This window comes from Pseudomonas sp. K2I15 (assembly GCF_002204795.1).
GTDB lineage: Bacteria > Pseudomonadota > Gammaproteobacteria > Pseudomonadales > Pseudomonadaceae > Aquipseudomonas.
The window spans coordinates 1-41,551 of sequence record NZ_NIXO01000054.1; the positions used below are offsets into that span (position 1 = coordinate 1).

The following is a 41,551-nucleotide window of genomic DNA, read 5'->3' on the forward strand; positions in this document are numbered from 1 at the left end:
GGCGATGTTGTGAGTCAGTTCCAGTGCCCGAGCGAGACGCATAAAAAAATCCGATGCCAATACAGGCATCGGATTTTGATTTCTTGCGGCCAAAGGTCAAGCAAGAGGGCTTAACTGATCGGCATTAGCCCGAAGGCCCCGCTTTTTCAAACCACCAACCCGAATCAAGCCAGTTTTTTGTGCCGTACACGATGCGGCTGGGCAGCGGCTTCGCCGAGGCGTTTCTTGCGATCGGCTTCGTATTCGGTGTAGTTGCCTTCGAAGAACACCGCTTGGGAGTCGTCTTCGTACGCCAGGATGTGAGTGGCCACACGGTCAAGGAACCACCGATCGTGAGAGATCACAATGGCGGCGCCCGGGAAGTCCAGCAGGGCTTCTTCCAGGGAACGCAGGGTTTCAACGTCGAGGTCGTTTGACGGTTCGTCGAGCAGCAAGACGTTGCCGCCTTCTTTCAGGGTCAGGGCCAGGTGCAAGCGACCGCGCTCACCACCGGACAGGTCCTTGACGAACTTCTGCTGGTCGCCGCCCTTGAAGTTGAAGCGACCCACGTAGGTGCGCGACGGGATTTCATAGTTGCCGATACGGATCTGGTCGGAACCGTCGGAAATCTGCTGGAACACCGTCTTGCTGCCGTCGAGGTCGTCGCGGCTCTGATCAACGCAAGCCAGTTGCACGGTTTCGCCGACTTCGATGGTGCCCGAGTCCGGTTGTTCCTTGCCCATCAGCATGCGGAACAGGGTGGATTTACCAGCACCGTTACCGCCGATCACGCCGACGATGGCGCCTTTAGGCATGGAGAACGACAGGTTGTCGATCAACACGCGATCGCCGTAGCCCTTGCAGACGTTCTTGAACTCGATGACCTTGTCACCTAGGCGCGGACCGGCCGGGATGTAGATTTCGTTGGTCTCGGAACGCTTCTGGAATTCCTGGGACTGCATTTCCTCAAAGCGTTGCAGACGCGCCTTGGATTTCGACTGACGCGCCTTGGCGCCTTTACGCACCCATTCCAGCTCGTCTTTCATGGCCTTTTCATGGGCCGACTGCTGCTTGGATTCGGCTGCCAGACGGTCGGACTTGGCTTCCAGCCAACCAGAGTAGTTGCCCTCGTAAGGGATACCGGCGCCACGGTCGAGTTCCAGAATCCAGCCGGCAACGTTGTCCAGGAAGTACCGGTCGTGCGTGATCGCAACCACGGTGCCCGGGAAGTCATGGAGGAAGTGTTCCAGCCAGGCGACAGAATCGGCGTCCAAGTGGTTGGTCGGTTCGTCGAGCAGCAGCATGTCGGGGGCCGACAGCAGCAGGCGGCACAGGGCCACACGACGCTTTTCACCACCGGACAGGTGTTCAACCTTGGCGTCCCACGCCGGCAGGCGCAGCGCATCGGCGGCGACTTCCAGCTGGCGATCCAGGTTGTGACCGTCGCTGGCTTGCAGGATGGCTTCGAGCTTGGCCTGTTCTGCCGCCAGTTTGTCGAAGTCGGCATCTTCGTCAGCGTAAGCCGCGTAAACCTCGTCCAGGCGCGCCTGAGCGTTCTTGATCACGCTGACCGCTTCCTCGACCACTTCACGCACGGTCTTGGTCGGGTCCAGGATCGGCTCTTGCGGCAGGTAGCCGATGTTCAGGTCGGGCATCGGGCGGGCTTCGCCGTCGAACTCGGTGTCGACGCCGGCCATGATTTTCAACAGGGTGGATTTACCCGAACCGTTGAGGCCGAGCACGCCGATCTTGGCGCCCGGGAAGAAGGACAGAGAAATGTTTTTCAGGATTTCCCGCTTCGGCGGAACAACTTTTCCCAGCCGATGCATGGTGAAGACGTATTGAGCCATGGTGAACCTAGCGTCAGTGACTGATGAATTAAGCGGGCGAAGCCCGTGCCAGGCCATGCGCCGCGCGGGCCGTTGATGTCTATCAATGCCTGCGTACGGTAGATGCCTGATTGTCTGGGGCTGGAACGCCCTCGCGTAACCGGCAAAGCTACCTGAATGCGGGAGGGCAGTCCAGCCAGGCGGGGCTGGCACTTTGCCACAACACAAGGCATGCTAGCCGCCCTCCGGGCGTCCGGCTTATAGTGCACGTCGCGCGCCAGTCCAGCCAAACCGCAGGATCACAGTTTGTCCAACGTCACGCCGCCAACTCCCCTGCGCGCCGCTCATATAGCGCCGGGAGCGCCCCTGCACGGAACCCTCAAGGGCGCATTGGCGACGCTAGTATTGCTGCTGCTCGCGTTATTGTTCTGGCAACTGCTGGACCAATTGCAGCAAAACCAGAAAAACCAGCAGCAATACACCATCGACTACAGCGCCGACCTGGCCGAGCAGATCAGCCTGAACATGGCCCTCAGTGCGCAGATCGCGCTGAACCTGCTACCGATCGTCGAGCCGCCGCGGGACACCGAACAGCAACAAATCCTGATGCGCACCCTGCAACGCTCCCTGCCGGAGCTGCGCAGCGTCGCCCTGCTCGCCCCCAGCGGCTCGATGATCAGCGACAGCGCCAACGACAGCCAGGACAGTGCCTGGCTCGAAGAACTGGTCAAGCGCAGCCACGCCCAGTCCTATTACCTGAGCAACAACAACGACGGCACCGTCATCTACCTGCTGCTGCACCAGCCCAGCGGCGGCGCCAAGATGTACTGGGCCCTGCGCCTGGCGCCCAATTACCTGGCCAACCTGACCCGCCAGGACGGCCAGGGCCAGCGGCCAATGTGGGTCATCGAAAACCGCCTCAACCACCGCGTGGTCAGCCGTGACAGCGGCATGCCGGCGCAGTGGGCCTCGTCGTTGACCCCGGACGAATTGAACAAAAGTGTACTGGTCACGCCCCTGAGCAAGAGCGACTGGCAACTGCGCGGCCTGTTCGACCGCGCCGCTGTGCTGGAGCAACTGCTGCCGGCCTTTATCGGCAAATGCCTGCTGGGCCTGGCCTTCTCGCTGATCCCGGTGATCGTGCTGCTGAACATGCGCCGCCGCCAACGCCAGGTGCACGAGGGGCGCCGCCGCTACCAGGATATTTTCGAAGGCACCGGCGTGGCGCTGTGTGTGCTCGACCTGTCGGGCCTGCGTGTGTTTTTCGATAAAGCCCAATTGCAGACCCGCGAACAGTTGCAACAGTTGCTGCAAGAGAATCCGGAACAACGCCAGCAACTGCTCAAGGAGCTGCGCATCACCGAGGTCAATCAGGTGGCGGTGCGCCTGCTGAATGTCGCCTCCTGCGAGCAGGCCTGGGAACGCCTGATCGACGCCTGCCCGTCGAGCCCCACCGCCATCGGCAACCAGGTGATCGACGCGGTACTGACCCAGCAGAATCAGCTCGAACTGGAAATCCAGCTCAGCGACGTCGAAGGCAACGACCAATACCTGTGGCTGGTGATGCGCCTGCCGGAACAGCAGGACGACTTCAAGGCCGTGATCCTGAGCATCAGCGACATCACCAGCCGCAAGCTGATCGAGTTGTCGCTGGTGGAGCGCGAGGGTTTCTGGTCGGACGTGGTGCGCACCGTGCCCGATCACCTGTACGTGCAGGACGTCATCAGCCAGCGGATGATTTTCAGCAACCACCACCTGGGCCACACGCTGGGCTACAACAAGCCCGAGTTGCAGCAGATGGGCGAGTACTTCTGGGAAATCCTGCTGCACCCCGAAGACGCCGAGCGCTACCACGACCTGCGCCTGCAACAGCGCCAGGCCGGCTACTTGACCCAACTGCAATGCCAGCTGCGTTTTCGCCACCGTAACAACCAATGGCGGCGCTTCGACATCCGTGAACAGGCCCTCGCCCGGGACAAGACCGACCAGGTGACGCGCATCATCGGCGTGGCCAAAGACATCACCGACCAGATCGAGGCCAGCGAGTCCCTGCGCGACAGCGAACAGCGCTACCGCATGCTGGCCGAAAGCATCAGCGACGTGATCTTTTCCACCGACAGCAAGCTGGCCCTCAACTACGTCAGCCCATCGGTGAACGCGGTGCTGGGCTATGACGTGGACTGGATCTTCGAAAACGGTTGGCAGTCGACCATCGCCAACCCGCAGCAACTGAGCGGTATCTACTCCCTGGTGGAGCAAGTCAGCCGCGCGCTCGACAAACCCGAATCCCTGGCAGCCTTGCGCAACGACGTGCAGACCCAGCTATTCCTGTTCGACTGCCTGCGGGCTGACGGGCGCAAGATCCCGATCGAACTGCGCCTGGTGCTGGTGTGGGACGAACACGGCGCGTTCGAAGGCATCCTCGGCGTGGGTCGTGATATCAGCCAGCAACGCCGTGCGGAAAAAGACCTGCGCATGGCGGCCACGGTATTCGAACACTCCACCTCGGCGATCCTGATCACCGACCCGGCCGGCTATATCGTGCAGGCCAACGAGGCGTTCAGCCGGGTCAGCGGCTACGCAGTGGCAGACGTGCTCGACCAGTTGCCGAACATGCTCACCGTCGACGAACAGCAAGAAGCCCACCTGCGCTACGTGCTCAAGCAATTGCACCAGCACAGCACCTGGGAAGGCGAAGTGTGGCTCAAGCGCCGCAACGGCGAACATTACCCGGCCTGGGTCGGGATTACCGCCGTGTTCGATGACGAAGGCGACCTGGCCAGCTACGTGTGCTTCTTCAGTGACATCAGCGAGCGCAAGGCCAGCGAACAGCGCATCCACCGCCTGGCCTATTACGACGCCCTCACCCACCTGCCCAACCGCACGCTGTTCCAGGACCGCCTGCACACCGCGTTGCAGTCGGCGGAACGGCAGAAGTCGTGGGTGGTGTTGATGTTCCTCGACCTCGACCGCTTCAAGCCGATCAACGACTCCCTGGGCCACGCCGCCGGCGACCGCATGCTCAAGGAAATGGCCACCCGCCTGCTGGGCTGCGTAGCCGAAGACGACACCGTGGCGCGCATGGGCGGCGACGAGTTCACCTTGCTCCTGCAACCGCGGGTCAGCCGCGAGATGGCGCTGAACCGGGCGATCAGCGTGGCCGAGCAGATTCTCGCCAGCCTGGTGAAACCTTTCGTGCTGGAAGGCCGCGAGTTCTTCGTTACGGCCAGTATCGGCATCGCCTTGAGCCCTCAAGACGGCAACGAATTGAGCCAGTTGATGAAGAACGCCGACACGGCGATGTACCACGCCAAGGAGCGCGGCAAGAACAACTTCCAGTTCTACCAGGCCGACATGAACGCCAGCGCCCTGGAGCGCCTGGAGCTGGAAAGCGACCTGCGCCACGCCCTGGAACAGGACGAGTTCGTGCTGTATTACCAGCCGCAGTTCAGCGGCGACGGCAAACGCCTGACCGGCGCCGAAGCCCTGCTGCGCTGGCGCCATCCGCGTCGCGGGCTGGTGCCGCCGGGGGACTTCATTCCAGTGCTGGAGGAATTGGGGCTGGTGGTGGACGTGGGCGACTGGGTGATCAGTGAAGCCTGCCGCCAACTCAAGACCTGGCACCAGAACAAGGTGCGGGTGCCCAAGGTGTCGGTCAACATCTCGGCCCGGCAGTTCTCCGACGGGCAATTGGGCGAGCGCATCGCCACCATCCTCAAGGATACCGGCCTGCCGCCGGCGTGCCTGGAGCTGGAGCTGACCGAAAGTATCCTGATGCGCGAGGTTAACGAGGCGATGCAGATCCTCGCCAGCCTGAAAAACCTCGGCCTGAGTATTGCGGTAGACGACTTCGGCACCGGTTATTCGTCGCTGAACTACCTCAAGCAGTTCCCAATTGACGTGCTGAAGATCGACCGCACCTTTGTCGACGGCCTGCCGTCGGGTGAGCAGGACGCGCAGATTGCCCGCGCCATTATCGCCATGGCCCACAGCCTGAACCTGGCGGTGATCGCCGAGGGTGTGGAAACCCATGAGCAGCTGGACTTCCTGCGGGAGCACGGGTGCGATGAGGTTCAGGGCTACCTGTTCGGGCGGCCGATGCCGGCGAACCGGTTTGAGGCGCAGTTCAGCAATGACGCGCTGTTCATGTTTGACTGAAACCCATCAGGTGATGCTGATGGCCCCTTCGCGAGCAAGCCCACACATTCGACCGTATTCCACCTGAAGGAACCCGATTGAATGTGGGAGCGGGCTTGCTCGCGAAGGGGCCCGAACAAACACCACCTATCCCCAGATGAGCCCCGCTTGTCCGCGACATGATGTCCTTTCATATGCCATCTAAAACCCATTGGGTTAGAATGCGCTTCTTTTCTGCCCCCGATCCTTGAGGACCGCCATGTTCAGCCGTGATTTGACTATTGCCAAGTACGACGCCGATCTCTTTGCCGCCATGGAGCAAGAAGCCGTGCGCCAGGAAGAGCACATTGAGCTGATCGCTTCGGAAAACTACACCAGCCCTGCGGTTATGGAGGCTCAAGGTTCGGTTCTGACCAACAAGTACGCCGAAGGCTACCCAGGCAAGCGTTACTACGGCGGTTGCGAGTACGTCGACATCGTTGAGCAACTGGCCATCGACCGCGCCAAGGAACTGTTCGGCGCCGATTACGCCAACGTCCAGCCACACGCCGGCTCCCAAGCCAACAGCGCCGTTTACCTGGCCCTGCTGCAAGCGGGCGACACCATCCTGGGCATGAGCCTGGCCCACGGCGGTCACCTGACGCACGGCGCCAGCGTTTCCTCCTCCGGCAAGCTGTACAACGCCGTTCAGTACGGCATCGACGGCAACGGCCTGATCGACTACGACGAAGTCGAGCGCCTGGCTGTTGAGCACAAGCCAAAAATGATCGTGGCCGGTTTCTCTGCCTACTCGCAGATCCTGGATTTCCCACGCTTTCGCGCGATCGCTGACAAGGTTGGCGCCTACCTGTTCGTCGACATGGCCCACGTGGCCGGTCTGGTCGCCGCTGGCGTCTACCCGAACCCGGTGCCATTCGCTGACGTGGTGACCACCACTACCCATAAGACCCTGCGCGGTCCACGTGGCGGCCTGATCCTGGCTCGCGCCAACGCCGAGATCGAGAAGAAGCTGAACTCCGCCGTATTCCCAGGCGGCCAAGGCGGCCCGCTGGAGCACGTGATCGCCGCTAAAGCGATCTGCTTCAAGGAAGCCCTGCAGCCTGAGTTCAAGACCTACCAGCAGCAAGTGGTGAAAAACGCCAAGGCCATGGCCGGCGTGTTCATCGAGCGCGGTTTTGACGTGGTGTCCGGCGGTACTGAGAACCACCTGTTCCTGCTGTCGCTGATCAAGCAAGACATCTCCGGTAAAGATGCTGATGCCGCTCTGGGCAAGGCTTTCATCACCGTGAACAAGAACTCCGTACCGAATGACCCACGCTCGCCGTTCGTCACCTCCGGCCTGCGCTTCGGCACCCCGGCTGTGACCACTCGTGGCTTCAAGGAAGCAGAGTGCAAGGAACTGGCTGGCTGGATCTGCGACATCCTGGCAGACCTTTCCAACGAAGCAGTGATTGACTCTGTTCGTGAGAAGGTCAAGGCCATCTGCAAGAAGCTGCCGGTATACGGCGCTTGATTGCAGTGGTTTGAATGAAAAGCCCGGCTCTTGAGCCGGGCTTTTTTATGCCTGGAAACCCTGCTTTCTCAGCCTGAAATGCAATCAAATGTGGGAGCGGGCTTGCTCGCTCCCACATTTTGACTGCGTTTCAACTCAGGGTTGGTAAACCCGTGCAAACCCTTCGCGAATCTTCTCCTCCGGCAACTCGTCGGCAATAAACACAATCACACTTTCCCGCGCCTCGCCCTCGGCCCATTCGGTGTCCCAATCGAACCCGTAGAGCTTCAGCACGCCCTGGAACACCATGCGCCGGTCTTCCCCGGCAATGTTCAGCACGCCCTTGTAGCGCAGCAATTGCTTGCCGTGGTCTTCCAGCAGCTCGTTCATGAACTCGCTGAGTTTGTCGATATCCAGTGGCTGGTCGGTGCGCAGCACCAGGCTCGAGATACGGTCGATGGACGGCGCCTGGCTCACCGGGCGCAGGCTCATGCCGGCGTTGAGGTTGAAGCCGCGCACATCCAGCAGTTCGGCAAGGTCGATCTTGCCGTGTTCCACCACACGAATCGGTGCGCGGCGGTTGATGCGGGTCAGGCGCTCGCTGAGGGCGTCGAAGGTGGCATCGTCCACCAGGTCGCGCTTGCTCACCAGCAGGCGGTCGGCAAAACCGATCTGCGCCTGGGCGATGGTCTGGGTCAGGTGGTGTTCGGCGTGGGCCGCGTCCACCAGGGTGATGATGCCGTCGAGGATGTAACGCTCGCGCAGGTCTTCATCGATGAAAAAGGTCTGGGCCACCGGCGCCGGGTCGGCAAGGCCGGTGCACTCGATCACCAGGCGATCGAAGGCTATCTCGCCGCTGTCCAGGCGCTCGAGCAGCAGGTACAGGGCCTTGGTCAGGTCGGTGTGGATGGTGCAGCAAACGCAGCCATTGGACAGCGTCATGACTTGCACCGGCTCGCTGCCCAGCAGTTGGGTGTCGATACCGGCGTCGCTGAATTCGTTTTCGATCACGGCGATTTTCAAGCCGTGCTCGGCCTTGAGCAGGTGGCGCAACAAGGTGGTCTTGCCAGCGCCAAGAAAGCCGCTGAGGACGGTGACGGGGATGGGAGAGGACAAAGAATTCTCCTTAAAGAAACACAAAACAAATGTGGGAGCGGGCTTGCTCGCGAAGGCGGCGTGTCAGTCAGCACATGCATCACTGAAAGACCGCCTTCGCGAGCAAGCCCGCTCCCACAAGGGATCACCGTAACCCGAACTAACGGGCTAGCAGCACTTGGGCCCACCCTTGCCGCCGTAACGGGCTTCCTGGCGTTCCCTGAAGAACGCCTTGTAGTCCATCATCGGCTTGTCCGGGTGTTTGGTTTGCATATGCTCGACGTAGGTGTCGTAGTCGGGCATGCCGACCATCAGGCGCGCGGCCTGACCGAGGTATTTACCGAGGCGACTGATGTCATTGAACATGATTGCAATCCTCTATCAAGCGTCCGGGATGGCCTGGAATGGCGCTTCTTTATCCGTACGTTCCTTTTTGCCCCAGGCGGCAATGCCGACCTTGAGCGCGTAGAACAGGATGCTGAATACCACGAACAGGAACAGCGCCGTCAGCGTTGCGTTGGTGTAGGCATTCCAGATCACGTGCTGCATCTGGTCGATGCTCTTGGCCGGTGCAAGGATCTGGCCGGCAGCCAGGGCATCGCTGTACTTCTTGGCCAGCGACAGGAAGCCGATCGCCGGGTTGGCGTCGAACAGCTTGATGAAGCCTGCGGTCACGGTGCAGATCAGCAGCCAGACCGCCGGCAGCATGGTCACCCAGATGTAGCGCTGGCGTTTCATTTTGATCAGCACAACCGTGGCGAGCATCAGCGCGATACCGGCCAGCATCTGGTTGGAGATACCGAACAGCGGCCACAAGGTGTTGATGCCGCCCAGTGGGTCGATCACGCCTTGGTACAGCAGGTAACCCCACATCGCCACGCAACCTGCGGTGGCAATCAGGTTGGCCGTCCAGGACTCGGTACGCTTGAGCGCCGGCACGAAGGAGCCGAGCAAATCCTGAAGCATGAAGCGACCGGCACGGGTACCGGCGTCGACTGCGGTCAGGATGAACAGCGCTTCGAACAGGATCGCAAAGTGGTACCAGAACGCCATGGTGTTTTCACCCGGCAGTACGCTGTGCAGGATCTGCGCGATACCGACCGCCAGGGTCGGCGCACCGCCGGCACGGGCCAGGATGGTCGATTCACCGATGTCATGCGCCACCGCCTGCAACGCTTCCGGGGTAATCGCAAAACCCCAGCTGCTGACAGTTTGCGCAACGGTCACCACGTCAGCGCCGACAATCGCGGCCGGGCTGTTCATGGCGAAGTACACGCCTGGCTCGATCACCGAAGCGGCAACCATCGCCATGATGGCCACGAACGACTCCATCAACATGCCGCCGTAGCCGATGTAACGGGCGTGCCCTTCACTGGCCAGCAACTTGGGCGTGGTGCCCGAGGAAATCAGTGCGTGGAAACCCGAGACCGCGCCACAGGCGATGGTGATGAACAGGAACGGGAACAGGCCGCCCTTCCACACCGGGCCAGTGCCATCGATAAACTGGGTCAGCGCCGGCATTTTCAAGTCGGGCATGGTCACCAGGATGCCAATCGCCAGGGCGATGATGGTGCCGATTTTCAGGAAGGTAGACAGGTAGTCACGTGGAGCGAGGATCAGCCACACCGGCAACACGGCGGCGACAAAGCCATAACCCACCAGCATCCAGGTGATCTGGATCCCGGTGAAGCTGAAGGCCTTGGCCCATACCGGGTCAGCGGCAATCTGCCCGCCCAGCCAGATCGAGCCCAGCAGCAACAGCACGCCGACCACCGAGATTTCGCCGATACGGCCTGGGCGGATGTAGCGCATGTAGATGCCCATGAACATCGCAATCGGGATGGTCGCCATCACCGTGAAGATGCCCCACGGGCTTTCGGCCAGGGCCTTGACCACGATCAGCGCCAGCACCGCGAGGATGATGATCATGATCAGGAAGCAGCCAAACAGCGCGATGGTCCCAGGCACGCGGCCCATTTCTTCGCGGACCATGTCCCCCAGGGAACGGCCGTTGCGACGGGTGGATAGGAACAGGACCATGAAGTCCTGCACCGCGCCCGCCAGTACCACGCCGGCGATCAGCCACAAGGTGCCGGGCAGGTAGCCCATTTGCGCCGCCAGTACCGGGCCGACCAAAGGCCCTGCGCCGGCAATGGCCGCGAAGTGGTGACCGAAAAGGATGTGTTTGTTGGTCGGCACATAGTCCAGACCGTCGTTGTTGAGCACGGCGGGGGTAGCCCGCAGCGGATCGAGCTGCATCACATGGTTAGCGATGAACAGACTGTAGTAACGGTAAGCAACCAGATAAATGGCCACTGCTGCGACCACAATCCACAAGGCGTTGATCGCCTCGCCGCGGCGCAAGGCCACTACGCCCAGGGCGCACGCGCCTACGATTGCCAGCAGCAGCCACGGTAGATGGCGTAGCAGGCTATTATTATTTTTCATTTTTATATTCCAGCCAGGGTGGACAGAAAGACAGCCATCCCGAGTTTAGCGCTACTGGCCTCAAAGGCCACCCCCCTACGTTGGTCTAGAGCCTTGCAGGGGCAAAAAAAGCAGAAAAAATCGCTCCATGATGGCGCACGGCTACAATTCTTTTATCCACAGAGGGTTTCACCATGAGCGAACAGCCTTCAGACCGACGCCGTTTCCGACGAATTGCCTTCGACGCCAAGACCGAACTCGTGCAAGACGGCCATGTTTGGCCGGTGCAACTGGTGGATTTGTCGCTCAAGGGCTTGCTTGTGCAACGGCCGGAAGGCTGGCCGGGCCATCGCTACGAATCGTTCGACGTGGACATCCACCTGGACGCCGAGGCCGACGTGAAGATGCAGGTGCGGCTGACCCATGACGATCATGGGCAGTTGGGGTTTGTGTGCGAACACATCGACCTGGACTCGATCAGCCACCTGCGGCGGATAATCGAGTTGAACCTGGGCGACCAGGAAGAGCTGGATCGGGAGTTCGCCGCCTTGCTGGAGATCTAAAATGTGGGAGCGGGCTTGCTCGCGAAAGCGGTGGTTCAGCCAACATATCCAGCGACTGACACACCGCCTTCGCGAGCAAGCCCGCTCCCACATTGGTTTTGCGGTGTTGCTGATTATTCGAATAACGCATCCAGCGCCTGCTCCAGGCGCGTCACCCCGATCACCTGCAAGCCTGGCGGCATTTCTTTCGGGGCATTGCCCTTGGGCACGATCGCCCGCTTGAAGCCATGCTTGGCCGCTTCTTTCAGGCGTTCCTGGCCGCTGGGCACCGGTCGCACTTCACCCGACAGCCCCACTTCGCCAAACACCAGCAAGTCGTGGGGCAACGGCCGGTTACGCAGGCTGGACATCACCGCCGCCATCAAGGCCAGGTCGGAGGCGGTCTCCAGCACCTTGACCCCGCCCACCACGTTGAGGAACACGTCCTGGTCATGGGTGGGAATGCCGCCGTGGCGGTGCAATACCGCCAGCAACATTGCCAGGCGGTTCTGATCCAGGCCCAGGGTGACGCGCCGCGGGTTGGCCAAGTGGCTGTCATCCACCAGCGCCTGCACTTCTACCAGCATCGGCCGGGTGCCTTCCCACGTTGCCATCACCACGCTGCCCGGGACTTCTTCCTGGGCGCGGGTAAGAAAAATCGCCGACGGGTTGGAGACTTCTTTCAAGCCCCGGTCGGTCATGGCGAACACGCCCAACTCATTCACGGCGCCGAAGCGGTTCTTCACCGCGCGCAACAACCGCAACCGCCCGTCGGACTCGCCTTCGAAATACAGCACGGTGTCGACCATATGCTCCAACACCCGTGGCCCGGCCAATGCGCCTTCCTTGGTTACGTGGCCCACCAGAAAAATCGCCGTACCGCTCTGTTTTGCATACCGCACCAGCAGCGCCGCGCTTTCCCGCACCTGGGACACGCCACCCGGTGCCGATTGCAGTTGTTCGGTGAAAATCGTCTGGATCGAGTCGATCACCATCACCTTGGGCTTTTCCAGGCGCGCGGTGGCGATGATGCTTTCAATGCAGGTTTCGGTCATTACCCGCAGTTGGTCCTGGGGCAAGCCAAGACGGCGGGCGCGCATGGCCACCTGTTGCTGGGATTCTTCGCCGGTGACGTACAGCGCCGGCATGCGGCTGGCGATGCTGCACAGGGTTTGCAGCAGGATCGTCGATTTGCCGATGCCCGGGTCACCGCCGATCAGCACCACCGAGCCGTCCACCAGGCCGCCACCGAGCACCCGGTCCAATTCACCGGAGGCCGTGGAGAAACGCGGGATTTCTTCGACGCTGACTTCGGCCAGGGTCTTGATCTGGGTTTGTTGCCCGGTCCAGCCGGAGCGACCGCTGGGAGCAACCGCGCCGCCACTCTCGATCATGGTTTCGGTCAGGGTGTTCCAGGCACCGCATTCAGTGCACTGGCCGGCCCACTTGGGAAAGGTCGCGCCGCACTCGGTGCAGCCATACATGCGCTTGGCCTTTGCCATTTGAGAACCTCCAACCGAAAAACCGCGATGATAGCTCAGCGCGGCGCCGGGGTACGGATTTCACCACTGGCCAAACGTGAAGCGCTGTTGCCGATCGGGTCTTCGGCATTGAGGTCGGCGCCCTTGGCTTTCAACTCATCCAGCAATTCGACGCGCTTGAACAACCCGGCATACATGGCCGCCGTTTGTCCGGCGCCGTTGCGTTGGTCGGGGTTGCAGTCGGTGGCGAGCAGGCGCTGGGCGATTTTCAGCTCACCCTTGAAGATGGCGCCCATCAACGCGGTGTTGCCGCGTTTGTCCTGTACGCAGGCATCGGCGCCGGCGGCGAGCAAGCGATCCACGAAAGCGCCCTCGCCGTGATAAGCCGCGAGGATCAAGGCCGTGTAGCCCTTGTCGTCCTGGGTGTTCAGCGAATAGCCGGACTCGATAAAGGTGTTGAGCATGTCCACGTCGCCACGACGGGCGGCGTCGAAGTAATAATCCTGCAACTGGGTCTTCACCGCTTCCGGGTCGGACGACTCGGCATGAGCGGTAAAAGCCAGCAAGGCTGTGAATAGAGCGATGTAGATACGCATGGCGTTTCTCCTGCCAGGTGTCGACGCCCGGTCGGGCGCCGACAGGGGCCAACCAATCAGTCAGTCAGCTTTTCAGCCAGTGCCTTGACGCGGGCCAGGTCACCCTTGGCGACCTTGGTCACGCCGGTGCCGTACTCCGGATCAGCCTTGTAGAGGAACGACAGGATGATGTGCTTGCTCTCGTCGTCGGTGGTGGCCAGGGAGCCGCCGAAGTTGTCGATCAAGTCCTGACGCTCTTTCTTGTTGAACGAGCGGTACAGGTCACCGGCTTGCTTGAAGTTCTGCTCACGCTGGATCTTCGCCTGCTGGGTGCTGCCCGACAGGGCCGACTGGCTGTAACGCGCGGTTTGCGGCTCTTCCCGTGGCAGCAGGCGGCTTGGCTGGTAGTTCACGCCGGTGGTGGTTTTACCGAAGTTCATCGCGCCGTCCTGGTTACCGTTGTTGACGGTCACCCGCGGTGCGTTGATCGGCAGTTGCAGGGCGTTTGGCCCCAGGCGGTACATTTGCGTGTCGGCGTAGGAGAACACTCGGCCTTGCAGCAGACGGTCTTCCGACGGCTCGATGCCCGGCACCAGGTTGGCCGGGGCCATGGCCACTTGCTCGGTTTCCTGGAAGACATTGGCCGGGTTGCGGTTCAGGACCATCTGGCCGACTTTGCGCTCTGGCACGTTTGGCCAGATTTTGGTGGCGTCCAAGGGGTCGAAATCGAACTTGGCCAAGTCTTCAGGCTTGAGCACTTGCACATACAAGTCCCACTTGGGGAAGTCGCCCTTGTTAATGTGCGTGACCAAGTCATTGGTCATATGGCTGTAGTCACGACCCTGTACTTCAGTCACTTGTTTAGGGTCTAGGTTCTTGATGCCTTGCAGGCTCTTCCAGTGGAACTTGACGTAGTGCACTTCGCCCTTGGCGTTGACCAACTTGTAGGCATGTACACCGTTGCCATCCATTTCCCGGTAACTGGCCGGGGTGCCGGAGTCCGAATACAACTCGGTCAGCGTACGCGTGGACTCTGGAACATGGGAGAAGAAGTCAAAACGACGGGAGTCATCGTCCAGGTTAGTACGCGGGTCTGGTTTAAAGGCGTGCACCATGTCCGGGAACTTGATGGCATCGCGAATAAAGAACGTCGGGAAGTTATTGCCTACCAGGTCCCAGTTGCCTTCGGCGGTGTAGAACTTGGTGGCAAAGCCGCGCGGGTCACGCAGGGTTTCCGGCGAATGGTTACCGTGAACGACCGCAGAGAAGCGCACAAATACCGGCGTGGCTTCACCGGCGGCAAATACCTTGGCTTTGGTCAGGTCGCTGAGATTGTCGGTGACGGTAAAAGTACCGTGGGCGCCAGTGCCACGGGCATGCACCACACGCTCCGGGATACGTTCGCGGTCAAAGCGCTGCAACTTCTGGATCAGTTGCACGTCTTGCAGCAGCACCGGGCCATTGGCACCGGCAGTTTGCGAGTTCTGATTGTCACCGACCGCCGCGCCATTATCACGTGTGAGGTTGGCGGCGTGTACGGACAGCGAAAGAAGACTGGCGCTCACTACGAGCAGCACCTGTCGCGCAGAAACAGGCCCGCGGCTAATAGGGTTTTTCATCGAGGTTTCCTCTGGTTTTTTTAGTGCACATTGAGTTGTGCTTGCCAGAGGCTAGTGACCCGCGAGTCAGAAGATAAATAGAAAAGCCGTACCACCCCGATTAAAAAAATAGTATGGCAAGCCTCTGAAATAGCGGGTATTCCGCGCGCGATTGGTGGCACTTTGCAAACTATTTGCGATTTAATGTGTCGATAAAAACGGACACTGTAAGCAGTTGTGTCGCGCAAGCCTCGCCACACTGTCTTACACTGGCTTCTACCTCCTCATCTGTAACAAGGAATAACCTATGGGCGTGTTAAGTGAGTTCAAGGCCTTCGCGGTCAAAGGTAATGTGGTCGACATGGCTGTCGGTATTATCATCGGCGCCGCCTTCGGCAAAATCGTTTCCTCGTTTGTAGGCGACGTGGTGATGCCGCCCATCGGCCTGCTGATTGGCGGCGTCGACTTTGGCGACCTGGCCGTAACGCTCAAGGCCGCCCAAGGCGATGCGCCTGCGGTCATGCTGGCGTACGGCAAGTTCATTCAGAGCGTGATCGACTTTGTGATCGTCGCGTTTGCGATCTTCATGGGCGTGAAGGCCATCAACCGCCTGAAGCGTGAAGAGGCCGTAGCGCCCACCTTGCCGCCGGTTCCGAGCAAGGAAGAAGTGCTGCTGGGGGAGATCCGCGATCTGCTCAAGGCTCAGAACAGCAAGCCCGAGTAAGCTCGGCAAACACAACAAAGGCGCCTGCGGGGCGCCTTTGTTTTACCAGTAGTTTTCTACCGCGACCTGGCCCGGGCGGCGGGTCAGGCTCAGCTGCATGTCGCGCGTTTTCAGCAATTGACGTGTGTCGTCGATCATCTGCGGGTTGCCGCAAATCATCACCCGGGAATGCTCCGGAGTCAGCTCGACGCCTGCGGCGCGCTCCAGTTCGCCATTCTCGATCAGCGTGGTAATCCGGCCATTCAGTGCCCCCGGATGTTGCTCACGGGTGACGATGGGAATGTAGGTGAGCTTGTGGGCGTACTCCGCCAGGTACTCACGTTCGCCCAAGTCATGGATCAACGACTGGTAAGCCAATTCCTTGGCCTCCCGGGCGCTGTAGACCAGGACGATCCGCTCGAATTTCTCCCACACTTCGAAGTCCTGCAGGATCGACAGGAACGGCGCAATGCCGGTGCCGGTGCCCAGCAGCCAGAGATCGCGACCATCCACAAACCGGTCCAGGGTCAGGAACCCGGTGGCCTGGCGCTCCACCAGCAAGGTATCACCCTCCCGCAGGCGGCTCAGCTCACTGGTGAACTCACCGCCCGGCACCACGATAGAGAAGAAATCCAGGTGCTCATCAAACGGCGAAGACACCACCGAATAGGCGCGCCACACAATGCTGCCGTCAGCCTTGGTCACCCCCAGGCGCACGAACTGGCCGGCGCGAAAGCGAAAGCCGGGGTCTCGGGTGGTGCGCAGGGTAAACAGGCTGGGGGTCAGCGATTGCACGTCGAGCAAGGTCTGGCGGGTGTATTTTTCAGCACTGGCCGTCATGGGGAACTCCGTTTGCAGATGCCCTAGTGTCCCTCAAAGCGGCGCCTGGAAACACCGACGGTTTGTGCTGGCATTGCCGGAGCGGGCGGCATGGCTAGCAGCTTTACAAAAAAGCAACCCTACAACTCGGACTAACTATTTAGCTATTGACACCCTTCCATTACATCACCAAATGATACAGCACATGTAAACACCATCAATCTGACACTAATGATAACCCTCTAAAAACAATATGATTTTCTTAGTGCGCACCTAACACTTATACAAAAGCCAACTTTATGTACAAAAAGTTAAACTCTAACTACCAGCCAAACATAAAAATTTTTTCACTTTGGGCTGTAGCCGGTACCCTACACTCCTTTCCTGTCGCACCGGGGTCCTGGAAGTACCCGTGTCACGGAACACTCATGGAGATTTACCGATGGTCAACTGGCGGAACACGCGTCTACCCAAACTGGAGGGTGAGAACGAAATAACCAGCATGTACGAAGCCGCTCTAAACCTTACTTATGAACTCGGCTTTCAATACTGCGGTTTTACACTAAGTGCTCATATCCCTCTCAATCAAACAAAAACTGTTCGCATCAACAACTATTCAAACGAATGGAATACGCTGTACAAACAAGAAAACTACTTCGATATGGATCCTGTTGTTGCACATTGCAAACGCTCGGTGCTGCCGATCGTATGGGACGAGAAAACCTTTTCCAGCGTCCCCGACTTATGGGTTCAGGCCCGCTCCTACGGTTTGAATTTTGGATGGACCCAGTCGGTCCACGATTTCCAGGGTGTTTTCAGCATGCTGAGCCTGGGCCGCGACAGCGGTGCTGTGAGCCCTGAAGAACTCTATGAAAAAGCCGGCCAGGTGCTGTGGATTTGCCACGCGATGCACGCCGTGGTGGCCCAAAAGTACGCCGACAAGCCCAGCCCGCAAGCTCCCAGCAAGTTGACCCCGCGGGAAACCGAAATCCTGCAATGGTCGGCACTGGGTAAAACCGCCTCGGATATCGCCACCATCCTGTGCTTGTCCGAACGCACGGTCGGCTTTCATATCAGCAGTGCAATGAAGAAGCTGGGCGTCACCAACAAGATTGCCGCCGTGATGACGGCGGTGAAATGCGGCCTGTTCTAAAACACCGAATGTAATCCGGAGGAAAAAAACGTAACATTTACGGCCAGTCCCGGGTGATGACGCCAGCCCAATCGCCACGCGTCGCCGTTCACCCCGATGGTTCGATTACCAGAGTCTCCCCCGCCATGCCCCTGCTCGACAGCCCCTTCGCCCAACTCGACCTGATCCGTCAGCCAGAACAGCACAACGACCCGCTGCAAGCGTTTGATGCGGCCGATGAGTATTTGCTCAGCTATCTGGCGGAACAACAGCCGACCCCGGCGACCCGCGTACTGGTGCTCAACGACAGTTTCGGCGCCCTGGCGGCCAGCCTCGAAGGGCATGTGCACGTGACCTCCAGCGGCGACTCGTTCCTGGGTGCCCAAGGCCTGGAAAAGAACCTGGCGCGCAACAGCAAGGCCTTCGACGCCATCTCGTTCCTGCCCGCCAGCCAGACGCCAACCGGGCCGTTCGACCGCGTACTGATCCGCGTGCCCAAGACCCTGGCCCTGCTCGAAGAGCAACTGATTCGCCTGCAAGGCCAACTGGCACCCGGCGCCGAAGTGATTGCCGGGGCGATGGTCAAGCACCTGCCGCGCGCCGCCGGTGAGTTGCTGGAGCGCTATATCGGGCCGATGCACGCCTCACTGGCGTTAAAAAAGGCCCGCCTGCTGATCGCCACCCTGGCCGATCGGCCACACGCCATATCGCCCTACCCTACGCGCTACAGCCTGGAAACCCCGGCCATCGAACTGCTCAACCACGCCAACGTGTTCTGTCGCGAAGGCCTGGACATCGGCACCCGGGCCTTCCTGCCGCACTTGCCGCAAAACCTGGGCAGTGCCCGCGTGGCAGACCTGGGCTGCGGCAACGGTGTATTGGCGATTGCCAGTGCGCTGCAAAACCCCGAGGCGCATTACACGTTGGTGGATGAGTCCTACATGGCCGTGCAATCGGCGGCCGAGAACTGGCGCGCAGCGCTGGGCGGACGTGACGTGCTGATTCGCCCCGGCGATGGCCTGGCCGATCAAGAGCCGCAATCGCTGGATGTAGTGCTGTGCAACCCGCCGTTCCACCAGCAGCAAGTGGTGGGTGACTTCCTTGCCTGGCGCATGTTCCAGCAGGCACGGGAAGCATTGGTGGTAGGCGGCGCCCTGTATATCGTCGGCAACCGGCACCTGGGTTATCACAGCAAGTTGGCGCGCTTATTCCGTGGCGTCGAGCAAGTGGCGGCCACGCCGAAGTTCGTGATTCTCAAGGCGCGCAAATAAAAAAGCCCTCCATAAAGGAGGGCAATAAGTACAACGGGATGTCAGTGGGTGGTCAGCCCCGCGGCGTTCATGAACATGCGCATCAGGCTGGCCACTACGAACAGGGCCAGGACGCTGCCGGTCCAGATCATCGCCAGCCAGCCCAGGCGCTGCCAGAGCGGCTTTTTCTCGGCCTGTTCGATATCGTGCAACGAAGGTTTGCCGGACATGAGTCAATCCTCCTAGTGATAACCGTCTTCGTGGGTAACCTTGCCGCGGAACACGTAGTAGCTCCAGAAGGTGTAACCCAAAATAAACGGGATGATGAACAAGGTGCCCACCAGCATGAAGCCCTGGCTTTGCGGTGGCGCGGCGGCGTCCCAGATCGAAACCGACGGCGGGATGATGTTAGGCCACAGGCTGATCCCAAGGCCGCTGTAGCCGAGGAAAATCAGCACCAGCGTCAGCAGGAAAGGCGTGTAGTGCGCATTGCGGGCCACGGCGCGAATCAGCCCGTACATGGTCACCAGCACCAGGATTGGCACCGGCATGAACCAGAACAGGTTCGGCAGGGTGAACCAGCGCGAGGCAATTTCGGGGTGGGCCAGCGGCGTCCAGATACTGATGATACCGATCACCGCCAGTACGACAAACGCCAGGGGCCGCGCCAGGTTGTGCATCTTCTCCTGCAAACTGCCTTCGGTCTTCATGATCAGCCAGGTGCAGCCCAGCAGCGCATACGCCACGATCAACGCCACACCGCAGAACAGCGTGAACGGCGTAAACCAGTCCAGCGAGCCGCCGGCAAACTGGCGATCGACTACCGGAATGCCATCAATGAACGCCCCCAGCGCCACGCCCTGGAAAAAGGTCGCCGCCAGTGAGCCGCCGATAAACGCCTTGTCCCACAGGTGACGCTTGTCGTCCTTGGCCTTGAAGCGGAACTCAAAGGCCACGCCACGAAAGATCAGCCCGATCAGCATCAACATCAGCGGCAGGTACAGCGCCGAGAGCACCACCGAATAGGCCAGCGGGAACGCGCCAAACAGCGCCGCGCCGCCCAGTACCAGCCAGGTTTCGTTGCCGTCCCACACGGGGGCGACGGTGTTCATCATCACGTCACGGTCGGTCTTGCCCGGGATAAACGGGAAGAGAATGCCGATCCCCAGGTCAAAGCCGTCCATGACCACGTACATCATGATGCCGAAGATGATGATCACGGCCCAGATCAGCGGAAGATCAATACCCATGGCTCAGTTCCCCTTATTCGAGCTGTCGCCGTGATCGGCGTCATGGCTGTCGTCGGCTGCCGACAATGGCCGGGCCGGTGTGCGTTTCTGCCCGGGACCGCCATGGCTGACCTCTGCACCTTCGTTGATCACTGGCCCTTTGCGCACCAGGCGCATCATGTAGCCAAGGCCCGCACCGAACAGCGCGAAGTACACCACCACAAACAACACCAACGTAATGCTCATCTGCGCAAAGCTGTGGTTGGACGAGGCATCCGCCGTGCGCATCAGCCCGTAGACCACCCACGGCTGGCGGCCGATTTCGGTGGTGAACCAACCGGCGAGAATCGCGATCAGGCCGGACGGGCCCATCCACAACGCCAGGTACAGGAACGGCTTGGACGTGTACATCTTGTCGCCCCGGCGCAGCCAGAGGCTGAACAGGCCGGTGAAGATCATCAGGAAGCCCAGGCCCACCATGACCCGGAACGACCAGAACACGATGGTCGAGTTGGGGCGGTCCTCAGGCGGGAAGTCCTTGAGGGCCGGCACCTGCTTGTCCAGGGAGTGAGTCAGGATCAGGCTGCCCAGGTACGGAATCTCGACAGCGAATTTGGTTTTTTCGGCCTTCATGTCCGGCCAGCCGAACAGGATCAGCGGCGTGGGTTCGTCGCCGATATTTTCCCAATGGCCTTCAATCGCGGCGATCTTCGCCGGTTGATGCTTGAGGGTGTTCAGGCCGTGGAAGTCACCGATCACCGCCTGGATTGGCGCCACAATCAACGCCATCCACATCGCCATCGAGAGCATGGTGCGGATCGCCGGGCTGTCCTTGCCGCGCAGCAAGTGCCAGGCCGCCGACGAACCGACAAAGAACGCGGTCGCGACAAACGCTGCCGTGGCCATGTGCATCAGGCGGTAGGGGAACGACGGGTTGAAAATCACTGCCAGCCAGTCGGTTGGTATCACCCGGCCATCAATGATTTCAAAGCCCTGTGGCGTCTGCATCCAACTGTTGGAGGCGAGAATCCAGAACGTCGAGATCAGCGTCCCGACGGCCACCATCACCGTGGCAAAAAAGTGCAACTTGCGTCCGACCTTGTTCCAGCCGAACAACATCACCCCAAGGAACCCGGCTTCGAGGAAGAAAGCCGTGAGCACTTCATACGTCAGCAGCGGCCCGGTGACGGCGCCAGCGAAGTCCGAGAAGCGGCTCCAGTTGGTGCCGAACTGATAGGCCATGACCAGGCCGGAGACCACGCCCATGCCGAAGTTCACGGCAAAGATCTTCGACCAGAAATGGTAGAGGTCACGGTAGGTGTCGTTGTGGGTCTTGAGCCACAGGCCTTCCAGCACCGCAAGGTAACTGGCCAGGCCGATGGTGATGGCCGGGAACAGGATATGGAATGAGATGGTGAACGCGAATTGAATTCGGGCGAGATCTAGCGCCTCCAAACCGAACATAAGTCTTCCTCTGTCAGGTAATACCGAATGCTGGCTGGAGGCCTGCACCCACTGCCCCCACGGATATGGAGTGTGGCGAATTCAAATTCGTTTCTTTTTTTAACCAACCACGCAGGGATTCTGGCCTTGCGGCCGCCAGAGCAAACCCGGCGAAGGTTTTGATCTGGATCAAGCATTGGTGAAAGAGTAGTCCCATTTTCGAAGAAGCACGGCGTGGTCTTTTGCCGCGTGACAGGTTGCCTCAGTGGTGAGTGAACGCTGTCTGTGGTGGTGGGGGGTTGTCTGCCTAACATTATTAGCTGCACATCTTTTGTAGCGGGACTGGGCGTGCGCTGGGTGTATATCCGTTATTTAGGTGACGGCTGATATGGGTTCCGCTCTTACAGCGGCTCACTTTTGAACAGCGCAAAAGTAAGCAAAACGCTCTTGCCCCACCACTCGGCACCTCGCCTGGGCTCGGTGTGCCCTCACTCCGGCATTACTACGCGGGCCGCCGCGACGGGGCGTCCCTGCCCCGTCGCGGCTAAACCGGCGTCCTGCCGGTTTACCCGCTCCGTACTACCTGCGTTCGGCCAGCGTGGTTTAACGGGGCGCCTAAGATCAAGATCAAAAGCAGATCAAGAACACAGCGGCCTACCGGCCGGCTTGAGTGGTGTAGAGCAAAATCAAAAGCGAACGCGGTCCAAAAAATGTGGGAGCGGGCTTGCTCGCGAAGGTCGTCAACGATGACGCGTGCTTTCTGGATGAACGCGCCGCCCTCAGGTTCTTCGCGAGCAAGCCCGCTCCCACAGAAACGCAGCTCTGCTTTCGCTCTCGCTCTGGCCCTTGACCTTGCTTCTAACACTCAAGCCGGCCGGTAGGCCGCTGTGCTCTTGCTTTTGATCTTGATCTTGATCTGACTGCCCCATTCAGCCCGAGGCCGAACGCAGGTATTACGGAGCGGCTAAACCGGCAGGACGCCGGTTTAGCCGCGACGGGCCAGGGACGGGCCGTCGCGGCGGCCCGCTTCGCGGTGCCGGAGTGAGGGCACGCCGAGCCTAGGCGAGGCGCCGACAGGCGGGGCAGAGCGTTTTGGTTACTTTTGCGCTTTTCAAAAGTGACCCGCTGTAAGAGCGGAACCCTAAGTAGCCGTTACCTAAATAACGGATATGTACTCAGTCAGCCCAACCCAACACCCTCCTCTGTACAAAGAGGTGCACATATCTCATGCCCCCTAGCCTACCTACGCAACCATTGGTTACAAGTTGATGATAACCTCGCCCTTCCCCCTCCCAGACCTGTCTTCCCGATGCCCAGTGAACCCGCGCTGCTGTTACGTCATCACCGCCCTTTCATCGCGTTCTGGCTGGCGCGGATCTTTACCGCCAGCGGCTTCCAGATGCTCACCGTGGCCATCGGCTGGAACCTTTACCAACTGACCGGCAACGTACTGGACCTGGGTTTGGTCGGCCTGGTGGAGTTCGTACCACGGGTGCTGTTCATGCTGCACACCGGCCATGTGGCCGACCGCTATGAGCGGCGCAAGGTCGCCGCCATCTGCCAGACCGTGCAAGCATTAATTGCGCTTTCCCTGGCGATTGGCGGCCTGACCGGCAATGTCACCCGCGAGATGATTTTTATCCTGGCGTTCCTGCTGGGCGCGGCGCGCTCGTTTGAAATGCCCACCACCCAGGCCCTGCTGCCGAGCATCGTGCCCACCGCGCTGTTTCCGCGCGCAGTGGCCTCATCGCAGTCGGCGCAGCAATTGGCGACCATTGTTGCTCCGGCGTTGGGCGGTTTGCTGTACGCCTTTGGCAGCGTCTGGGTGTATGGCCCGACGGTGGTGCTGTACCTGATTGCCTGTGTGCTGACCCTGAACCTGCCCGCGCGCCAGACGCCGTTGAACAAGGCCAAGGCGACCATGGATTCGTTGCTGGCCGGGATTCGCTTTATCCGCAGCCGGCCGGACATCCTCGGGGCGATTTCCCTGGACCTGTTTGCCGTGCTGCTGGGCGGTGCCACGGCGTTGCTGCCGGTGTTTGCGAAGGATATTTTGCTGACCGGGCCGTGGGGCCTTGGGCTGCTGCGTTCGGCGCCGGCGGTCGGCGCGTTGCTGATGTCGTTGTGGCTCGCGCGGTTTGCCGTCGACCGGCATGTCGGGCGGATCATGTTCACGGCGGTGGGTGTGTTTGGCGTGGCGACCATCGCGTTCGGCCTGTCGACCTCGTTCTGGTTCTCCCTGGCCGTGCTGGTGGTACTGGGCGCTGCAGACATGATCAGCATGGTGATCCGCGCCTCGTTCGTGCAGCTGGAAACCCCCGATGAGATGCGTGGCCGGGTCAGCGCGGTCAACGGCCTGTTTATCGGCGCGTCGAATCAGTTGGGCGAGTTTGAATCCGGGATCACCGCCCATTGGTTCGGCACCGTGCCCGCCGTGGTCATGGGCGGGATCGGTACGTTGGTGGTGACCGGGGTCTGGATCAAGCTGTTCCCGACCCTGGCCAACCGCGACCGCATGCATGTGCCGGTGGAAGAAACCAAGGTTTAGAGCACCTTGTCGAGGGTGACAGGAAAGTCCCGCACCCGCTTGCCGGTGGCGTGATACACCGCGTTGGCCACCGCCGCCGCCACCCCGACAATCCCGATCTCGCCAACGCCCTTGGAACCCAGGGCGTTGACGATCTCGTCGTGTTCTTCGACAAACAACACCTCAATCTCGCCGATATCCGCGTTTACCGGGATATGGTATTCGGCCAGGCTGTGGTTCATGTAGCGGCCCAATTGATGGTCGATCTGGGTCTCCTCATGCAACGCCATGCCAATACCCCAGACCACACCGCCGAGAATCTGGCTGCGGGCCATCTTCGGGTTAACCACCCGCCCCGCCGCAATCGCACTGACCACCCGGCTGACCTTGATGGTGCCCAGGTCTTCGTCCACCCGCACTTCGACAAACACCGCCGAATGCGTGGCTGAGGCATAGCCTTCGCGCTTTTTGTCGGGCTCGCAGTCAACCTGCACTTCCAACGCCTGCTCACCGCTGTCCTGCACCAGTTGCGCCAGGGAGATGCGCTGGTCACCGGCATGCAACTGGCCATTTTCGAACCGCGCCAACTCAGCATCTTTAAACGCCGGATAAGTCTTGCGCGCAATGTCCAAGAGCTTGGCATTCAACGCTTCACACGCCTGCTGCACCGCGCTGCCCACCGACGACACGGTAAACGAGCCACCCTGCAGCGGCGCGGTCGGCAGTGATGAATCCCCCAGCAGGAACGTCACGTCGCCCACCGGAACGCCACTGGCCTGGGCTGCAATCTGCGCCATGACCGTGTAAGTACCGGTGCCGATATCGGTGGTGGCGCTGCTGACCGTGAGCTTGCCAAGGTGATCGATCCGCGCCTTGGCGCTGGCCTTCATTTGCAAGGCTTCCCATACGCCGCCGGCCATGCCCCAACCGATCAGTTGGCGACCATCACGCATGCTCCGTGGCTCCGGGTTGCGTTGGCTCCAACCGAAACGTTCGGCGCCTTCGCTATAGCATTCGCGCAAGGCCTTGCTGGACCAGGGTTTGTCTTCGTTCTGATTGCGCTCGGCATAGTTGATCAGCCGCAACTGCACCGGGTCGATGCCCAGGGCACAGGCCAGTTCGTCCATGGCGCACTCCAGGCCGATCACCCCAAGCGCCGCGCCGGGCGCGCGCATGTCCAACGGCGTGAACACATCCAGCGGCACCAGCTTGTAGGTCAGCAGCACGTTGTCGCAGTGATAGAGCATGCCGCTCCATTCCACCACGTGTTCGCTGAAGTCTTCGAAGCGCGAGGTCTGGCCGATGGCGGTGTGGCCCAGCGCGAGCAAGCGGCCATTGGCGGCGGCGCCCAGTTGCAGGCGCTGCAAGGTGCGCGGGCGATAGCCGAAGGTGAACATCTGCTGACGCGTGAGGGTGACGCGCACCGAACGTTTCAACGCCATTGAGGCCATCACCGCCAGCGGCAGTTGGTACTGCGGGCGCAAGCCGGAACCAAAAGCGCCACCGACAAATGCCGCAAAGATCCGCACCTGGCTTTTATCCAGGCCGAAGACTTTCTGTACGTAGGCCTGGCAGTTCTGCGGGCCCTGGGTTTTGTCGTGGATATGCAGGGTGCCGTCCGGCTGATACAGCACGGTACTGGCGTGGGGTTCCATCGGGTTGTGGTGTTCGATGGGCGTGCTGTAGTGCAGGTCCAGGCGGGTGGCAGCGCCGGTCCATTCAGCCTGGAAGTTGCCCCGTGGCTTGGGCGGTGTTTGCGGCGACGGGTATGCCTGGTCCTGCAAGGCCAGCAGGTCGGTCTCGGCAGGCTCGGCTGCATATTCGATTTGCACCAGGGAGCCGGCGTGGCGTGCCAGTTCCAGGTTATCGGCGATCACCAACGCCAATGGCTGGCCGCTGTAGAGCACGCGGTCGTTATACAGCGGGCGAAATGGTGAGCCGTCGGCGGCATCGGCATCCGCGTAACTGTCATCGTAGCTGGCGAGTTTCGGGCGATTGAGGTGATCGAGCACCATCACCACACCCGGCAGCGCCAGGGCTTTTGAAGCATCGATACGGATGACGCGGCCCTTGGCGATGTTGCTCGACACCACGCTGCCGTGCAGCAGGCCGTCCTCAGGGAATTCCCCGGCATATCGCGCCTGCCCTGTGACCTTGAGCAGACCGTCCACCCGGTCCAACGGTTTACCGATCGCACTCATGACGTGGCTCCTGCAACAGCGGCATCGCTCAGGGCGCGAATGATCGCGCGGCGTGCCAGTTTGATCTTGAAGCCGTTGTGCTCCAAAGGCTCGGCGTCCAGCAGCAGGGTTTCGGCGGCGGTGCTGAAGGTTTCGCGGCTGACGGATTGGCCGATCAGCGAGGCTTCCACCGCGCGGTCACGCCAGGGTTTGTGGGCGACGCCGCCCAGGGCCAGGCGGGCGTCGACGATTACGTCGCCTTGCAGCTCCAGCGCAGCCGCAACGGATACCAGGGCGAATGCATAAGAAGCCCGGTCGCGGATTTTCAGGTAGTGGCTGTGGGCAGCAAGGTGGTCGGTGGGCAATTCGATAGCGGTGATCAACTCATCGTCGGCCAATTGGTTATCCCGCTGGGGCGCATCGCCCGGCAACCGGTGGAAGTCGGCAAACTCGATGACCCGCGCCCCGCCACGACCCTGCACATGCACCCGGGCATCCAGGGCAGCCAGCGCCACGCACATGTCCGAAGGATGGGTGGCCACGCACTGGTCGCTGGCGCCGAGGATCGCGTGGATGCGGTTCAAACCGGACCGCGCCGGGCAGCCGCTGCCGGGCTCGCGTTTGTTACAGGGTACGGCCGCATCATAGAAGTAGTAGCAACGGGTACGCTGCAACAGGTTGCCGCCGGTGCTGGCCATGTTTCGCAATTGCGGCGAGGCACCCGCGAGGATGGCCTGGGACAGCAGCGGGTAGCGTTGTTCGATCAGCGGGTGCCAGGCCAGGTCGGCGTTGCTCACCAGGGCGCCGATCATCAGGCCGCCATCGGCGGTTTCTTCCACGTCGCGAAGCGGCAAGCCGGTGATATCGATCAAGTGCTCGGGGCGGCTGATGTTTTCTTTCATCAGGTCCAGCAGGTTGGTGCCGCCGGCGATAAAGCGCGACGCCGGGCTGACCAGATGCACCGCCTCCTGCACGTCCACCGGTTTGCTGTAATGGAAGGGATTCATTGCTCACCTCCCTGCGTGCGGCATGCCGGCAAAGCTTCTTCGATGGCATCGCGGATGTTGTTGTAGGCGCCGCAGCGGCACAGGTTGCCGCTCATCAATTCCTGGATTTGCGCGGTATCGTGGGCCCGGCCTTCACGGGCCAGGCCCACTGCCGAACAAATCTGCCCCGGCGTGCAGTAGCCGCACTGGAAAGCATCGTGCTTGATGAATGCCTGTTGCATCGGGTGCAGGTCTTCGCCCGAGGCCAGGCCTTCGATGGTGGTCAACTCGGCGCCGTCGCACATCACCGCCAGGGTCAGGCAGGCGTTCACCCGTTTACCGTTGAGCAATACGGTGCAGGCGCCGCACTGGCCGTGGTCGCAACCCTTCTTGGTGCCAGTCAGGTCCAGTTGCTCGCGCAGCAGGTCCAGCAGGGTGGTCCAGGGCAATACATCCAGTTGGATGTCCCGACGATTGAGGGTCAGGCTTATCGGATGGCTAACGAACGGCTTGGCCGCCACGCCGTTGGGGGTCGCGCTCATAAACACCTCACGGATTGGTGTGCAATCGCGGCGTTCAGGGAAGTCGCCGTCTTAGCGGTACGACTTCCCGGGGTTATGAGCGTTCAAGGCAATTGATGGGTGGCGATCAGCGAATGCTAAGGGTGGTAACCAGCTGGTTGCGCGGCGCGTTGATCGAGGTGTTGCTGTACTGGAACGTGCCGCCGGCTTCGATATCCAGCTGGAACGTATAGATGTAGCCCATCAACGTACCCGCGCCGCTGCACGCCTGGCTGATGGAGCCGACCTGGCAAATGGCGATGCTGCTGCCGGAAACCGGCGCGCCATCGAAGAACGCCTGGGAGCTGTTGCCCAACCCGACTTCCATCACGTACACCAGCGTTTGCCCACGGTGCGTGCACATCTGGGTGCTGGTCGCCCGTTCAGGGATGGTTTCAGTGCACTTGGCCGACTGCACCTTGAACACCCGCACCTCGCTCAACGCCGGTGCAGGCGCGCCCCACACCGGTGCTGCGCCGAGCCACAGGCCGATACAACCGAACACAGCTAGACTCCAGGCGCTGGCTTTTTTCATGCTGTCGATGACCCTGCAATAAACGTCGGCGCAGTATGCCTCAAGGCCATGATCAAGCCTATGCGCCACTGGCCCTCGGCTGCTGGTATGATGCGCCGCTTTTTCCGATCCTCTCTGGAACCACAGCCGCTTGGCGCAGTTTGTGCTTTGACTTAGAGGTCAACAAATAACGACGCAAAATAGCGTCACAGGGAGCAGGCATGCTGGAAAAGCTGTTTCAACTCAAGGCACACAACACCAATGTGCGCACCGAGATTCTCGCGGGCGTCACCACCTTCCTGGCCATGGCCTACATCCTGTTCGTCAACCCGAGCATTCTCGGCGAGACCGGCATGGACAAGGGCGCGGTGTTCGTAGCGACCTGCCTGGCGGCGGCTATCGGCTCCACCGTGATGGGCCTGATCGCCAACTACCCGATTGCGCTGGCACCGGGCATGGGCCTCAACGCGTTCTTCACCTACACCGTGGTCCTGCACATGGGCCATACCTGGCAAGTGGCGCTGGGTGCGGTGTTCATCTCGGCGGTGCTGTTCTTCCTGCTGTCGATCTTCCGCATCCGTGAATGGATCATCAACAGCATCCCGCTGCCGCTGCGCTCGGCGATTGCGGCGGGTATCGGCCTGTTCCTGGCACTGATCGCCCTGCACAACGCCGGCATCGTGGTCAGCAACCCGGCCACCATGGTGGGCCTGGGCGACCTGAAGCAACCGGCACCGATCCTCGCCACCCTTGGCTTCGCGCTGATCGTTGCGCTGGAAGCCCTGAAAGTGCGCGGCGCGGTATTGATCGGCATTCTGGTGGTGACCATCGCCTCCATCGTGCTGGGCTTTACCCCGTTCGGCGGCGTGATGTCGATGCCGCCTTCGCTGGCCCCGACCTTCCTGCAACTGGACATCAAGGGCGCCCTGGACATCGGTCTGGTGAGCGTGATCTTCGCCTTCCTGTTCGTCGACCTGTTCGACAACTCCGGCACCCTGATCGGCGTCGCCAAGCGCGCCGGCCTGATGGGCAAGGACGGCCACATGCCGAAAATGGGCCGTGCGCTGATCGCGGACAGTACCGCTGCCATGGCCGGCTCCCTGCTGGGCACCTCGACCACCACCAGCTACATCGAATCGGCTGCGGGCGTGAGCGCCGGTGGCCGTACCGGTTTGACCGCTGTGGTGGTCGCGATCCTGTTTCTGCTGGCGCTGTTTTTCTCGCCACTGGCGGCCAGCGTACCGGCCTTTGCCACCGCGCCGGCGCTGCTGTTTGTTGCCGTACTGATGACCTCTGGCCTGGCCGAAATCGACTGGGACGACATCACCGTCGCCGCACCGGTGGTGATCACCGCCCTGGCGATGCCATTCACTTATTCCATCGCCAACGGCATTGCCTTCGGTTTCATCGCCTGGACCGCCATCAAGCTGCTTTCGGGCCGCTACCGTGAGCTGAACCCGGCGCTGGTGATCCTGTCGATTCTGTTTGTGATCAAGCTGGGCTGGTTCAACGCATGACTTTTGATGCCGCAAGCTACACCGTTCAACTGCAAGACAAGGTCACGCGCCTGCGTGACCTGCTGGCGCCGTTCGACGCGCCAGAGCCTCAGGTTTTCGACTCGCCGTTGCAGAACTTCCGCCTACGGGCGGAGTTCCGCCTGTGGCGCGAAGGCGGTCAGCGCCACTATGCGATGTTCTCCCAGGACGACAAGCGCACGCCGATCCTCATCGAAGAATTCCCCATTGCCAGCCTGCGCATCAACCAGTTGATGCCGCAGCTCAAGGCTGCCTGGCAAGCCAGCGCCGCCCTGAGCCACAAGCTGTTTCAGGTGGAGTTCCTCACCACGCTCGCCGGCGACGCGATGATCACCCTGTGCTATCACCGCCCGCTGGATGAGCATTGGCATACGGCGGCCAACAAGCTGGCGGCTGATCTGAACGTCAGCATCATCGGCCGTTCGAAGGGCAAGCGCGATGTGATCGGCCGCGATTACGTGGTCGAGAAACTCGACGTCGGCGGCCGCACCTTCAGCTATCGCCAGCCCGAAGGCGCGTTCACCCAGCCCAACGGCACGGTGAACCAGAAGATGCTCAACTGGGCGTACGAAGCGCTTGGCGATCGCAGTGATGACTTGCTGGAGCTGTATTGCGGCAACGGCAACTTCACCCTGCCGCTGGCCACCCGCGTGCGCAAAGTGCTGGCTACCGAAATCAGCAAGACTTCGGTGAGTGCTGCCCTGAGCAACCTGGATGAAAACGCGGTGGATAACGTCACCCTGGTGCGTTTGTCTGCTGAAGAACTGACCGAAGCCTTGAACGAAGTGCGGCCGTTCCGACGCCTGCACGGCATCGACCTCAAGAGCTACGAATTCGGCAGCGTGTTCGTCGACCCGCCGCGTGCCGGGATGGACCCGGACACCTGCGAGCTGACCCGGCGCTTCGAGAACATCCTCTACATCTCCTGCAACCCGGAGACGTTGGCGGCGAACATCGCGCAACTGCATGACACGCACCGGATTACCCAGTGTGCGTTGTTTGACCAGTTCCCGTGGACGCACCATATGGAATCGGGTGTGTTGCTGACGCGGCGGTAAAACCTCAGCACACCCAACCTATCCAAGTGTGGGAGCGGGTCAGCTGCCACATTGGATCTTCATGTATCAGCTGAATCACTGTCATCCAGAACCTCCTTGCGTGGCCGCCCGCCCTTCTTGCCATTGGCTCGGGCGGCAGCGGATTTGGCGGCGCTGCTCTTGCGACCGTTGTGGGAGGCTACCAGGCTTGTAGCCAGGGCCATTAAAGGCTGGCTTGTGGCGATAAGGCCGGTGATGGAAACATCCAGGTCCTGGGCCTCACAACAAAGCGCCTTTCCGCCAAAACCGACTTCTAACTGCTGGAAATCCTGCAAGCTAAACCCTGCGAACTCCGGCAGCCCCGCCACAGGCAACATGACGCGACTGCCGTCGCTGAAGCCAATGGATAGGCAGTCATTTTCATAACGCACATTGCTGGCGTTAGCGTACAAACCCTTTGAGCTGCGTCCTCGGTCTATTGCCGTGTCGATATCGGCCTCGGTGATCGGTGCATACGGTAAAACTTTGGCTTTTACGATTTTTTTCATAAATCAATCTCCACAAAACCCGGCGCCCTGACCAGATTCAGAATTGTTTTCTGCCCCACGACATCGTGCCGGGCACGTGCGATCACATAAACACCCCGCTGAATGATCAACCCAGGCAACACCTCACCGGCTTCCCAGTCCCAGGAATGATTCTCCAGACACACCGTTTGCAGTGTTTCCCACCAGATCCTGCGTGCCCGCGCCAGGTAGTGCGGCTGCATTATCGTCTTGCGTATTCCCTCCAGGACCGCTGTGGGTGGCCGCCTCCGTTCAGGGTCTACATCCCACAACGCCACATGCCCATTCAGAAAGCTGAAACGAAAGCGTGCATCCCATTCCTTGCCAGCAACATGCACATGAGGCGGGCAATGCTCATCCCTGAGAAACACCGCAATCACATGTCCTTTGTAAGTGCCTACTTTCATCGTAACCCATCAGTTAGGTTATTTTCCGCCAGGTAACACTTTTCCGCGTGCAACCCGACAACCGGCTCCGCTATCTGGAGTTACCGCCACAGGCTAGTCGCAGGGGCCAGTTCGTCGAATACCGGGTTGTAACCGCTCATGGAAAGAGTGACCACCGCCCAGCAAGCAAGCCCCCAGTTACACGCGCTTTCAATTGGCGTTCGATAATCGCCCGTTTCCCACCCCGACGATTGACCAAATTAACCATTCAGTACATTTTATCTCCGCAGATAAAAACAACAGTGGAGATCCCTTTATGCCGCCCATCGTGCTGGTGCTCAACGGCCCCAATCTCAACCTGCTCGGCACCCGCGAGCCCGCCACTTATGGCCACGAAACCCTGGCCGACCTCGCCGCCCTGTGTGGCCGCAGCGCCGAACAACTGGGGTTGAAAGTCGAGTTCCGCCAGACCAACCACGAAGGCGAATTGCTGGACTGGATCCACGGCTCCCGCGCCCGTTGCGCCGGCATCGTGATCAACCCGGCCGCCTGGACCCACACCTCGGTGGCGATCCGCGATGCGCTGGTGGCCAGTGAAGTGCCGGTGATCGAAGTGCATTTGTCCAACGTGCATGCCCGGGAAGCGTTCCGTCATCACTCGTTCGTGTCGCCAATCGCCAAGGCGGTGCTCGCCGGTTTTGGCAGCCATGGCTATCACTTGGCCCTAGAACATTTCAGCAAGACCTTGAAGGGATGAACCCGGTGTCCAAACGTCGAATTCTCGCCGGCCTGATAGGCGCCGGCATCCAGGCTTCCCGCACCCCGGCCCTGCATGAGCACGAAGGTGATGCCCAGGGCTTGCGCTACTTGTATCGCCTGATCGACCTCGATCAGTTGCAGGTGGATACCCGCGCCCTGCCCGACCTGCTGATGGCGGCCGAGCAGATGAACTTCACCGGCCTGAACATCACCTACCCATGCAAGCAGGCGATCCTGCCGTTGCTGGACAACCTGTCGCCCGAGGCGCGGGGCATCGGCGCGGTGAATACCGTGGTGTTCCAAAACGGTAAACGTATCGGCCACAACACCGACTGCCTGGGTTTTGCCGAAGGCTTTCGCCGGGGCTTGAGTGACGTGGCTCGCAAGCACGTGGTGCAGATGGGCGCGGGCGGTGCCGGGGCGGCGGTGGCCCATGCGCTGCTGGGCGAAGGCGTGGAGCGCTTGAGCATTTTCGATATGGACGCCGAGCGCGCCCGCAGCCTGGCCGACAACCTCAACCAGCATTTTGGTGACGGGCGGGCGCAGGCAGGCAATGACCTGGAAAACGCCATGGCCGAGGCCGACGGCCTGGTGAACACCACGCCCATGGGCATGGCCAAGCTGCCGGGCATGCCGGTGCCGCTGGACACCTTGCGCGCCGACTTGTGGGTGGCGGAGATTGTGTATTTCCCGCTGGAAACCGAACTGCTGCGCAACGCCCGCGCCCTGGGTTGTCGCACCCTGGATGGCGGCAACATGGCGGTGTTTCAGGCGGTGAAGGCGTTTGAGTTGTTCAGTGGCGAAGTGGCGGACGCCGACCGGATGCTGGCGCACTTCCAGAGCATGAACATCTAACTGTGGAAACCGGATCAAAAAATGTGGGAGCGGGCTTGCTCGCGAAGGCAGTGTGTCAGTCACCAGATGTATTGGCTGATACACCGCATTCGCGAGCAAGCCCGCTCCCACATTTGTTCAGTGTTAAATTCAGGCCTGCAAATAGCGCAACACCGACTCGCAGATCATCGCTCGATGCCGCTGCTTGACCGCCTCATCCGACAACTCGATCTGAAAGATCTCGCTGAAGGTGTGGCGGTTGGACACCCGGTAAAAGCTGAACGAGTTGATCAGCAAGTGCACGTCCAACGGCTCCAGCCCTTCACGGAACACCCCCAGTTCTGCGCCCCGGCGCAACGTGGTGCCGAGGGCTTCGAGGATGTTGCTGTTCATCGCCTTGATCGACGTTGACTGTTTTACGTACTCGGCGTTGTGGATGTTTTCGATGCTGACAATCCGTACAAAATCCACGTTCTGATCGTGGTGATCAAAGGTGAATTCCACCAGCCGGCGAATCGCTTCCCGAGGTTCCAGCGCCGTCAGGTTCATCCGGGTTTCGGTGGTGCGAATGTCGCCGTAGAGCTTCTCCAGCACCTCGACGTACAGCTGCTCCTTGCTGCCGAAGTAGTAATAGATCATGCGCTTGGAGGTCTGGATACGCTCGGCGATCGCGTCCACCCGGGCGCCGGAAAGGCCCTGCGTGACAAACTCGACGATGGCTTCCTGGAGGATGTTCTCGCGGGTCTTTTCCGGGTTGTTCTTGCGACTCTTGCGTGGCGCGATGGCCACGGCGGGAAGCTCGGAAGTCAGGGTCATGGTGCGCTCACGGCCTTAGGTGCAGGCGCTGATTATGGGCCGCGCCGCACGCCGAAGGAAGCGCCAGCACCTTACAACCTGGCCTGGCGCGCCGCACCGCTGCGGGACTTGGCCATGGCCGCCAGGCGCACCGCCACGTTGGCCGCACCGTAACCGGCGTAACCGTTTTTGCGCTGGATGATCTCGAAGAAAAACCGGCCCTCGAACGGTTCGGTGTACACGTGGAACAGTTCACCGCCCTGGGCATCACGGTCGTAAAGCACGTTGTAATACGCGAGCTGGCTGAGGAACTCGTCATCAAAATCAAACCGCGCCGCGAGGTCGTCGTAGTAGTTCAGCGGAATATCCAGCAGCGGCACCCCGGCATCCTTGGCCCGGCTGACCTCGGCGAAAATGTCCGCGCAGTCGAAGGCAATGTGGTGCACGCCCGAGCCGCGATAGCTCGACAGCGCGTGGGAAATCGCGGTGTTGCGGTTCTCGGAAATATTCAGCGGCAGGCGAATCGAACTGCAGCGGCTGCGCAGTGCCCGGCTTTTCACCAGGCCGTACGGGTCGGGCAGCACCACCTCGTCATCGGCTTCGAAATCCAGCAGGCTTTTGTAGAACAGCACCCAACTGTCGAGGCTGTCGGCGGGCAACGCCATGGCCATATGGTCGATGCGCAGCAGGCCGCCGCTGGCAGCATTCGCCGGTTGCAGGTTGAAATCGGTGTTGTAGAGGCCGCCTTCGTTCTGGTCCACCAGGTAGATCAGGCTGCCGTCGGGTGCACGCACCGCCGCCAGCTCCAGCTCATTGGGCCCGACCAGGCCCCGATACGGCTGGCCCTTGTAGGCCACCGCGCGCTCCAGGGCCTTGGCGCTGTCCTTCACGCGGATCGCCGTGGCGCACAATGACGGGCCGTGGGCCTCGAAAAAATTATGGGCGAAAGAATAGGGTTCACAGTTGAGGATCAGGTTGATATCGCCCTGGCGCAGCAGGCTGACGCTCTTGGAGCGATGCTGCCCGGCCTTGACGAAGCCCAGGCGCTCCAGCCATGAAGTGAGCTTGGCGCCGAGGTTTTCATCCACGGCAAATTCCAGGAATTCGATGCCGTCGTATTCGCTGGCGGCCGGGGTTTCAAACAGAATCTCCGGCACCGGTTTGGCTTCTTCGGCCAGCCGCTGGCGGGTCTTCTCCTCCAGGTACAGCAGCGAGCGCAGGCCGTCGGCGGCATTCGCTCGGGTGGGCGCGGCGCGAAAGCCGTCGTTGAAGATTTCCAACGACAACGGCCCGGTGTAGCCACTCTTGATGATCGGGGCGAGGAAGCCCGCCAGGTCAAATTCGCCTTGCCCTGGGAAGCAGCGGAAATGCCGGCTCCACTCCAGTACGTCCATGGCCAGGACAGGCGCGTCGGCCATCTGCACAAAGAAGATTTTGTCGCCGGGAATCTCGGCGATGGCACTTGGGTCGCCCTTGAGGGACAACGTGTGAAAACTGTCGAGCAACACGCCGAGGCTTGGGTGATCGATCTTGCGCACCAAATTCCACACCTGTTGCCAGGTATTAACGTGCCGCCCCCACGCCAGCGCTTCATAGCCAATGCGCAGGCCACGGCGGCCGGCGTGTTCGGCCAGCAGGCTCAAGTCATCCAGCAGAATGCGTTCATCGCCCACGGAATCGGCTGACGCGTTACTGCACACCAGCACCAGGTCGGTGCCCAACTCCTGCATCAAGTCGAACTTGCGCTCGGCCCGCTCCAGGTTGCGTGCCAGCCGGTCGCGGCGGCAGCCTTCAAAATCCCGGAAGGGCTGGAACAAGGTGATGGCAATGCCGAGGTCGGCGCACAGCTGCCTAACTTCTCGCGGGCTGCCGTCGTAATACAGCAGATCGTTTTCGAAGATTTCCACACCATCAAACCCGGCCGCCGCGATGGCTTCGAGTTTTTCCGGCAGGGTTCCGCTCAAGGAAACGGTGGCGATGGAGCGTTGCATGGGGCGACTCCCGGCATTGAGGCATGTCTTATTTACGGCAAATTATTGGCCGCTAAACTGCTCACAGCAATTGAAATGTACGAACCGGTTAGTTTTACGGGCGATTATCGAACAGAATGGCAATCGACGAATTGACGATTTTTTAGCCACTGCGCACCATCCACAGCACATTGAGTCCCGCTCCTGTTGAGTGGCCTCGGTTAACCAAGACCCTGAACACACCATAAAAATTTCAAAAAAACGGGTACTTCCTCATGCCTTCGCAAAATCCCGCCGTGGCCGTGCGCCACAGCAATCCCCATAGCGGCATCGGCGACAAAATCCGTGGCGCCATGGCTGTCGGTAAAACCCGCTGGGGCATGCTGGCCCTGGTGTTTTTCGCCACCACCCTGAACTACATCGACCGCGCCGCACTCGGCGTGATGCAGCCCATCCTGGCCAAGGAAATGAGCTGGACGGCGATGGATTACGCCAACATCAACTTCTGGTTCCAGGTGGGTTACGCCATCGGCTTTGTGCTGCAAGGCCGGTTGATCGACCGGGTCGGCGTCAAGCGCGTGTTCTTCTGCGCAGTGTTGCTGTGGAGCCTGGCGACCGGCGCCCACGGCCTGGCGACCTCGGCGGTGGGCTTTATGGTGTGCCGGTTTATTCTCGGGTTGACCGAAGCCGCCAACTACCCGGCCTGCGTCAAGACCACCCGCCTGTGGTTTCCCGCTGGCGAGCGTGCAGTGGCGACTGGCATCTTCAACGCCGGCACCAACGTTGGCGCGATGATGACACCGATGCTGCTGCCGCTGATCCTCCACGTGTGGGGCTGGCAGGCGGCGTTCCTGTGCATGTCGGCACTGGGCGCCATCTGGCTGGTGTTCTGGGGCTTGAAGTACTACAACCCGGAAGACCATCCGAGCGTGAAGCAATCGGAACTGGACTACGTGCAACAGGAAGTCGAACCGGAACAACCCCGCGTGCCGTTCAGCCGCATCCTGCGCATGCGCGGTACCTGGGCCTTCGCCCTCGCCTACTCGATGACCGCGCCGGTGTTCTGGTTCTACCTGTACTGGCTACCGCCGTTCCTGAACCAGCAATACAACCTGGGCATCAACGTGACCCAGATGGGCATCCCGCTGATCATCATTTACCTGACGGCGGACTTCGGCAGCATTGGCGGGGGCATTCTGTCTTCGTTCCTGATCGGCCGTGGGATGAATCCGATCAAGGCGCGGCTGTTGTCGATGCTGCTGTTTGCCTGCTGCATCATCGGGGTGATCATGGCTGCCGGCTCCAGCCAGCTGTGGGTCGCGGTGTTTGCCATCTCCCTGGCCATCGGCGCGCACCAGGCCTGGACCGCCAACATCTGGAGCCTGGTAATGGACTACACGCCCAAGCACATGATGAGTACGGTGTTTGGCTTTGGCGGCATGTGCGCGGCCATCGGCGGGATGTTCATGACCCAGATCGTCGGCCATATCCTGACCGTGACCAACAACAACTACACCGTGCTGTTCACCCTGATTCCGGCGATGTATTTCATCGCACTGATCTGGATGTACTTCATGGCGCCGCGCAAGATTCCGACCGTCGAGGCCTGAGTTTCCTACCTGCGCCGCTGCTGCCAGGCAGCGGCCAACCCGCTCAGGCAGATCACCCCGATCCCGACCACCGTGGTCAGGTCCGGGGTGTGATTGAACACCAGCCAGCCCAACAACCCCGCAAACACGATCTGGCAATAGCCGAACGGTGCCAGCAGCGCTGGCGCCGCGAAGCGAAACGCCTGGGTCAGCATCAAGTGTGCGGTCATCCCGCAGCTGCCCAGCGCCAGCATCAACACCCCGTGCCACAGGCTCGGCACTTGCCAGAAGAACGGCACCAGCGCACTCATCACCAAGGTGTTGCACAGCCCGGCGAAGAAGTTGCTGGTAGTCGGCGTGTCGTACTTGCTGAGGATGCGCGTGAGCAACTGGTAGAAGCAGAAGAACAGCGCGGACGTCAGCGGCAACAACACCGCCGGCGTGAACAGCTCACCGCCCGGATGCACAATGATCAGCACCCCGATAAACCCGCAAATCACCGCCAGCCATTGGCCGCGAGTCACGTGCTCGCCCAGCAGCGGCACCGACAACGCGGTGACCAGGATCGGCGCAAGAAAGTTGACCGCCGTGGCCTCGGCCAACGGGATAAAGTGCAGCGCCGACGTGAAGAACAGGCTGGTGCCCAGCAGGCACAAGGCCCGCGCCACTTGCAGCAACGGCCGCTTACTGCGCAGCACCCGCAGGCCTGATTGCGGCAGGAATATCCCGGCCATCAACAGCGTGTGCACCACGTAACGCGCCCACACCACCATCACAATCGGGTAAAACCCGGCCAGGTATTTGGACAGCGCGTCGTGGCTGGAAAACAGAAAGGTGGCCACCACAATCAGCAAAATGCCTTTGAGCGGGTGGTTGACGCCGGAAAGTGGGGTGCTGAGGGTCATTGCATTCTCTTGAGTGGCAGGCTGAAATGACCGCCGCATACCGCGGCATAATCTAGAACGTGTGACGCGCCTCGCTCAAGAGCATAACCAAACCCTGTTCGAACAGCGCACTAAATTGCGGTTATCCAGTCCAACCCTCCACGCCCACCCGTCCATTGCGCGTTTTTTAACCAAGGCCTTCGCACCATGAAAAAAACCCTGTTTATTCTTTCGACCCTTGCCCTGCTCAGCGCTTGCGATAAACACCCCGAGCCTGCCAAAGCGCCGGCACCGCCCTCCGTGCAAGCGACGCTGGTGCCGGAAGTGCTGCCCACCGACAAATGGGTCGGCAAGTGGATTGGCGTCGAAGGCCTGAACCTGACCATCGCCAAGGACGACAGCATCGGCCGCGGCCACTATGTACTCACCATGAAATACGGCCTGGATGACGATGATTCCGGCACCTTCAAGGGCGAAGCCTCTGAAGACGGCATCACCTTTGAACGCCCGGACGGCCCGCAAATCCTGAGCGCCGGCGACGGTGAAGCCACCGGCCTGAAATGGCTGGCCGACAAAAAGGACTGCCTGGTGGTCGACACCGGTGAAGGTTATTGCCGGGATTAACACCGACAGCCGGACTGGCGCCAGCCCTACACACCAACAACAATGAGCTACAGGTTTATCAAGAGGATTGCCACATGCTATGGAAAAAAGGCCGACGCAGCGACAACGTGGTGGACGCCCGCGATGACAGTGGCGGCGGCGGTGGCATGCGCTTTGGTGGCGGCAAGGGCCTGAGCCTGACGGCGATCGTGCTGATCGTCGGCATCGGCTGGCTGACCGGCCAGGACCCGATGCAGATCCTCGGGCAACTCAGTGGCCAGCTCACCGAGCAAGCGCCCTCCGTCAGCCCGCAAACCCGCCAGGCGCCACCGGCCAATGATGAACAGGCCGACTTCGTACGCGCCATCCTCGGCGACACCGAAGATACCTGGGCCCAGGTCTTCCAGGAAAACGGCCTGACCTACAAGAACCCCAAATTGATCCTGTTCCGTGGCCGGGTGAACTCCGCCTGCGGTGGTGCCACGTCCGCCAGCGGGCCGTTCTATTGCCCGGCAGACCAGCAGGTGTACCTGGACCTGGATTTCTTCCGGGAAATGTCCCAGCGCTTCAAGGCCGCCGGCGATTTCGCCCAGGCCTACGTGATTGCGCATGAAGTCGGGCACCACGTTCAGACATTGCTCGGCATATCCGCGAAGATTCAGGCAGCCCGCCAACAAGGCCGGCAGATGCAAGGCGACGGCGGCCTATTGGTGCGCCAGGAGCTGCAAGCCGACTGCTTCGCCGGGGTGTGGGCCAACCGGGCGCAAAAGCGCCTGAACTGGCTGGAGCCCGGCGACATTGAAGAAGCACTGAATGCGGCCAACGCCATTGGCGATGACCGCTTGCAGCAACAGGGCCAAGGCCGCGTGGTGCCTGACTCGTTTACCCACGGCACCTCGGCACAGCGGGTTCGCTGGTTCAAGACCGGCTTCGCCCAGGGCCAGATCACTCAATGCGACACCTTCACTGCCAAGAGCCTTTAAATGAATAAACGACTGGGTCTGCTGTTAGGTTTGTTGATCACCTGTTCCACCCCCACCTGGGCCGCCGAACATGGCGTCAAGGTGGTCAGCCCCGATCGTTTCCACCTGGATGCCGGCGACCTAAGCGTCGGCTTGAGCCAGGACTGGCGCCAGCCGCTGCCTCAAGTCACCCGTGCGCTGATCATCGTGCATGGCCGCTTGCGCAACGCCATGACTTACCTTGAAAGCGGCGAAAAAGCCGCCCAAGCCGCAGGGCAAAACACCAACACCCTGGTGATTGCGCCGCAGTTTCTCAACCAGACCGACCTCAAGCGCAATCAGATCGACAGCCAGACCCTGCGCTGGAACAGCAATGACTGGATGGCCGGCGAGCCGTCCACCGGCCCGGGCCAGATCAGCTCCTACGGCGCGCTGGACCAGATCATCAAGCACCTGGGCAACCGCACGCTGTTCCCGAACCTGAAAGAAATCGTGGTGGCCGGCCATTCCGGCGGCGGCCAGGTGGTGCAGCGGTTTGCCTTGACCGGGCATGATCACCCGCTGTTGCAAACCGAAGGCATCAGCTTGCGCTATGTGGTGGCCAACCCGTCGTCCTACGCGTACTTCAGCCCGCAGCGGCCAGTGAAGTTCGATGTCGCCAGTTGCCCGGGCTTCAATGACTGGAAATACGGCATGCAAAACCTGCCGGCCTACGCCAAAGGGCAAAGTGCCGAGCAGCTGGAGCAAGCGTATGTGTCACGCAATGTCACCTATCTGCTGGGCCAGCAGGACACCGACCCGAATCACCCGGCGCTGGACAAGAGCTGTGGGGCTGAAACCCAAGGTGCGTATCGCTTGATTCGCGGGCACAACTATTTTGACTACCTCAAGCAGCGGCACCCGCAGTTGGGCCACAAGCTGGTTGAAGTGCCGGGGATTGGGCATGACGGGGACAAGATGTTTACGTCGCCTGAAGGGCAGAAGGTGTTGTTCAACCAATAACTGACTAAACCGGATACAAATGTGGGAGCCCATGCTGCCACTCACCTCTCCGCTCTGGACATGAGCCCGAACAGTTGAACGAGCCCACCTCGAACAGTTACAAGCGTGGGCCAAGCCAGAGCGCTCTCACC

The 41,551-nt window shown here is 60.7% G+C and carries 35 protein-coding genes; 15 read left to right on the plus strand and 20 right to left on the minus strand.

Going from position 1 to position 41,551, the window contains the following annotated elements; genetic code table 11:
* Positions 1 to 164: 164 nt before the first annotated feature.
* Entirely contained in the window at positions 165 to 1,829 is a 1,665-nt protein-coding gene (gene ettA, locus CEC48_RS24880) for an energy-dependent translational throttle protein EttA (protein WP_088426147.1), read from the minus strand.
* Positions 1,830 to 2,114: 285 nt separating this feature from the next.
* On the opposite strand from ettA, the gene CEC48_RS24885 reads away from it, so the two are divergent.
* Together CEC48_RS24885 and glyA are read left to right on the plus strand one after the other, a co-directional pair.
* Entirely contained in the window at positions 2,115 to 5,966 is a 3,852-nt protein-coding gene (locus CEC48_RS24885; RefSeq protein ID WP_088426148.1) for a bifunctional diguanylate cyclase/phosphodiesterase, read from the plus strand.
* A gap of 238 nt (positions 5,967 to 6,204) precedes the next feature.
* On the plus strand, positions 6,205 to 7,458 hold the full coding sequence (glyA, locus tag CEC48_RS24890) for a serine hydroxymethyltransferase (protein ID WP_088426149.1): 1,254 nt from the start codon (positions 6,205 to 6,207) through the stop codon (positions 7,456 to 7,458).
* Positions 7,459 to 7,593: 135 nt separating this feature from the next.
* Here the strand turns inward: glyA and yjiA are convergent, their stop codons facing one another.
* From yjiA to CEC48_RS24905, 3 genes are all read right to left on the minus strand, one after another.
* Entirely contained in the window at positions 7,594 to 8,553 is a 960-nt protein-coding gene (gene yjiA / locus CEC48_RS24895; RefSeq protein ID WP_088426150.1) for a GTPase, read from the minus strand.
* 147 nt (positions 8,554 to 8,700) lie between these two features.
* Entirely contained in the window at positions 8,701 to 8,898 is a 198-nt protein-coding gene (locus CEC48_RS24900) for a YbdD/YjiX family protein (RefSeq protein WP_003176208.1), read from the minus strand.
* A gap of 15 nt (positions 8,899 to 8,913) precedes the next feature.
* Positions 8,914 to 10,980 (minus strand): carbon starvation CstA family protein, encoded by a 2,067-nt coding sequence (locus CEC48_RS24905; RefSeq protein WP_088426151.1) that lies wholly within the window; start codon positions 10,978 to 10,980, stop codon positions 8,914 to 8,916.
* Positions 10,981 to 11,153: 173 nt separating this feature from the next.
* Here CEC48_RS24905 and CEC48_RS24910 point away from each other — a divergent pair, with 173 nt between their 5' ends.
* Positions 11,154 to 11,522: a PilZ domain-containing protein gene (locus tag CEC48_RS24910; protein WP_088426152.1), complete on the plus strand. Its 369-nt coding sequence runs from the start codon at positions 11,154 to 11,156 to the stop codon at positions 11,520 to 11,522.
* Positions 11,523 to 11,635: 113 nt separating this feature from the next.
* Here CEC48_RS24910 and radA read toward each other — a convergent pair whose 3' ends face one another.
* The 3 genes from radA to katB are packed head-to-tail and all read right to left on the minus strand — an operon-like array spanning position 11,636 to position 15,176.
* Positions 11,636 to 13,003, minus strand: a complete 1,368-nt coding sequence (gene radA / locus CEC48_RS24920; protein ID WP_003215821.1) for a DNA repair protein RadA — start codon at positions 13,001 to 13,003, stop codon at positions 11,636 to 11,638.
* A gap of 35 nt (positions 13,004 to 13,038) precedes the next feature.
* Positions 13,039 to 13,578: an ankyrin repeat domain-containing protein gene (locus tag CEC48_RS24925; protein ID WP_088426154.1), complete on the minus strand. Its 540-nt coding sequence runs from the start codon at positions 13,576 to 13,578 to the stop codon at positions 13,039 to 13,041.
* A 56-nt stretch (positions 13,579 to 13,634) separates the two neighbouring features.
* Positions 13,635 to 15,176: a catalase KatB gene (katB, locus tag CEC48_RS24930; protein ID WP_088426155.1), complete on the minus strand. Its 1,542-nt coding sequence runs from the start codon at positions 15,174 to 15,176 to the stop codon at positions 13,635 to 13,637.
* A 286-nt stretch (positions 15,177 to 15,462) separates the two neighbouring features.
* Between katB and mscL the strand changes: the two genes are divergently transcribed.
* Positions 15,463 to 15,879, plus strand: a complete 417-nt coding sequence (gene mscL / locus CEC48_RS24935; protein ID WP_088426156.1) for a large-conductance mechanosensitive channel protein MscL — start codon at positions 15,463 to 15,465, stop codon at positions 15,877 to 15,879.
* A 42-nt stretch (positions 15,880 to 15,921) separates the two neighbouring features.
* On the opposite strand, the gene CEC48_RS24940 is transcribed toward mscL, so the two are convergent.
* Complete coding sequence (locus tag CEC48_RS24940) at positions 15,922 to 16,698, minus strand: ferredoxin--NADP reductase (RefSeq protein WP_088426157.1); 777 nt, start codon at positions 16,696 to 16,698, stop codon at positions 15,922 to 15,924.
* 421 nt (positions 16,699 to 17,119) lie between these two features.
* Here CEC48_RS24940 and CEC48_RS24945 point away from each other — a divergent pair, with 421 nt between their 5' ends.
* A complete protein-coding gene (locus tag CEC48_RS24945; RefSeq protein WP_088426158.1) occupies positions 17,120 to 17,830 on the plus strand; it encodes a LuxR family transcriptional regulator in 711 nt (236 codons plus the stop codon).
* 125 nt (positions 17,831 to 17,955) lie between these two features.
* A complete protein-coding gene (locus CEC48_RS24950; protein ID WP_088426159.1) occupies positions 17,956 to 19,080 on the plus strand; it encodes a methyltransferase in 1,125 nt (374 codons plus the stop codon).
* 41 nt (positions 19,081 to 19,121) lie between these two features.
* Here the strand turns inward: CEC48_RS24950 and CEC48_RS24955 are convergent, their stop codons facing one another.
* The 3 genes from CEC48_RS24955 to CEC48_RS24965 are packed head-to-tail and all read right to left on the minus strand — an operon-like array spanning position 19,122 to position 21,752.
* A complete protein-coding gene (locus tag CEC48_RS24955; protein WP_003215809.1) occupies positions 19,122 to 19,289 on the minus strand; it encodes a DUF2474 domain-containing protein in 168 nt (55 codons plus the stop codon).
* 12 nt (positions 19,290 to 19,301) lie between these two features.
* Complete coding sequence (gene cydB, locus CEC48_RS24960) at positions 19,302 to 20,309, minus strand: cytochrome d ubiquinol oxidase subunit II (RefSeq protein WP_088426160.1); 1,008 nt, start codon at positions 20,307 to 20,309, stop codon at positions 19,302 to 19,304.
* 3 nt (positions 20,310 to 20,312) lie between these two features.
* Positions 20,313 to 21,752 (minus strand): cytochrome ubiquinol oxidase subunit I, encoded by a 1,440-nt coding sequence (locus tag CEC48_RS24965; RefSeq protein ID WP_088426161.1) that lies wholly within the window; start codon positions 21,750 to 21,752, stop codon positions 20,313 to 20,315.
* Between the two features lie 1,288 nt (positions 21,753 to 23,040).
* On the opposite strand from CEC48_RS24965, the gene CEC48_RS24975 reads away from it, so the two are divergent.
* A complete protein-coding gene (locus tag CEC48_RS24975) occupies positions 23,041 to 24,279 on the plus strand; it encodes an MFS transporter (RefSeq protein ID WP_088426162.1) in 1,239 nt (412 codons plus the stop codon).
* Here CEC48_RS24975 and CEC48_RS24980 read toward each other — a convergent pair.
* The 4 genes from CEC48_RS24980 to CEC48_RS24995 all read right to left on the minus strand — a co-directional run bounded on the left by CEC48_RS24980 (position 24,276) and on the right by CEC48_RS24995 (position 28,519).
* Positions 24,276 to 26,459, minus strand: coding sequence for a xanthine dehydrogenase family protein molybdopterin-binding subunit (locus CEC48_RS24980; RefSeq protein WP_088426163.1), 2,184 nt, complete (start codon positions 26,457 to 26,459; stop codon positions 24,276 to 24,278). The two genes, CEC48_RS24975 and CEC48_RS24980, sit on opposite strands and share 4 nt — an antisense overlap.
* Positions 26,456 to 27,445, minus strand: a complete 990-nt coding sequence (locus CEC48_RS24985) for a xanthine dehydrogenase family protein subunit M (protein WP_088426164.1) — start codon at positions 27,443 to 27,445, stop codon at positions 26,456 to 26,458. Before CEC48_RS24985 ends, CEC48_RS24980 begins: the two co-directional genes overlap by 4 nt.
* Positions 27,442 to 27,966, minus strand: a complete 525-nt coding sequence (locus tag CEC48_RS24990) for a (2Fe-2S)-binding protein (protein ID WP_088426165.1) — start codon at positions 27,964 to 27,966, stop codon at positions 27,442 to 27,444. The genes CEC48_RS24985 and CEC48_RS24990 overlap by 4 nt, the downstream gene beginning before the upstream one ends.
* Positions 27,967 to 28,072: 106 nt before the next feature.
* Positions 28,073 to 28,519 (minus strand): DUF4879 domain-containing protein, encoded by a 447-nt coding sequence (locus tag CEC48_RS24995; protein WP_088426166.1) that lies wholly within the window; start codon positions 28,517 to 28,519, stop codon positions 28,073 to 28,075.
* 200 nt (positions 28,520 to 28,719) lie between these two features.
* Here CEC48_RS24995 and CEC48_RS25000 point away from each other — a divergent pair, with 200 nt between their 5' ends.
* Together CEC48_RS25000 and trmA are read left to right on the plus strand one after the other, a co-directional pair.
* A complete protein-coding gene (locus CEC48_RS25000; RefSeq protein ID WP_003215557.1) occupies positions 28,720 to 30,015 on the plus strand; it encodes an NCS2 family permease in 1,296 nt (431 codons plus the stop codon).
* Positions 30,012 to 31,091 (plus strand): tRNA (uridine(54)-C5)-methyltransferase TrmA, encoded by a 1,080-nt coding sequence (gene trmA / locus CEC48_RS25005; RefSeq protein WP_088426167.1) that lies wholly within the window; start codon positions 30,012 to 30,014, stop codon positions 31,089 to 31,091. Before CEC48_RS25000 ends, trmA begins: the two co-directional genes overlap by 4 nt.
* 59 nt (positions 31,092 to 31,150) lie before the next feature.
* On the opposite strand, the gene CEC48_RS25010 is transcribed toward trmA, so the two are convergent.
* Together CEC48_RS25010 and CEC48_RS25015 are read right to left on the minus strand one after the other, a co-directional pair.
* Positions 31,151 to 31,618 (minus strand): DUF2442 domain-containing protein, encoded by a 468-nt coding sequence (locus CEC48_RS25010; RefSeq protein ID WP_088426168.1) that lies wholly within the window; start codon positions 31,616 to 31,618, stop codon positions 31,151 to 31,153.
* Entirely contained in the window at positions 31,615 to 32,043 is a 429-nt protein-coding gene (locus tag CEC48_RS25015) for a DUF4160 domain-containing protein (RefSeq protein WP_088426169.1), read from the minus strand. Before CEC48_RS25015 ends, CEC48_RS25010 begins: the two co-directional genes overlap by 4 nt.
* A gap of 295 nt (positions 32,044 to 32,338) precedes the next feature.
* Between CEC48_RS25015 and aroQ the strand changes: the two genes are divergently transcribed.
* Both aroQ and CEC48_RS25025 read left to right on the plus strand, forming a co-directional pair.
* The gene (gene aroQ, locus CEC48_RS25020; RefSeq protein ID WP_088426170.1) at positions 32,339 to 32,779 is read left to right on the plus strand and encodes a type II 3-dehydroquinate dehydratase; all 441 of its coding nucleotides are present in this window, start codon (positions 32,339 to 32,341) and stop codon (positions 32,777 to 32,779) included.
* Complete coding sequence (locus CEC48_RS25025; protein WP_088426171.1) at positions 32,776 to 33,636, plus strand: shikimate dehydrogenase; 861 nt, start codon at positions 32,776 to 32,778, stop codon at positions 33,634 to 33,636. The genes aroQ and CEC48_RS25025 overlap by 4 nt, the downstream gene beginning before the upstream one ends.
* A gap of 129 nt (positions 33,637 to 33,765) precedes the next feature.
* On the opposite strand, the gene CEC48_RS25030 is transcribed toward CEC48_RS25025, so the two are convergent.
* Both CEC48_RS25030 and quiC read right to left on the minus strand, forming a co-directional pair.
* Entirely contained in the window at positions 33,766 to 34,431 is a 666-nt protein-coding gene (locus CEC48_RS25030) for a TetR/AcrR family transcriptional regulator (RefSeq protein WP_088426172.1), read from the minus strand.
* A gap of 71 nt (positions 34,432 to 34,502) precedes the next feature.
* Positions 34,503 to 36,401 (minus strand): 3-dehydroshikimate dehydratase QuiC, encoded by a 1,899-nt coding sequence (quiC, locus tag CEC48_RS25035; RefSeq protein WP_088426173.1) that lies wholly within the window; start codon positions 36,399 to 36,401, stop codon positions 34,503 to 34,505.
* 254 nt (positions 36,402 to 36,655) lie between these two features.
* Here quiC and CEC48_RS25040 point away from each other — a divergent pair, with 254 nt between their 5' ends.
* Positions 36,656 to 37,990 (plus strand): MFS transporter, encoded by a 1,335-nt coding sequence (locus CEC48_RS25040; protein ID WP_088426174.1) that lies wholly within the window; start codon positions 36,656 to 36,658, stop codon positions 37,988 to 37,990.
* A 5-nt stretch (positions 37,991 to 37,995) separates the two neighbouring features.
* On the opposite strand, the gene CEC48_RS25045 is transcribed toward CEC48_RS25040, so the two are convergent.
* Positions 37,996 to 38,874, minus strand: a complete 879-nt coding sequence (locus CEC48_RS25045; RefSeq protein ID WP_088426175.1) for a DMT family transporter — start codon at positions 38,872 to 38,874, stop codon at positions 37,996 to 37,998.
* A gap of 186 nt (positions 38,875 to 39,060) precedes the next feature.
* Here CEC48_RS25045 and CEC48_RS25050 point away from each other — a divergent pair, with 186 nt between their 5' ends.
* The 3 genes from CEC48_RS25050 (at position 39,061) to CEC48_RS25060 (ending at position 41,420) form a co-directional block, all read left to right on the plus strand.
* Entirely contained in the window at positions 39,061 to 39,477 is a 417-nt protein-coding gene (locus CEC48_RS25050) for a membrane lipoprotein lipid attachment site-containing protein (RefSeq protein WP_088426176.1), read from the plus strand.
* A gap of 74 nt (positions 39,478 to 39,551) precedes the next feature.
* Entirely contained in the window at positions 39,552 to 40,439 is an 888-nt protein-coding gene (locus CEC48_RS25055) for a neutral zinc metallopeptidase (RefSeq protein WP_088426177.1), read from the plus strand.
* Positions 40,440 to 41,420 (plus strand): hypothetical protein, encoded by a 981-nt coding sequence (locus CEC48_RS25060; RefSeq protein ID WP_088426178.1) that lies wholly within the window; start codon positions 40,440 to 40,442, stop codon positions 41,418 to 41,420. It abuts the gene before it with no gap.
* Positions 41,421 to 41,551 lie beyond the last annotated feature (131 nt).

What these genes read in the sequence shown, in the direction of transcription:
- CEC48_RS24985 (WP_088426164.1), bottom strand. Translation starts at nt 27,445, where the DNA reads ATGAATCCCTTCCATTACAGCAAACCGGTGGACGTGCAGGAGGCGGTG.
- CEC48_RS24910 (WP_088426152.1), top strand. Translation starts at nt 11,154, where the DNA reads ATGAGCGAACAGCCTTCAGACCGACGCCGTTTCCGACGAATTGCCTTC.
- cydB (WP_088426160.1), bottom strand. Translation starts at nt 20,309, where the DNA reads ATGGGTATTGATCTTCCGCTGATCTGGGCCGTGATCATCATCTTCGGC.
- aroQ (WP_088426170.1), top strand. Translation starts at nt 32,339, where the DNA reads ATGCCGCCCATCGTGCTGGTGCTCAACGGCCCCAATCTCAACCTGCTC.
- CEC48_RS25010 (WP_088426168.1), bottom strand. Translation starts at nt 31,618, where the DNA reads ATGAAAAAAATCGTAAAAGCCAAAGTTTTACCGTATGCACCGATCACC.
- CEC48_RS24980 (WP_088426163.1), bottom strand. Translation starts at nt 26,459, where the DNA reads ATGAGTGCGATCGGTAAACCGTTGGACCGGGTGGACGGTCTGCTCAAG.
- CEC48_RS25060 (WP_088426178.1), top strand. Translation starts at nt 40,440, where the DNA reads ATGAATAAACGACTGGGTCTGCTGTTAGGTTTGTTGATCACCTGTTCC.
- CEC48_RS25045 (WP_088426175.1), bottom strand. Translation starts at nt 38,874, where the DNA reads ATGACCCTCAGCACCCCACTTTCCGGCGTCAACCACCCGCTCAAAGGC.
- CEC48_RS25050 (WP_088426176.1), top strand. Translation starts at nt 39,061, where the DNA reads ATGAAAAAAACCCTGTTTATTCTTTCGACCCTTGCCCTGCTCAGCGCT.
- CEC48_RS24900 (WP_003176208.1), bottom strand. Translation starts at nt 8,898, where the DNA reads ATGTTCAATGACATCAGTCGCCTCGGTAAATACCTCGGTCAGGCCGCG.
- radA (WP_003215821.1), bottom strand. Translation starts at nt 13,003, where the DNA reads ATGGCAAAGGCCAAGCGCATGTATGGCTGCACCGAGTGCGGCGCGACC.
- CEC48_RS25040 (WP_088426174.1), top strand. Translation starts at nt 36,656, where the DNA reads ATGCCTTCGCAAAATCCCGCCGTGGCCGTGCGCCACAGCAATCCCCAT.
- CEC48_RS24965 (WP_088426161.1), bottom strand. Translation starts at nt 21,752, where the DNA reads ATGTTCGGTTTGGAGGCGCTAGATCTCGCCCGAATTCAATTCGCGTTC.
- CEC48_RS25025 (WP_088426171.1), top strand. Translation starts at nt 32,776, where the DNA reads ATGAACCCGGTGTCCAAACGTCGAATTCTCGCCGGCCTGATAGGCGCC.
- CEC48_RS24905 (WP_088426151.1), bottom strand. Translation starts at nt 10,980, where the DNA reads ATGAAAAATAATAATAGCCTGCTACGCCATCTACCGTGGCTGCTGCTG.
- CEC48_RS24945 (WP_088426158.1), top strand. Translation starts at nt 17,120, where the DNA reads ATGGTCAACTGGCGGAACACGCGTCTACCCAAACTGGAGGGTGAGAAC.
- CEC48_RS24950 (WP_088426159.1), top strand. Translation starts at nt 17,956, where the DNA reads ATGCCCCTGCTCGACAGCCCCTTCGCCCAACTCGACCTGATCCGTCAG.
- quiC (WP_088426173.1), bottom strand. Translation starts at nt 36,401, where the DNA reads ATGCAACGCTCCATCGCCACCGTTTCCTTGAGCGGAACCCTGCCGGAA.
- katB (WP_088426155.1), bottom strand. Translation starts at nt 15,176, where the DNA reads ATGAAAAACCCTATTAGCCGCGGGCCTGTTTCTGCGCGACAGGTGCTG.
- CEC48_RS25030 (WP_088426172.1), bottom strand. Translation starts at nt 34,431, where the DNA reads ATGACCCTGACTTCCGAGCTTCCCGCCGTGGCCATCGCGCCACGCAAG.
- trmA (WP_088426167.1), top strand. Translation starts at nt 30,012, where the DNA reads ATGACTTTTGATGCCGCAAGCTACACCGTTCAACTGCAAGACAAGGTC.
- CEC48_RS25015 (WP_088426169.1), bottom strand. Translation starts at nt 32,043, where the DNA reads ATGAAAGTAGGCACTTACAAAGGACATGTGATTGCGGTGTTTCTCAGG.
- CEC48_RS24955 (WP_003215809.1), bottom strand. Translation starts at nt 19,289, where the DNA reads ATGTCCGGCAAACCTTCGTTGCACGATATCGAACAGGCCGAGAAAAAG.
- glyA (WP_088426149.1), top strand. Translation starts at nt 6,205, where the DNA reads ATGTTCAGCCGTGATTTGACTATTGCCAAGTACGACGCCGATCTCTTT.
- CEC48_RS24975 (WP_088426162.1), top strand. Translation starts at nt 23,041, where the DNA reads ATGCCCAGTGAACCCGCGCTGCTGTTACGTCATCACCGCCCTTTCATC.
- CEC48_RS24925 (WP_088426154.1), bottom strand. Translation starts at nt 13,578, where the DNA reads ATGCGTATCTACATCGCTCTATTCACAGCCTTGCTGGCTTTTACCGCT.
- CEC48_RS24940 (WP_088426157.1), bottom strand. Translation starts at nt 16,698, where the DNA reads ATGACGGCCAGTGCTGAAAAATACACCCGCCAGACCTTGCTCGACGTG.
- mscL (WP_088426156.1), top strand. Translation starts at nt 15,463, where the DNA reads ATGGGCGTGTTAAGTGAGTTCAAGGCCTTCGCGGTCAAAGGTAATGTG.
- CEC48_RS25055 (WP_088426177.1), top strand. Translation starts at nt 39,552, where the DNA reads ATGCTATGGAAAAAAGGCCGACGCAGCGACAACGTGGTGGACGCCCGC.
- CEC48_RS24990 (WP_088426165.1), bottom strand. Translation starts at nt 27,966, where the DNA reads ATGAGCGCGACCCCCAACGGCGTGGCGGCCAAGCCGTTCGTTAGCCAT.
- CEC48_RS25000 (WP_003215557.1), top strand. Translation starts at nt 28,720, where the DNA reads ATGCTGGAAAAGCTGTTTCAACTCAAGGCACACAACACCAATGTGCGC.
- ettA (WP_088426147.1), bottom strand. Translation starts at nt 1,829, where the DNA reads ATGGCTCAATACGTCTTCACCATGCATCGGCTGGGAAAAGTTGTTCCG.
- CEC48_RS24995 (WP_088426166.1), bottom strand. Translation starts at nt 28,519, where the DNA reads ATGAAAAAAGCCAGCGCCTGGAGTCTAGCTGTGTTCGGTTGTATCGGC.